The following is a 57,235-nucleotide window of genomic DNA, read 5'->3' as shown; positions in this document are numbered from 1 at the left end:
ATGCGAGGGCGACGCGCAAACCCACTGAGCGCGGTTCGTCCCCTTGGTATTCAATTTTCAGAAGCACGAAGTGCCAAAGGTAGAGTGCGTAGCTGACTTTACCAAGCCACGTGAGGGGCCGTGCTACGAGGAAGCTGCGGGAAACGTCACTTGCAGCGGGAATAAGAAAAGCGGCGATGACCGCTGCTGCCATGGGATAATAATCCCACATGTATTTCGCATCAATTGCAATTGTGCTGCACGTGATCGCGGCAAGTGCCCCTAACGTGCTCCAGATCACGGCAGGTCCAGATGGTAAACGCACACCGGCCCAGCTCAACGTCGCCATGAAGCATCCGAGAAGCAGTGGGAAAGCGTTGGTATCGAGGGAGTAGCTGGTCCAGTCTGATGAGACAACAGACGGTGCCAAGAGGCGCCAGACCATTGCTGCAAGCGTGATGATTCCCACGACCACAATGAAAGCTCTGGGGTTGCGGCGCAGACCGAGGAAAGCAAGGATGAGGGCGACCGGCCAGATTAGATAGAATTGCTCTTCCACACCGAGCGACCACGTGTGGCCCAACGGGGTTTCTGGTAGTCCTACTGCTCGTGCGTAGTCCATCAGGTACAACCCGGTTAGGAGTGCCCAAAGGGGGTACTCATGAAGCCGTGGGTCGTTCGTCACGAGCATCAACAGGGGAGTGGCTGCTAATACCGTGAGCAGGGCGGGGAAGAGCCTCAAAGCGCGTCGGGCGTAAAAACTACCGAGATTGATGCGCCCGGTAGCGTCCAGCTCCTTGAGAAGCAGCGAGGTGATCAAGAACCCAGACAGAACGAAGAAAATAGTCACACCCACTCCGCCGCCGAGCGTTTTCGTGGTGGTGTGCGCGAGCACGACGAGTAGGACTGCGATACCTCGAACACCGTCGAGCCCCCAGCGATGCGACATGCGACTGATCTTAGGTGAGACCTGGCGGAGCACAACGTGAGGACGTCGCCGGGAGGAGTGAAGAGCGTTCTTCGCTTCGTCGAAAGCTGTCCGAAGATCGCGAACGGCTCGCCGCGGCATGGCGGCAGCTAGAGAAATGGAGGGCGCCGGTGAGGCGTGCTGGCCCTGTGTGGGCGGCGCATCGAGGTCGCGCCCGAGTACGCCACCAGCTGTTTGCCGCGTCAGCGCGGCCAGGTCCCGACGACCGCCACCGCGTTGAACAGCACGTGCGCCACGATCGCGCCGCCGATGCGGTTCGTCATTGCGACCAGGGTGCCCGTGAGCAACCCGAGCACGAAGGTCGTCAGGAACACCTGCACGCCCCCGAGCGAGGTCGTCGCCGACCCCAGGAAGAGGTGCGACAGCGCGAACAGAAACGCCGTCACGAGCACGGCCAGCCAGCGCGTCCGGGGCGTGAGCTCGGCGGCGAGCAGACGCTGGAACAGCCCGCGGAAGAAGAGTTCCTCGAGCACGGGGCTGACCAGCACGATGCCGACCGCCGACACGAGCAGCAGCCCGATGTCCGGGGTCCCGAGCGACGGCGCGGGCTGCAGGCCGCTCGTCCCGGTGAAGGACAGTGCGAGCACGGCGTCGAACACCCGCGTCAGGATCACGACCCCGAGCGCGAACACGAGGTCGCCGAGCTCGATCCGGAAGCGGCCGAACAGGTCACGGCCCGAGCGGCGCAGGACCCAGACGATGCCGAGCACGAGCGGCACCCACACCGCGAGGTTGCCGAGCAGCACCTGGAGCACCGGCCCGGGGACGGCACCGCGCAGCGTCAGGCTGCTCACGATCCGGGCGAGCACGACCGCCACGACGAGGGCGACCAGCAGGGCGACGAGGTCGCGTTGCCGGGCGGTCGAGGGCTCGGCGGCGGCCACTTCCGGCTCGGATGTCATGGGGCGAGCGTAGAGGACGACCGACGCAGATCGGCAAGAACAGCCGAGTGAGGCTCAATGGTGTGGCACTATTTGTATGCCGTCTGCTGGGACAAGCCCACGGAACCTGTGTCGGGACCACAGGAACGGCCAGGATCGGGGAAGGCGGGCCGCGTGGAACTGCGCGACTACATCACAGTGCTGCGGAAGAGTTGGGCACTGATCCTCGTGCTCGCCCTGGTGGGCGTCGCGGCGGCAGCAGGGTTCTCCCTGCTGAAGAAGCCGGTGTACTCCGCCGAGGCGCAGGTGTTCGTGTCGACGGAGACGTCGGGCAGCGCCAGCGACCTGGCGCAGGGCAACACCTTCACGCAGCAGCGCGTGCTGACGTACTCGAACCTGGTGTCGACGCCGATCGTGCTCCTGCCGGTCATCTCGTCGCTCGGGCTCGACATGAACGCGGACGAGCTGTCGAAGATGGTGTCGGCGACGGCGCCGACCAGCACGACGCTCATCTCGATCACGGTCAACGGCACCGATCCGGTGCAGGCCACGAACATCGCGAACGCGACCTCGCAGAGCCTGACCAACGTGGTCGAGGACATCGAGGCCACCGACGAGAACGGCTCGAGCAGCGTCAAGCTGACCCGGGTGAAGCAGGCGCAGGTGCCGAGCTCGCCCGTCAGCCCGAACGTCCCCGTCAACATCGCCCTCGGTCTGCTCGTCGGTCTGGCGCTCGGTGTCGGCATCGCCGTGCTGCGCGAGACGCTCGACAATCGCGTCCGCGTCGAGACCGATGTCGAGAAGATCAGCGACAAGCCCGTCGTCGGCGGCATCGCCTACGACAACAAGGCGTCCGAGCGACCGCTCATCGTGCAGGTCGACCCGCGCAGCCCGCGCGCCGAGTCGTTCCGCACGCTCCGGACGAACCTGCAGTTCCTGGACCTGGGTACCGGCTCACGCACGTTCGTCATGACGTCGTCGATGCAGTCCGAGGGCAAGAGCACCACCGTCGCGAACCTGGCGATCGCGCTGGACAGCGCCGGCTTCAAGGTCATCCTGATCGACGCCGACCTCCGTCGCCCCCGCGTCGGCGAGTACATGGAGGTGGACGGCTCTGCCGGGCTGACCGACGTGCTCATCGGCCGCGCGAGCCTGGAGGACGTCGCCCAGCCCTGGGGCCGCGGCAACATGGTCGTGCTGCCCGCCGGCCAGATCCCGCCCAACCCGTCGGAGCTCCTCGGCTCGAAGGCCATGCAGGACCTGATCGAGGCGCTCGAGCAGCAGTTCGACTACGTGCTCTTCGACGCACCGCCGCTGCTGCCCGTCACCGACGCCGCGATCCTGTCGAAGAAGGCGTCTGGCGCCATCCTGGCGGTGGCATCCGGCAAGACCCACAAGGGCCAGCTCGCCGCCGCGGTCGCGTCGCTCGAGAACGTCGGCGCACCGATCGCCGGCTTCGTCATCACGATGATGCCGGTCAAGGGTCCGGGCGCGTACGGCTACGGCCGCTACGGGTACGGCTACGGGTACGGCCTCGACGAAGAGGAACCGCCCCAGAAGTCCACCAAGTCGTCGGGGAAGACCCGCGGCAAGCTCGGCGTGGTCCGCCGCGCGGACCGCTGACGGCGGTCGGGGGATGAGCCAGCGCCGGGGGATCCGAAGCCTCGGGAGCGAGCTGCCGCGGACGACGCTGATCGGGATCGCCCTCGTGGTCGTCGCGCTCGTCGTCGTCGACGTCGTGCTGGTGGCGCTGGCGCTCGCGCGCACCGCGCCGGAGGCGCGTGGCGACGCCGGTCCGGTGCCGACGTTCGGATCGAGCGCGTCAGCGCCGGCGACGCCGGGGCCGTCCGACACCACGTCTGCAGAACCGACGGCCGACGGGGTGTCGACCCGCCACATGTTGTCTGCGGTCGACGGCCTGGAGGCATGGCGAGCCTCCAGTACGACCTGTGACGTCTCCGAGACGGTGCTGGAGCACACCACCGACGGCGGGCAGGAGTGGTCACCCGTCGCCCTGGGCGACGATGTGCGGACCATCGGGTCGCTGCGCGCGACCGCCGACGGCCTGTCCGTGCTCGTCGGCGTCGGCGACGAGTGCGCGACCGAGGTCCGCACCAGCACCGACGACGGAGCCACCTGGGTGCTCGGGACCGCCGGTGCCGCCGGCGCGGGGGTGACCGACCAGGGGCTCGTGCTCGGGGACGCGGTCGTGCCCTCGCCGTGCGAGGACCCGCTCGACGCCTTCCGCGGTGACAGTACGACGCTGGTCGCGTGCGCCGACGAGCTGCAGTGGCGCACCGGTACCGGTGCGTGGGTGACCGTGCCGATCGACGGCGTCCGTGCGCTCGCGGTGAACGGGACCGAGTACACGCTCGCCCGCATCGGGACTGACTCGTGCGACGGCGTGCAGATCGAGACGATGCCGGCGTCGGGTGTGACGCCTGCGACGACCACCACACCGATCGGATGCAACCCGGTCGCGACGGAGGGTGCGATCGCGCTCGACCGCTCCGGGCAGGACGTCTGGATGTGGACGGGCGACGGCGTCGCGGTGTCGAACGACGGCGGGGCGACGTGGTGACGCGGGGTCAGCGATGACGGCCGAGGCCGTCCGCCAGCCCGTCTCGACGGGGAGCACCCGCGAGTGGAGCCGCACGTACTCGCGTCGCGTGATCGTCACCGACCTCCTCGCACTGATCTGGGTCGTCTTCGGCGTGCAGATCGCCTGGCTCGGGTTCGACTCGAACCTGACGACGAACACGGCGGACCTGCGCCTGAGCTACTTCGGCATCTCCGTGGTCGTCATCGCCGTCTGGATGATCGGGCTGGCGCTCTACGACACCCGTGGTGACCGCGTCATCGGCGTCGGGAGCACCGAGTACCGGCTGGTCGCGGACTCGAGCGTCCGGGTGTTCGGGCTGATCGCGATCGCCGCCTACCTGCTGCGCGTCGACCTGGCCCGCGGCTACGTGCTCATCGCGTTCCCCGTCGGCATCCTCGTGCTGCTGCTCTCGCGCTGGATGTGGCGCCAGTGGCTCGTCGCCGAGCGCAAGCACGGCGGGTACTCCGCGCGGGTCCTGCTCGTCGGTTCGACGGCGAGCGTGCTGCACATCGCACGGGAGCTCGCCCGAACGCCCGAAGCCGGCTACCGCGTGGTCGGCGCGGCCGTGTCCGACGGCACGCGGGGTCTGCTGCCAGGCTCCACCGTCGAGAGCCACGGCGGCATCGACGGGGTCACGGCAGCCCTGGCGGCGACCGGAGCGGACACCGTCGTCATCACGAGCTCAGACGACCTGCCCCCGGAGCGGGTCCGCCAGCTGAGCTGGTCGCTCGAGCCCGGACGGCAGCACCTGGTCGTCGCGCCGAGCCTGACCGACATCGGTGGCCCGCGGATCCACACCCGCCCGGTCCAGGGCCTCCCGCTCATCCACGTCGAGACCCCGACCTACTCGGGCCGGAAGCTCTACACCAAGCGGGCGTTCGACCTGATCGGATCGGCGGCGCTCATCATCGTGCTCTCCCCGGTCCTGCTCGTGCTCGCGGTGCTCGTCAAGGTGACTTCTGCCGGGCCGGTGTTCTTCCTGCAGGAGCGCGTCGGCCTGAACGGTTCGACGTTCCACATGATCAAGTTCCGGTCGATGGTCGTCGACGCGGAGCAGCGCCTGCAGGAGCTCAGTGCGCTCGACCGCGCCGAGGGCAACACGGTCCTGTTCAAGATGAAGAACGATCCGCGTGTGACGCGGGTCGGTGCCTTCATGCGGCGCTACAGCCTCGACGAGGTGCCGCAGTTGTTCAACGTCCTGGTCGGCAGCATGTCGCTCGTGGGCCCGCGGCCGCCGCTCGCTCGTGAGGTCGAGCGCTACGACGTCCATGTCCACCGACGCTTCCTGGTGAAGCCCGGCATGACCGGTCTGTGGCAGGTCAGCGGACGGTCCGACCTGTCATGGGAGGACTCGGTGCGGCTCGACCTGTATTACGTGGAGAACTGGTCGCTCGTTTCTGATCTGGTGATTGTTTGGCGCACCTTCCGCGCTGTTGTTGCGAAGGACGGAGCCTACTAATGCCGCCAGTCCCCAGGAGCGAGCCGGGGCGGCTCCCTTACCGCGTCCATGTGCATCTTGACCATGGTAGATCCGCGACGGCCTGGCATCGTGCTTTCGCGAGGGGTGAAGCATGGGAAGAATCTCCTTATGGCTATTCGATGGCAGAGGGTCTCGTAGATCTCTCCTATTCCTATGACCACAAGGAGTCACGGGCTTGGTCCATCATTCGGCGAGGCGCAGCCCGCTTTCTAGGTTTCGACCTTGCGCACGCTTGGCGTAACAGGCGAGCATTTCGTCAAGCCGATGTGATCTGGACGCACACGGAACGAGAATGGATTGCAATCGGCATTCTCAGTCGTCTGTGCGATCAAACCTCGCCGCCTGTACTAGCGCAAAGCGTGTGGCTTTACGACGGCTGGTTGTACAGGACTCGACTTGGAGCGCTCATAACTCGCTTCGCCAGCGTTGGCCAGCAAATTGAGATGGTGCATAGTTCCATCAATGCCGAGCTGGCGCAGTCGCGCAGGCCTGACAGAATTATTCTCCAGGTACCTTTCGGTACCTCGGTAACGCCTTCGCTTCCTGCGGCGCACGCGGCTCCGATGAATGTGCCGTTCGTGCTTGCGCCGGGCAACGATCGGCACCGCGATTGGGTGCTGCTGGCCGCCGTAGCGCGCGCCCGGCCGGATCTACGGTTCTTCGTGGCTTGTGACCCCCGCAAGATCGCGAGTGTGCGATTGCCGCAGAACGTTGAAGTGCGGAGGGTGTCTCAAGTTGCAGAAATGGCCACCCTTTACGCTAGTGCTTCTTGCGTCCTGGTCCCACTGGCGGCGAATACCCACGCCTCCGGTGCCACGGTCGTGCAGGAAGCGCACGCGTTCGGAACGCCAGTGGTCGTAGCCGACGTGGGAGGGATCTCTGATTACCTCGAGCCGTCAGACCGACTTTTCGGCGAGGGCGACATCGACGAGTGCCTGCGAGAGATCGAAGCGGCCCTGAACAGTCCGGAGCCGGTCCACAAAGAGCCCCGAGAACAAAACGTACGACGCTACGTCGGCGCGCACTTGATCTTGAGTGAGGCTCTTGTTGGGCTACGTCCGCTTGCCGAAGCTGACTTGCGAGCTGCGCTGCTACGCGCAGACGAGATTTTCGATCCGATAGAAGAATAATTTGTACCAATCATGGCGCCTCGGTGAGACCAAAGTCACTGCAATCACCCAACAGCAAGTTCTCGCGGAAATTAGCGAGTTTTTGACATCAGGGCAAGAGCAAGCACGCTTGATCGTCACGCCGAACATCGCGCATGTGAAGCAAGCTGCGCAATTCCCGGTTGTGCGGAAGGCCTACGAGGCGGCTTGGATTGCCACTGCAGATGGCTGGCCGGTGGCATTGGCGGTTCAGCTTCTCAGCGGGTTCAGGACCAGGCAACATCGCGTCACAGGCGTGGACCTCTCGTCGGAGTTACTCAGGAAATCCTACCGAGTCGCTTTGGTTGGAGGAAAAGAGGATGCTTCTGAACGAGTCGCGCAAGCAATTGCGAATGAACGCTGGGGGGCAGACGTAGTTCTTACGGAGGCGGTACCCGCTGCGGAGTTGGAGGCCGACCTTACACGAGCCGACTTGGTCCGTCGCATTGCCGATGCAAAGCCTCAAGTTATTCTCGTCGGGCTCGGCGTCCCGAAGCAGGAAAAAGTTGCACTCGAACTGCTGGAGATTTGTCGCGGGAGCGTCATTTTGTGTGTAGGCGCGGCTATCGAATTTGCGGCGGGGTATCAAATCCGGGCGCCACGAGGTTTCCAACTCGTCGGTCTGGAATGGTTCTACCGTCTCTGCAGAGAACCTCGGCGTCTCTGGCAGCGCTACCTTTCTAGCGCTCCATTTTTCCTAAAGGCCCTTGCTCGGGCGCTTGTTGTCGCGAGGAGGCAATCTTGAGACTGCTGTTCGACGCTCGGTCAGCTCACCTGGCTCGCAATTCCGGCTGGGAACGATACACCCGCGCACTCCTCCCGAGTATCGGTGAGTTGCCTTACGCGAAGACGTACGATGTGCCAGTCCCGAGTGCGGCGCGCAGGGTCTTCACCGATCAAATCGACATGCCGCGTGTCGCGCGGAACTTTGATTATGTTTATACGCCCAGTTTTCCGGCGTCTTCGGCCATCGCTGCGGCAAAGTGCATTACTACTGTTCACGACCTGACTTGGTGGCGATATCCGGAGACTGCGTCATTCATGGGTCGGTGGTATTACAAGCCAATGATGACACGGAAGCTGAGTTCCCATGCGATCGTGACGGTATCCGACGCCGTCGCAGAGGAGCTCCGGAACCTCACGGAATCACCAGTTTATGTTGTTCATAATGCTGTCACGTTGGTTGCTCGAGAGCGGGTCGTCGACAACGGACGCAAACCGTACTTCCTAGCAGTGGGCACAGTCGAGCCTCGGAAAAATCTCCATCGCCTAGCCTCCGCGTTCGCTCGATCGGGAGTTGAACAGCAATTTGATCTCAAGGTCGTGGGACGCGGCGCCTGGGATGGCGCGCCTAAGGGAGTGCACTGGACAGGCGCGATCGACGATGAAGAATTGCGCCTTCTCTACGGTGGCGCGCATGCGCTGTTTGCGAGTTCTCTCTACGAAGGATTTGGCTTACCCGTGGCTGAAGCAATCGCAAGTGGAGTCCCGGTTTTCTGTTCTGACATACCATCGTTCCGCGAAGCAGCGGGGGACTCTCCTGTTGTATTTTTTAACCCTAAGAGTGAAGATGATATGGCTGATGCCTTTGTGGCGGCTGCTGCAAATGGATTCGTCAGCCAGCCCAGAAGTAATCCATTTTCGCTCGAACGAACGGGCGAAGAAGTACGGGATATGATGGAAGTGGTCGGGCACTCATGAGCAGTCAACGCCTGGAACGGGCGGAGCGACCACAGCTCTGGGGCATGACCGACGTCGGCGACGCAACAAGCCGTCTCCATCAGTCGGTGATCGCGATCGGGGTCTTTCTCGTCGCTTTGGACGGCTTGGCTATCGGGGTTGCGGGTACGGGTCTTCGTGCGTACATGCCGTTTGCGGCGTTAACGATCATCGGTGGATTCTTCGTCCGAAGCGCCAGTGGAATGGGCAGTAGGGCACTACCGGTTTTAGCGGTATTCACACTACTGACCGGCTTGAGTATTATATGGTCGGATTTTGTCACCGATACTCTCCAGGTTGCGGCGGGTCAGCTCTTTCTCCTACTGTGGTGCTGGTCTATCGTTCGCCTGTGCCGTTCCGGGGCCATCACCGTAGAGCAAGTTGGCATGTGGCTTCTTTTGGGGTTGATGACCTCGGCAGGTATCGCGGTTCTACAAGTTCTGCTTTCTTTCGCCGGGTTCGACACCGGCGTCTGGGCTTCGGTGGGTGTAGCCTGGCCGCGCCCAAACGGATTGACCCGTGAGCCGGTCTGGGGGGCACTAAATGCGTCTTTGGGCTTGGGTCTGGCTTTTTATCGATTACGGTCGGTGAAACTGGTGGCTGCATGCGCTCTGTTCGGCATCGTCTTGATGTTGACCTTCTCCAGGGCTGCTTTTGTATCAGTGCTCCTCGCGGGTGCCGTTGTCCTTGTTATGAGGAGTCGGCAGCACGCGGATCGGCGGTTGCGACTCGGGGGCTGGGTCCTGGCCGCCTGCACCATTGGAGCTCCAGCGCTTCTTGTCGTGTCGCAGCTGCTTCCATCCTCGCTTTGGGCGCGACTCGATGTGATCGGCGCCCTTGGTGGCGCCAATGCGCAAGTCGATCAGGGATCTCTTCGATCGCGGCTTGGCGTGCAGCAGCTCATTCTCGATAAGTGGACCGAGGCGCCCGTTTTGGGCCGGGGTGCGGGTGCGATCGCAGATGCGTCTGAGGATCCCTTGAACCGCTTGGTTTACGCTGGGGGAGGAGAACTCAATAGCGGGCACGGTTCGACAAACTTTCTTCTGTCGAACCTGTACGACCTCGGGTTCATAGGAGCACTTCTGGGCGTTGGTGTTTACATCGCTTTAGCTTTGGTCGCCCTACGCAGTTCGAGGCAAACGCTTGTGCCTTCCTTTCTCATCATAGTCATACTGATGCAATTCCTTTTCAGTAACGGATTCAGGTTGGGGATTGCTTGGGTCGTATTCGCTTTCGTCATAGCTCTGAGGGAGAAGCATCGTGGGCGCGCTTGAGTCGGCCGAGCAGACGCCGTCCCGAGGTCGCGTGCTGGTCTTCCATACGGTGGCGCCACCTCCTTTCATTGGTGGTGCGGAGCGCTCCGTTCTCGCTGACATTGACAAATTGGTCGCCGCTGGATTCGACGTGCGCCTTGCGGGATTAGTTCCGAAAGATTCGCAAGAGGAGACTTTTGCGCCGAGTTACCGTTTCGAGATCGCGCGGCGCCATATACCGAACATCTATTGGCCTTGGGCTGAGAAGCGCCCTCGGGATTTCTTGCGGAGGGCGCTATGGCAGCTCCTAGATCTCTGGAATCCGCGCGCTCAACTTTTGGTGAATCGGCTTGTTCGTGAGTTTCAGCCCGATATAGTATTGACCCAGAATCTGCGAGGCTGGAGTTTCGCTCCTTGGATGGCGAAGCGTGGTTCTGCACGTCTTGTTCACTTCGTGCGCGATTACGGATTGAGTTGTGTGAAGAGCACGGAGTTCCGAGATGGTCAACTCTGTGGGCGCCTCTGCGGGAGCTGCCACTTGCGCTCGGCTGTCGCAAAAACCGTTCCTCAACCCGATGCGGTCGGCGGCGTTTCTCGGGCCGTGCTCAATGCTCAGCGCGAGCGCGGTCTTTTACGGAGCCAGCCTCGCTTCGTTTCGCACCCAGTTGCGTCACTGGTCTCGCCTGACCCTCAAAGGGAGCGCGACGTCGAGTTGGGTTTCCTCGGTCGAGTGGGAGTCGAGAAAGGCGTGGACCTTCTCATCAGAGCAGCCGGCCAAACCCGCCTTAAGGTAAGTATTGCAGGGCCCGTGACTTCCGAGGAGAAGGGGGAGCTAGCTGCTCTGGATACTGAGGTGAACTTCCTTGGCGTTGTTGACGCTTCAAATTTTCTGAGGAGAACGCAGGTGCTGGTGGTGCCATCGCTATGGCGTGAACCATTCGGGAGGGTCGTCTTGGAGGCAGCGCAGTCAGGGGCGAAGGTGCTGATCGCAGACCATCCAGGGCTAGTTGAAGCAGCGAAAGTTTCAGGGGGGCTTTGGGCCTCCTTCCGAGCTGGCGACGAAGCCGACCTTGCTGCCAGGCTTCGCGATATAGAGTCCGGTCTGCTCTCCTGGAAACGGAGTGCTGCACCAGCCGCGAACTCTTCTATGGTAGATGCCCTCATTCGTTCCAGACGATCCGAATGAAGCGACAACTCTTCTGGCTAACCAGTAGCCGTCTGCTGGGCACAGTCCTGCAAGGCGCAACCCTCCTGATTTTCCTAAGGGTCGCATCAGTGGCGCAGATCGGCGTAGTCGGCATCGTCACGAGCATCTCTGTCTTCGCGGCTTCGCTTTTCTCTTTGGGTGTGGGTCGGTTCATCGCGACGTCTCAGGCGCGGGGTGACCGGCCGGCGGTCAGCGCAGGTCTGGCCTTGAACCAGCTCAGCACTGTCGCGCTGGTTGTCGTCGGGCTCATTGGCCTGCTTCTCAGCCGGCTGACCGTCGATCTGTTGATACCCATGTGCCTCCTGTGGGTCGCGCTTGCCATCGAGAAGAACCTCGAGGTCTCGCTCGAGCAGGCTTTTGCGCGTCAGGAGAATGTTCTCCCTACCGTGGTCACTATGGTCCGCAGAACTCTCACGCTGCTTCTGGTGCTGGTCGGTTTGTGGTTGTTCGAGCGCGAAGCGCTTTGGGTCTATGTGCTTGCCCTTCTCGTGGGCAACTCGATCGGAAGCGCGCTGGTACACGGGAGTCTTGCGCGGCAGATGGGTCGATTGGACAGGCGCTTAGCATCGTTGAAACGCGCCTTGCTCAACAGTCGTCACTTTTATGTCGCGGACTTGTCTAATCAGGCGGCGTCGCTTGATTCATTTTTCGTCGGTTTGTTCGGCGGTACTGCTCAGGCTGCCTACTACTCCTCGGCCACTCGGCTTGTCAACCCGCTTCGTCTGCTGCCGGTCACAATCGGCACCGTGCTGCTCCCATTCGCGGCTCGCTCGAGTCTGCGCCAAGTGCGCAAGGCGGTTCGTCAGGTCGCCGCAGTAATGATTGCTCTTGAGCTGGCGGTCCTGCTATCCATGCCTCTCCTGCCGGAGCTGGTACCACTCGTGCTGGGGGAACATCTCAGGGAGAGCACGTGGATCTTCGGTCTTGCTCTGGCGGGGCTACCGGTGTGGGGACTTGCTCAGGCGCTGACGTCGATGCTCCAAGGCATCGCGGATGTGAGATTTGTCGCGATTACGTCGCTCGCAACCGGCGTTGCGAGCGTCCTGGGTTTCTGCGTCGGTGGGGCGTTAGCAGGCGCTTTCGGCGTCGCGGTGACCGTACTAGCAGTCTCCGTCAGCCGACTCGCGACTCTTGCGATCCGCTTCATCCGTCTTTCGCGGAACGAGTGATGACCCGCAGGACGCGCTGTTAGCTGTCAAGGGCTGGCGCACATAAGGATCTATCATGTGACCATGTCCGACCAGCCCGAGTCGCGACGCGCTGCAGTGAGCCGGGGGTCCAGGGCCCGCGTCGTGCTGTGGACCGTCCTGGCCGTCGTCCTCCTGCTGATCCTCGCCGTCGCCTGGGTGGGGGTGCGGGGTGTGCTCGCCAAGGGGCATCTCGAACGCGCGGTGTCCGACGTCAGCACGCTGCGGTCGCAGTTGACGGACGCCGACACGAGCGCCGCGCAGCAGACCGCGAAGCACCTGGAGGGCGAGGCGTCCGCGGCGCGGTCGCTCACCGGTGACCCGGTGTGGGGCGCGGCCCAGTACGTCCCGTTCTTCGGGACGAACCTGCGTGCTGTGCGCGAGGTCGCCGTGGTCGTCGACGATGTGGCCGACGGTGCGGTGAGTCCCGTCGCCGGCGTCGTCGGTGGACTCGGCGTCGACTCGTTCGCGCCGAAGGACGGCAAGGTCGATCTGGACCCGCTCGTGAAGGCGCAGCCGGCGGTCGCGCAGGCGGCCGAGACGCTGGCCAAGGCTGACCGCGATGCGCAGGCGATCGACACGAGCGGCACGCTCTCGCCGGTGACGTCTGCGGTCAACCAGCTGCGGAACGCCGTGCAGTCCGCGTCGACGCAGGTCGACACGGCCAACCGTGTCGTGCAGCTCGCGCCGGCCATGCTCGCCCGCGATGGTGAACGCAACTACGTGCTCCTGTTCCAGAACAACGCCGAGCTCCGTGCCGGGGGCGGCATCCCGGGGGCCGTCGCGCTGCTCAAGGTGCAGGACGGGTCGATCAAGCTCGAGAACCAGGCGGCGGGTGCGTCCTTCGGCCCCTATGAGCAGCCGGTCCTCCCACTCGAGGCGGACACGACCAGTCTGTACGGCGACATCACCGGCAGGTACATGCAGGACGTCAACCTCACGCCGCGCTTCGATGTGTCGGCGCAGCTCGCGCGCGAGATGTGGAAGCAGAAGTTCGGGCAGGAGGTCGACGGGGTCCTCGCGATGGACCCGGTGACGCTGAGCTACATGCTGCGCGCGACCGGGCCGGTGCAACTGGCGACCGGTGAGACCCTCACATCGGAGAACGCTGTCCAACTGCTGCTGAGCGACGTCTACGCCAAGTACCCGAATCCCGCGGTCCAGGACGTCTTCTTCGCCTCCGCCGCAAGCGCGGTCTTCGACAAGGTGTCGAGCGGGGGCTTCGACGCGAAGCGGTTCATCGGAGCGCTGACCCAGGGGACCGACGAAGGGCGCCTCCGTCTGTGGAGCGCGTCGAAGGACGAGCAGCAGCGGCTCGACGGCACAGCGCTGGCCGGCGAGCTCCCCACAGCGACACGAGAGACCCGGCAGTTCGGTGTCTACCTGAACGACGGCACGGCCGCCAAGATGGACTACTACCTCGACAAGACCGTGTCGGTCGGATCGTCCGTCTGCCGGCAGGACGGTCGTCCGACGTCCGTGGTCGAGGTGACCCTGAAGAACACCGCTCCCGCGGATGCCGCGACCAGTCTCCCGCGCTACGTGACCGGCGGAGGCGACTTCGGCACCGAACCGGGCAAGATCAAGACGCTCGTTGCGGTCTACGCCCCGGAGAACGCCATCTACCTCGGCTCGACGCAGGACGGCAAGCAGGTCGGCGTGCAGACCGCGACCGACGGCGGGCACCCGGTCACGCAGCTGCAGACGCTGCTCGCACCGGGGGAGAGCACGACCTTCCGCGTCGCGTACCTCGGCGACGCCAAGTTCGCGAACGCCGGCGTCGAGGCGATCTCGACGCCCGGCGTCAAGCAGGGCAAGGTTGAGCCCCTGCGGTTCGAGTGCAAGGACCCGGTCCCCGCCGGCTGAGCGCGAACCATACGTACGCGCCCCTTCAGCGGAGCGGAGGTGACGGCGTGTCGAGCCGCGCAGCGCGGCCAGAGCTGTCCCCAGAGTGGGGGGTCCGGAACTTTCCTGAGCGCGCGGCTCAGGCCGTCCCAGGTGGGACTGCGAGTGGCCTGGCGCTGTGGTCGGTAATGCCTGCAACGGGCTCTCAACGGGGGTTTTCGCCGCTGAAGGATGCCTCCCGATGGGGCGTCGAGCGATGCAGAGGTGTCCCTGATGCGCACCGGTCCCGGTTCGATCTCGAAAAAGTTTCGGATCCGGTGGCAACAACCTGAGGATTCCCGCTAGATTGAGGGAACTTCGCCATAGCGACCGCTTGCTCCTTCACGGCTTGCGTTTGGGGGGAGTGCCACGGGCTCTGGGTGTCAGGGTCTGCAGGATCAGATTCTTAGGGGAAACACTTCATGAAGAAGCTCATCGCAGCTGCCGTCCTCGCGGGCGCAGCGTTCATCGCCATCCCGACCGCGGCGAACGCTGCCGGCTACGCGCCGGACTCGAGCGTCTCCGTCTCGGGCAACTACGTCGCGGGCGGCACCGCCTACGTCAGCTTCACCGACGGTGCGTTCCAGAACGGCGAGACCGTCAACGTCCAGGTGACCGGCGCCGGCGCCGTGACCCTCGGTGCGCTGCCGACCACGACGGTCTCGAAGGCCTACACGGCTTCGCCGACCGGCGCGCTCGTCGTCAAGGTCACCTTCCCGGCCGGTGCTTCGGGTACCTACAACCTGACCGCCACGGGCGCCACCTCGGGCGTCGTCGGCCTCGCCTCGTTCACCGTCGCCCCCGGCGACACCGCCGTCACGGTCGGCTCGAACGGCAACTCCGGCACCCCCGGCCAGCTCGCCTTCACCGGTGGCACCATCTCGACGCTGGGCCTCTGGGCTGCCGGCGGCGCCATCGTCCTCGGTGGTGGCCTCCTGGTCGCTCGCAAGTCGGTCCGTCGTCAGAACGACGCCGCCTGAGCGCAGCTGAACTGAACGAAGCCCCCGGCACCTCGGTGCCGGGGGCTTCGTGCTGTCGTCGGTGGAGGGACGAGGACGGGTCAGGTCGGACGGATCAGGTGACGACGAGGGCGATCGCCACGACGGCGATCACGGCGAGCGGCGCGACGATCCACAGCCACCAGGGGAAGGTCGACGGCCGGCGGTAGGGGCGATGGTGCTTCCGATCGGGGTTCGGGTCCATGCGCTGACCGTAGGCCGCGTTCGGGCCGAGTGGCTCGTCCGTCGTCAGATCGTCACACTGCGGCCCGCGACTGTCCGCGAGCCGCGCTCACGCGGGCCCGCCCCAGCACCACGATCCCCAGCAGGACCCCGAGCACCGCTCCGGAGGTGTTCGACAGCACGTCGTCCACCGACGCGAACCGCGCTGGCAGGAACAGTGCCTGCACCGTCTCGATCGCGCAGCTCGCCAGGAACCCGCCGAGCATGCCGACCCACCACGCGCGTGCCCCGAAGAGCAGCAGCACGAAGAACCCGAACGGCACGAAGAAGAGCACGTTCGCGGTGAACTCGACCGATCCGTAGTCGAGCCACTGCGGAGCGCCGAGCCGGTGCCCCGCCGCGATCGCGCGCGTCAGCCACGGGTGGATCCCGCGGTCGACGGGGGAGCCCGCCGTCGCCACGAGCACCACCAGGAGCGCGTAGGCGGCCGCGAGCGTCCACGCCACCCGCCTCGTGCGTCCCGACGCGTGCGCGGCGCGGTGCCGTGCGTGCCAGGCTGCGTCGAGCAGCGCCCCGATCGCGACCCCGACGAGGCCCGCGAGCACGACGGACCGGAACCGCTCGCCCGGGGTGGAGGACTGTGCCGCCACGGCGACGGCGGCCGCCAGCACGACGACGGCGCTCACCAGGGCGCGTCCCGCCACCCCGGCCGGCCGGGAGGCCCGGCTCGCCCCCGCCAGCAGCACCGGCAGCAGGGCGGTCACCAGGGTCACCGCGATCGCGGCCACGAAGCCGTCACCGAGCGTCAGGGTGCCGTGCCCGAGCGCGCGCAGCGCGACCACGAGGTGGAGCAACGCGGACCGGAGCCGGTCCGCGAGGCCGGGCACCAGCAGGACCGCGCCCACGAGCACGACCGCAGCCACCATCCCGCTCCGCACGATCGTGGTCCTCGTCCTGGTGCTCATCGGGAACGACGCTAGCGGGCCGCGCCTCCCGTCCGGGATGGACGCGAGGGGACCTCGCGAACCCCCAGGAACCGGTTCATCCACGGAACGAGTACCCCGATCGCGCACCTGTACCCCGTTCCCGCGTCCCCCGACCCCGGAAATCCGGGGCTGTACCCCGATCCGTATGCACGAAACCCGTGAATGGACGGGCATCGCTGGCGTCGCCGGGGGACGTTCTCGTACGGTTGCACCATCACCTGATGTACCCCGGATCGCGAAGGAGAGCGACATGAGCACCACCGTCACCACCGACACCCGCGAGGTCACCCTCGACACCGACACGGTCGACGTCATCGCGATCCTCGAGGCCGAGGCGGAGCACTCCGGCCGCGCAGCACGTGCCAAGACCACGTGGACGCAGGAGGACGACGGCGAGTGGATCGCCAACTACGGCGGCTACTTCGGCGGCAGCGTCGACAAGCGCGACGGCCGCTACGTGGCCTCGGACACCTTCGGACTCGTCGTCGGCGACTTCGCCACGCTCGAAGAAGCTCAGACGAAGCTCTCGGACCAGCTCCACGTGATGCTGCCGGCCGTGATCCGTCCGGTCGCGTAGTGCCCGACGACCATCCGGCCCTCGCGGCCAGCACCACCAGCCAGACCCGTACCACCAGCACGGCCCGAACCATCAGCACCGTCCAGCACCACAGCAGCACGAGGAGCACCACCATGAGCACCAGCGTCGCCAACAGCCAGCAGGCCGAGGTGACCGTGGACACGGCGACCATCGAGGTCATCACCGGCATCGCTGCCGGCGTCGTGTCCCCCGATGCACCGGCCCGGGCGCACGTCGTCTGGTCCGAGGCCGACGCGGGGCTGTGGGCGGCGAACTACGGCGGCTACTACGGCGGCGTGATCGACCAGCAGGGCGGACACTTCTTCGTGTCCGACACCTTCGGTCAGTACGTCGGCGACTTCCGCTCGCTGCACGAGGCGCAGGACCGCCTCGCCGAGCGGCTCCACCAGCTGCTGCCGGACGTGCGCCGCACGCTCGACTGAGCAACGATCCGACCGGGAGGCCCGGGTCACCTCCGCCACTCGGCGGACGTGACCCGGGCCTCCCGTCGTCGTGCGCCCATCGCGACCGTCGTCGCGGGGCGGCCAGCATGCACCCCCAGTTCGAGGAGGGTCCCCCACACTGGGGACCGGCGTTGACCCCTGGTGCACTCAGTGTCCTGCCAGGATCGGGACGACGCCAGCGACCGTCCCTCTGCACGGACCGTCACGACAGCTCGGCGTCGGCATCGTCTCGACCCGAAAGTGACTCATGCTGCCTGTGCACCAGGGCACCCGTGTGCCCGGTGACGACCCTGCAGGTCGTCGCCCCCTGCCCTCCCGACGCCCCGGCCGACGTCTCGTCGCCATGCTCGGTGCCGCGCTGCTCGTCGGCGCCGGTGTGTCCGCCACCACCGCGGTCGTCGCGGCCGAGCCAGCGTCCGCTGCGGTCTCGGCGCTCGACAACGGTCGGCTCGTCTGCAACCAGAACACGCTGTACGCCGTGGACGGCACGGGCAAGGTCATCGCGGTCGACATCACGCCCACGACCGATGCCGGGAAGAACGTCCCCGTCACCGAGCTCGGGGCCGAGGGCAACAACGGCCTGGGCATCTCGCGCGAGGGAGTCTCGATGTTCGGCGCCGCCAACGGCGGCACCGCGACCATCAAGCAGTACGACCCGAAGACCGGGCAGGTCCTCGCGACCATCCCGACCGACGGGGTGCACACCGTGATCCGCGGCGCGGTCAACCCGGTCACCGGCATCTACTACTACGGCGACGCGACCCGGATCTGGGCGTACGACCCGACAGCCGGCAAGCTGCTCGGCCAGGTCGGCACCCTGACCGGCATGACGACGACGAACTCGACCGGCGGCACCGGCGTCAACGGTGACTTCGCGTTCAGCTCGCGCGGGCTCATGTTCGTCGTGGCCGCGCACAAGGTCTACCGCGTCGACACCACCGAGCTGCCGACGACGGCGATGCCGTCGGGCGGCCGCAACCTGTCGACGACCGAGATCGGGACGCTGCCGAACGGCACGAACAGCCCCGGTATCGCCTTCTCGTCCGACGGGTACCTCTACGTCTCCTCGTCCGCGACCGCGACCAACGGTGTCAAGACGACGACGGTGTTCCAGCTCGACCCGACGTCGGGTGCCGAGCAGCGTCGCTTCGCGATCACCGGCGACTTCGGCGCGACCGACCTCGCCACCTGCAACTACGCCGACACCCTGACCGGACAGGCCTCCGTCGACGACCGCTGGAAGGACACCGACCAGTTCGCGCTGTCCATCGCCGGTCAGGGCATCCAGGCCACCACGCCCGGTGCCTCGGGCACGACGAGCGGCACCGCGACCGGTGTCCAGTCGAAGACCGCCGGCGCCCTGCTGACCACGCCGGACAAGGACTACACGGTCACGCAGCAGCCCGCCGGCACGACCGACCCCGCGAACTACGACACGACGTGGCAGGCCGTCGACCTGTCGACGAAACGCACCGTCGCGAGCGGTACCGGCGGCACGGCGGCGTTCCGGTTCCCGCAGGCGACCACCGCCGACGGCACCGACGTCGTCGTCACGTTCACCAACACGCTCAAGCTCGCGCACGTCGCGACGAAGCCCGACGCCTACAGCACCCCGGTCGGGACGAAGCTGGACGTCCCCGCTGCCGGTGTGCTCGGCAACGACTCCGGGACGGGCCTGACCCTGCAGTCCGCGGGCGCCCCGGCACACGGCACCGTGACGACCTCGGCGGACGGGAGCTTCGCCTACACCCCGGCGAAGGGCTTCTCCGGCACCGACCAGTTCACGTACACCGCGGCGGACGGTTCCGGCCGCACGTCGACGAGCACGGTCACGGTCACCGTCTCGCCCAGCGGCGCCGACGACGCCTTCTCGGTGCGCGCCGGCGGGACCGCGACGGCGGACGCGACCACGGGCCTCCTGGCCAACGACGGCGGCAGCGACCTGACCATCACGAGCCACACCGACCCGACGCACGGCACCCTCGAGCTCGGGGAGGACGGGGCCTACCGGTACACCCCGGCCCCCGGCTTCTCGGGCACCGACTCCTTCACCTACACCGCGACCGACGGCAACGGCACCACCACGACGGCGACCGTCACCGTGACGGTGCTGCCCGCGGCCGGCGCCGACGCGATCACCGTGACCGCCGGCGGACCGACCACCGTCGGTGCCCCGGGCCTGCTCGGCAACGACCAGGGCGCCGGCCTGACCGTCACCGGGTCGACCCAGCCCGCACACGGCACGGTCACCGTCGGGAAGGACGGCTCGTACACGTACACCCCGGCCGACGGGTACTCCGGCGACGACACCTTCGACTACACGGTCACCGACGGCAACGGGAAGTCCGACACCGTCACCGTGACCGTCCTCGTGCGCCCCGCAGCGGTCGACGACACGATCACGCTGCCCGCAGGCGGCACCGCCACGGCGACGACCCGTGCGGACGGCGTCCTCGGCAACGACCGCGGAACCGGCCTGACGATCCGCTCGAACACCGAGCCGACGCACGGTTCGCTGACGCTGGCACCCGACGGCACCTACACCTACGTGCCCGCGACCGGGTTCTCGGGCACCGACACGTTCACCTACCAGGCCACCGACAGCGCCGGCACGGTCGTCAGCGGCACCGTCACCGTGGTGGTCGTGCCCGTCGCGGCCGACGACCGTGCCGCGACGACGGCGAACGACCCCGTCGCGATCGACGTGACGAGGAACGACACCGGTACCGACCTCACGCCGAGGATCGCCACGGCTCCGGCCCACGGCACCGCGGTCGTGAACGGGGACGGCGCCGTCGAGTACACCCCGGCCCGTGACTGGTCCGGCACCGACACCGTCTCCTACACGGTGACCGACGGCTCCGGCCGGACGTCGCAGCCGGCGACCGTGACGATCGCGGTCTCGCCGACCGCCCGCCCGGACACCACCTCGACGACGGCCGGCACCCCGGTCACCGTCGCGGTGACGGCCATGACGAGCAACGACTCCGGTACCGGGCTCACCGTCACCGGCGTGGGCAAGGCCGCGAACGGCACGGTCGTGCTCGGCGCGGACGGCAACGCCGTGTTCACCCCGGCCGACGGCTTCTCGGGTACCGGCTCGTTCTGGTACGACGTCCGTGACGCCTCGGGCCGCACCGACTCCACCTGGGTCGTCGTCGTGGTCGGACCGCAGGCCACCGCGGACTCCGCGACCGTCCCGGCGTCCACCACGCTGACCGTCCCCGTGGCGGAGGGCGTCCTGGCGAACGACCACGGCACCGGCCTGACCGCGACGATCGACGAGCAGCCGCTGCACGGCACGGTCGACCTCGCCGCCGACGGCTCGTACACCTACACGCCGACCGCGGACTGGTCGGGTTCGGACCGCTTCACCTACACGGCGAAGGACGCGTCCGACACCGACGAGAAGAGCACCGGGCTCGTGACGATCACCGTCACGCCCCGCACCGAGGACGACCGGATCCGCACCGCGGCCGACCAGCCCGTCACGGTGACCTCGGGTGACCTGGCCGGCAACGACCACGGTTCCGGCCTCACCGTCACGTCGGTCGGGCAGCCCAGCGCCGGCACCGTCGTGCTGAACGCCGACGGCACCGTCACGTACACCCCGGCTCCGGGTACCTCGGGCACGGCGACCTTCCCGTACGGGGTCACCGGCGCGAACGACGAGCAGGCCGCGGGCACCGTCACGGTGACCATCACGCCCGTGGTCGCCGCGACCGACGCCGACGCCACCGCCGACGGCACCCTCGTGGTGCCCGCGGACGAGGGCGTGCTCGAGGGCGCGACCGGCACCGGCCTGACCGTCACCGACAACACGGACCCGGGCCACGGCACGGTCGAGGTCGGCGAGGACGGCTCCTACACGTACACGCCCGAGCCGGGGTACTCCGGCAAGGACACCTTCGACGTGACGATCACCGACGGCTCCGGGAACACCACGACCGGCACCGTCACGATCACCGTCGCACCGAAGGCCGTCGACGACACCGCGACGACCACGACGGGGACCCCGATCGACGTCGCCGTGACCGAGAACGACAAGGGCACCGCGCTCCGGGTGACCGGCATCGGCACGGCTGCGAACGGCACCGTCCGGATCTCCGACACGACCGGCACCGACGGCACGGCCGCCCGCGACACCGGCGTGACCTACACGCCCGCCGACGGGTTCTCGGGCACCGACGCCGTCACCTACACGGTGACCGATGCCGCCGGCTCGACCGCGACCGCCACGGTGCGCGTCACCGTCGCACCCACCGCGACCGACGACGTGCTGCAGACCACCTCCGGCACCCCGCTCGCGCTCGGCGGGACCGTGCTGACCGGGAACGACCACGGCACCGGGCTGACGGTCACGGACCACACGGCTCCGCGTCACGGCACGGTGACCACCGCGGCGGACGGCTCGCTCGTCTACACGCCGACGACGGGCTGGTCCGGCACGGACACGTTCACCTACACGGTGACCGACGCCTCCGGGCAGACCGCGACCGCCACGGTCACGGTCCTGGTCGGCAACGTCGCGACGGCCGACCACGGCACCACCACCACGAACGGCACGCTGCGGGTGTCCGCGGCCTCGGGCGTCCTGACCGACGACTCCGGCGCGGGTCTCTGGGCGAAGATCGACCGGCAGCCGGAGCACGGCACGGTCGAGCTCCGCAAGGACGGCTCGTACGTGTACACGCCGGCTGCGGGCTTCTCGGGCACCGACACCTTCACGTACACCGCGGTGGACGCCGAGGGCTCGACATCGACCGGCCTCGTGACGATCACCGTCACCCCGGTCGCGACCGACGACCGCACCAGCACCGCCGCCGGCACCCCGGTGACGGCGGTCGACCCGGGCGTGCTCGGCAACGACCACGGCTCGGCGCTGCGGGTCGTGTCCGCGGGGACGGCGCGGCACGGAACGGTCCGCATCGCCGGCGCAGGGACCTTCGTCTACACGCCGGACCAGGGCTTCTCGGGTGTGGACTCGGTCACGTACCGCGACCACGACCTGGAGGGCCAGGCCGCGGACGCCACCGTGTGGATCACCGTCGGGATCGACGCCGTCGACGACAGTGCGCGGACCGTCGCGGGCACCCCGGTCGCCCGTGACGCCCGGCACGGCCTGCTCGGCAACGACCGGGGGACCGGTCTGACCGCCGCCCTCGACCGGAAGCCCGCGCACGGCACCGTCTCGGTCCAGCGCGACGGCTCGTACCTGTACGAGGCCGCGGACGGCTTCACCGGCACGGACCGGTTCACCTACACGGTGACCGACGCCTCCGGGCAGACGACGACGGCCACCGCGGTCATGACGGTCGTCGCGGCCGCCACCGCCACGGACGACTCGGCTGTCGGCGCCGTGGGCCACCCGGTCACCATCCGCCCGATCGACAACGACCACGCCAGCGGCGGAGCGCACTTCGTGGCGACCACGCTGCACCTGGTCGACCCGGCCACCGGCGCACCGACCGATCGGGTCGTCGTGCAGGGCATGGGCACCTGGCAGGTCGACCGCGGGCAGGTCGTCTTCACCCCCGAGCACGGCTGGGCAGCCCGCACCTCGATCGACTACACCGTGCTCGACAGTGCCGCGCAGCTGGTCCGCGCGACCATCGAGGTGTCCTACCCCACCGGGATCGCAGCGGTCGCGCACATCGCGAAGCTCGCCTTCACCGGCACCACGGGACTCGTCGGACTCGGCCTGGCCGCGGCCGCGATGGTCCTGGCCGGGGCGTTCCTGGTGGTCCGCCGCCGAGGTGACGGGACCGCCGTCGTGACGGGGACGCGCCGCCGCAGCGGGTCCTGACGACCGCACCCCACCACCGGACGGGAGGCCCGGATCACGTCAGCCGACAGGCGCACGTGATCCGGGCCTCCCGTCCGTCGTCCGTGGTCGCGACCCGACGTCGGGTCGCCGTGCCCTCGGGGGTCAGCGGACGGGCCCGTGGCGCGCAGCGCTCACCCTATGGGTGCGATGAGCTGCGGGCCGTCGTTCCGCACGCTGTTCACCGCGCGGGAGACCTCGTACTGCTCGAGCCCGGCCGCGACCGCGAGCGACTCGTGGTCGAGCAGCGCGAGCAGGTCGTCGGAGCCGAGGTCGCCGTCGAGCCAGTCGTCGTAGCCGTCCGGGGTGAGGAACGCCGGCATCCGGTCGTGGACCTCGCCGGGCGCGACGTGCGCGTCGCGGGTGATGATCGCGAGCGACAGCCGCCACTTGTCCGGGTCGTCCTCGGGCTTCGTCGGGTCCGGCCAGGCGCTCACGATGCCCGCCATCGCCAGAGCGCCGTCGGGCTCGTGCACGAAGTGGGGCTCCTTGCCGTCCTCGCGCACGACCCACTCGTAGTACCCGAGCGCGGGCACGATGCACCGGTTCGTGGCGAACGCACGCTTGAACATGCCGCTCGTCGCGACCGTTTCGATGCGGGCGTTGATCGGCTTCGGCCGCTGCTTCCGGAAGTCCTTCGCCCAGCTCGGCACGAAGCCCCAGCTGATCTGCGGGAGCTCGCGCTGCCCGTGGCGCTGCCGGACGGCGTACACGGGGTCGGTCGGCGCAACGTTCCAGCTCGGGGCGAGGCCGGCGTGCACCTCGCCGGTGTCCTCGTCGACGTGCTCGGTGCGCGCCGCGAGCTCACCCACGAGCTCGGGCAGCAGATCGGCCGTGGTGTCGGAGACGACGAACCTTCCACACATGCGCCCAGTGTGCCCGCCGCAGCCGACAGTGGTGCGCGCCCGCAGCCGTCACTCGCCGGGCAGGCGGACCTTCGACCCGTGGGGGTGCCGGCGCCGGAGCGGACGGTGCCCCGGCATGGGTGGTGCCGTCTCGAGCGCCGCGAGGCGGGCACGTTCGGCGAGTCCGAGCCGCGCCACCATGTCCGGGAGCGTGAAGAGGTACACGAAGGGCCACAGGATCACGAAGACCTCGACCTGTCCGGAGACGAGCGCCGTGATCCCGCCGGAGGCCGCCCCCACCAGGAGCGGCCCGAGCCGCGAGAGCCGTCGCACCAGTCCACGCTGCAACAGCGGCACGTCGATCAGGACGGCCTCGCGGTCCTCGGGCGCGATCGGCCGCGCTCGCCGGCCGATGTAGGGCTGCACCGACCACCGGACGGACAGCTGCCAGTCGGGTCGCACCTGCCGCCCGTTGATCCGGAGCTCGGGACCGACCTCGCGAGCCGTCGGGAAGCAGGAGTACGCCACCGCGAGGACCCCGAGCGTCGCGAAGGTGATCGCGGCGACCGGGCGGAGGACGCCGGGGCCCACCCAGGCCCACGCCCACTCCGTCGCGACGAACACGACGAGGGCGACCGCGGCGACGGCTCCCGCGGCCCACAGGGCACGACGGGCCCGCGCCGGGTCGACGACCTCCCAGAGGCGCCCGCGCAACACCTGCCATCCGAGCCGGTACACGGATCCCTCCTACGCCGCGAGGCTGCGAGGACCGGCCGCTGCTAGCGTGCCCGGGTGGACGACGAACAGCGCTGCCCCTGCCTGAGCGGCAACCCCTACGGCGAGTGCTGCGGGCCCCTGCACGCCGGTGCCGCCGCCCCGACCGCCGAGCGGCTCATGCGCTCCCGGTTCACCGCGTTCGCGCTCGGGCTGCCGGAGTACCTGTTGCTCACCTGGCACCCGCGCACCCGGCCGGAGGAGCTGACGCTCGACCCGTCGCAGCGCTGGACGCGCCTGGACATCGTGTCGACCCGGTCGGGAGGCCCGTTCGACTCTGCAGGGCAGGTCACCTTCCGCGCGTGGTGGCGCACGGACGACGACCGCGGGACGCTCGAGGAGACGAGCGAGTTCCTGCGGGAGCAGGGGCGGTGGTTCTACCTGGACGGGGTCATCGCCTGAACCGCGGTTCACCGTCGACGGGGTGGTCGCCTGAGCGGTGGTGCCTGAGCGCTGACGGTCAGGCGGTGATGGTCGCCGGCAGCCCGACCGCGAGCCGCATCGCCCGTCGGACCGCGGCCTCGTCCGGCAGCAGCTCGGTGTCGTCGCCGGACACGAAGAACCGGATCTGCCCGATCGCCTGCTCCGTCAGCATGTCGAGCCCGTTGAGCACCCGGCCCCCGGCAGCGGCCCAGCGTCCGGCCGCGGCGGTCGGCCAGGGCTCGTAGGCGACGTCGAACAGCACCGCGTCCGGCCCGGAGGGCAGCAGCTCGAGCGGATCGGCCGCGCCGCCGGGCAGCGTCGACACGAGGAACCCGTGCCGCGTCCCCGGCAGCGAGTCGATCGGCAGCACCTCGAGCGTCACCCCGAGGCGCACCGCCAGGTCCACGAGGGAGCCGGCCTTCGCGGTGTCGCGGAGGAAGAGCCGCACGTCGACCGCGCCGAGCCGCACCGAAGCCGCGAGGGCGCTCGCCGCAGTGGCCCCACCGCCGACGATCGTGGCCTCGCCCGGCAGGTGCCCGAGTGCCTCCACCGGTCGGACGATGCCCTCGACGTCGGTGTTCGCGCCGGCCAGGACGACGCGGTCGCCCTCCTGCCGGAACGCCACCGTGTTCGCGACCCCGAGCTCGTCGACGAGCGGGGTGGTGCGGTCGAGCATCGGCAGGACGTCCCGCTTGAGCGGCATGGTCAGGCTGAGCCCGCGCCAGTCGGGACCCAGCCCCGCGACGAACGCGTCGAGCCCACCGGAGGCGACCTCGTGCCTCCCGTACGTGAACGGCAGCCCGAGGACGTCGTAGGCCGCCGCGTGCAGCGTGGGGGAGAGCGAGTGCGCGATCGGGGAACCCAGCACGGCCAGCCGGGTCCGGTCGGGGTCGGTGAACTCCACGTCCGGAGCCTAGCCGCTCAGCGCCCTCGACTGGGGTGCTTAGGGTAGCCTTACCTGTGTGATCCGAACCTCCCCCTCAGCGCGCCGCGTCCGCCGCGTGCTCGCGGCCGCCGGCGCCGTCGTCGCCGCGTCCCTCGTCCTCGCCGGGTGCACCTCCGGCTCCTCGTCGCCCGCCGCGTCCGACGGCGCCTCGGGCTCGGGCGGCGCGTTCCCCGTCTCGATCCAGACCGCACTCGGCACGACCGAGATCCCCTCGCAGCCGAAGCGCGTCGTCGCCCTCGGCTGGGGAGACGCGGAGACGGCGCTCGAGCTCGGCGTGCAGCCCGTCGGCGCCAGCGACTGGCTCGCCTTCGGTGGCGACGGCGTCGGGCCGTGGCTCAAGGACGCGTACACGAAGAAGCCGACGATCATCCAGACGCTCGAGCCCAGCTACGAGCAGATCCTCAAGCTCAAGCCGGACCTCATCCTCGACACGAAGAGCTCGGGCGACAAGGACCGCTACGCGAAGCTCTCGGCGATCGCGCCGACCGTCGCGGTGCCGAAGGGCGGCGCGAACTACCTCACCACCACCGAGCAGCAGGTCGACCTCGTGTCGCGTGCACTCGGCAAGGAGTCCGAGGGCAAGAAGCTGCTGACCGACCTCGACGACGCGTACGCGGCGGCGCGGAAGGCGCACCCCGAGTTCGACGGCAAGACCGCCGTCGTCGGTTCGTACACGGCGGACGGCTTCGGCGCGTACGCCTCGAAGGACAGCCGCTCCACCTTCATGCAGCAGCTCGGCTTCACCATCCCGAAGGCCGTCGACCAGCAGGCCGGCGACGCGTTCTCGGTGAGCCTGTCCGAGGAGAACCTCGACCTGCTCGATGCCGACCTGACCGTCGTCCTGCCGATCTACGTCGACGCGTCGAAGGCCGAGTCCGACCCGCTGTTCCAGAAGGTGCCGTCGGTCGAGGCCGGGCACTCCATCGTCGTCGACGACGCGGACGTGTCGAACGCGTTCTCGCTCGGCACCACCGCCGCGATCGAGTGGGCGCTGGACCGGCTGCCGGACGAGTTCGCGAAGAAGGTCGGCTGACCGACAGCCACAGGGGGAGTACGGGAGACGCCGGGTCGCGAGTCGCGACCCGGCGTCTCCCGTTGCGTGCGTCTCTCGCTGCATGCGGGGGCGTGGCGACCGGCGGTGACGGATGGTGCGCGGTCGCCGGACGGGAGGCACGGTGCGGGCCGGCACCGCGCCTCCCGTCCGGTGCCTGGTGCCGTTCCGCGCGTGGGCGGCGGTTCCGCTCGTCGGGGGCTGTTCCGCGCGTGGGAGGCAGGTCCTTCCTGCTTCCCTTGCGCGGATCGGTCTCCGATCGCGCGCGTGATGGGCTCGAACGCCGCGCTTCGGGAGGCGGCGGCGGGGCTACGCGGCGGTGAAGGTGGAGCCGATGAAGGCGAAGAGCAGGGCGATGAGCGGCAGCGAGCCCTGCACGAACGCCGAGTTCAGGTACCGGCGACCCGTGCCGGCCAGGACGACCGCGGCACCGAGCATGCTCGCGCTCGAGAACACCACGAGGGTCCACCCCGTCGCACCGCTGCCGGTGACGACCAGCACGACGCCGAGGATCGCGCCGATCGCGAGGAACAGGTTGTAGAAGCCCTGGTTGAACGCGAGGGAGCGGGTGGCCTGCGCCTCGGACTCCGAGGCGATGCCGAACACGCGGCGCACGCGAGGACTCGTCCATGCGACGGACTCGAGGAAGAAGATGTACACGTGCACGAGGCCCGCGAGGACCGCACACACGCCCGAGATCACGAGCAGGACCGACATGGCCTCCATTCTCGCAGCCCCGGAGCAGTGCTCGTGTCCGCTCGTCACACCAGCCCGCTCGGCGGAGGCCCGCCGGTAGGCTGCGGCCATGAGTGCCGACGAGTCCACACCCGTCCACGACGATGCGGTCGCCGAGCTGGCGAGCATCCGGCAGAGCATCGACAACATCGACGCCGCCGTGATCCACATGCTCGCCGAGCGCTTCAAGTACACCCAGCGGGTTGGTTACCTGAAGGCCGAGGCGGGCATGCCGGCCGCCGACCCGGGCCGGGAGCAGGTGCAGGTCGCGCGGCTCCGACAGCTGGCCGCCGAGTCGCACCTCGACCCCGCCTTCGCGGAGAAGTTCCTGAACTTCATCGTCGCCGAGGTCATCCACCACCACGAGCGCATCGCCGGCGGCGAGCGGTGAGCGGGCCTGCTGCCGGGATCCCGGCCGACGGCTTCCCGCAGGATCTCGCCGACCTGCACCTGCTCGTCGGGTCGTACACGGCGACGGGCGGTGGGAACGCGACCGGCATCTCGGTCGTGCACGGGACCACCGCCTCCACCGTCGCCGTGATGGACGACCCCTCGTTCCTCGCGCTCTCCGGCGACCGGGTCTACGCCGTGTCCGAGACCGCGGACGGTCGCGTCTCTGCCTTCCGGTACGCCGGCGGTGCGCTCGAGCACCGCTGGGATGCCGACGCCGGTGGTGACGCACCCTGCCACGTGCGGGTCGACCCCTCCGGCGCGCTCGTCGTCACGAACTACGTCTCCGGCACCGTGACCGCGGTGTCGCTCGAGGCCGCAGAATCACACGCCGCCTCGGTGACCGCGAGCGACGGCGTCGTCGGGACCCACGGCAGCGCGGACCGGGTCGTCGTCCCCGAGTCGGCGCTCGTCACCGGCGTGCTCCCCGACGTCGAGGGGCCCGTCGAGGACCGGCAGGAGGGGCCGCACGCCCACCAGTCGATCGCGACGCCCGACGGCACGGTGCTCGTCGCGGACCTCGGCGGCGACGCACTCCACGAGTTCCGGGTGACGGCTGACCCCGCGACCGATCTCGTGCGCGTGCACCACCTCGGGCCCGGGGTCGGGCCGCGACACATGGCGTGGCTCGGGGCCGGGGCCGACGCGGACGCGGACCTCGTCGTCGCGGGTGAGCTCGACGGACGTGTGTACCGCCTGCGCCGCGACGACTCCGGGACGCTGCGGCCGATCGCCTCGGCGCCGGCGTTCGACGGCGAGGTGGGGGAGTCGCTCCTCAGCCACGTCGAGGTCGACCAGGCCGGACGGGTCGTCGTCGCGGTCCGAGGCCGGGACCTGATCGTGGTGCTCGACACCGCGGACGACGGGCTGACCGTCGTCGGGTCGGCGTCGTGCGGTGGCGTCTGGCCGCGGCACTTCGCGCAGGTGCCCGGGTACCTGCTGGTGGCCAACCAGATGTCCGACGCGATCGCCGTGCTGCCCGTGGGGTCGGACGGGGTGCCGGGTGAGGCCGTGGCGCAGATCGCCGTCGGGTCGCCCGCGTGCATCGTGCCGGTGCCGGCCCGGTCGTGACCGGGGTCGGGGATGGTGCTGGCGCTGGGGTGCCCGTGGCCGGGGCCGGGGCCGGGGTCGGGGATGGTGCTGGCGCTGGGGTGCCCGTGGCCGGGGCCGGGGCCGGGGTCGGGGATGGTGCTGGCGCTGGGGTGCCCGTAGCCGGGGCCGGTGCGTCGGGCGTGCTCGCCGACGGGTACCGCCTGGTGGTCGGGCCGCCGCCGCTGGACGACTACCTGCGCCTGCGGCGGGACTCCGGTCTGTCGCCGAAGGACGCTGCGCAGGGTGCCGGGGCGATCGCGGGGAGCTGGTCGGCCGTGCACGTCGTCGACAGCGACGGGGTCCCCGTCGCCATGGGCCGCACGATCGGCGACGGCGGGTGGTACTTCCACATCGCCGACATCGCCACTGATCCGGGCCACCAGCGCCGGGGGCTCGGGAGGGTCGTCGTCGAGTGGCTCGTGGCGGACATCCGCTCCCGCGCACCGGAAGGTGCGTACATCACGCTCGTCGGGGACCCGCCCGGTCAGCGGCTCTACCGCTCGCTCGGGTTCGAGGACGTCGCGCCGAGCCTCGGGATGGCGCTGCCGCTGCGCTGAGGGAGCCGGGCGTCAGCCGTGGACGACGTTGGCGAAGGGCCGGCCCGCTGCCAGCGCGGACACCTGGCGTCGCACGAGCTCGAGGGTCCGCGGCACACTGAGGTCCGTGTTCCCACCGACGTGCGGCGTCAGCACCGTGTTCGGCGTCGTCCAGAGCGGGTGCCCGGCCGGGAGCGGCTCCGGGTCGGTCACGTCGAGCGCTGCCGACAGCCGTCCGCGCTGGAGCTCCGCGACCAGGGCATCGGTGTCGACGACCCGCCCGCGGGCGACGTTCACCACGAGGGCTCCGTCGGGCAGCGCAGCGAGCAGGTCTCGGTCGACGAGGTGTTCGGTCTCGTCGGTGAGCGGGGTGATGAGCACGAGGACGTCCGTCCGGGCCGCGAGCTCCGGGAGCTCCCCGAACGCGTGCACGTGCCGCCCGTCCTGCTCCCGCGCAGTGCGGGCCACGACGGTGACGTCGCACCGCATCGCCTCGAACCGCGTGGCGATCGCAGCGCCGATCGCCCCGTGGCCGACCACCGTGACCCGACGATCGGCGAGCGACCGGGTGGTGCGGACGTCCCACACCCCTGCGGCGCGGTCGGCCTGGAACGTGTGGATCTCGCGGAGCGAGGTCAGCGCCAGACCGACCGCGAGCTCGGCCGTCTCGTCGTCGTGGATGCCGCGGCCGTTCGCGACCTGCGCGTGTGCCGGGGCGTGCGGCAGCGCGTGCTCGTACCCGGCGCTCGGCAGCTGCAGGAGTCGCAGGTTCGGCAGGTCGTGCACGAACTGCCACCGGTGACGACCCGCGAAGTAGAACGGCAGCAGCGTGAGCGCGACGTCCTCGGGGCGGTCGTACGGGCCTTCGACGTCCCACACGTCGAGCTCGACGCCGTCCGGCACGGGGCCGAACCGGTCGACGAGCTCGACGAAGGGCAGGGTGACGATCGGCATGCGGTCGCGGTGCTCCTGGGTCGCCGTCAGCTGTCGGTGCGCGGCGAGAACGAACCGTGGTCGTCGAGCGGCCCGCGCCCGACGTAGCCCTCGGTGACGTCCTCGACGATCACGTCGCCGAAGCGCGCCGGCAGCGTCGCGCCGTGCGTGCCCCGCAGCTCGTCGATCGACGCCTCGAACGCGCCCTGCACCTCGAGCGTGCCGGACGAGGCGTCCGTCACACCGATGCGCAGCACCGGGAACCCGCGACCCTCGCACAGCCCGCGGAACCGCACGTCGTCCTCGCGGCGCACGGTCACGATGACGCGACCCGTCGACTCCGAGAACAGCGCGGTCGCCGTGTCGACGCCGTCGCGCTCCTCGAGCTCGTCGAGCACCACGCGTGCGCCGATCCCGAAGCGCAGGACCGACTCGGCGAGGGACTGGCCGAGGCCGCCGTCCGCCAGGTCGTGGGCGCTCGTGAGCAGCTGCTCGCCCGATGCCGCGTGCAGCAGGTCCGCCAGGGCCTTCTCGCGGTCGAGGTCCACTGCCGGCGGGCGGCCACCGAGGTGCCCGTGGACGGTGCCGGCCCACGCCGAGCCGTCGAGCTCGAGGCTCGTCGTGCCGAGCAGGTACACGTTGTGGCCGTCGTCCTGCCAGCCCGAGGGCACGCGCAGGGCGACGTCGTCGATGATGCCGAGCACACCGACGACGGGCGTCGGGTGGATCGGGGTCGTGCCGGTCTGGTTGTAGAACGACACGTTGCCGCCGGTGACCGGGATCCCGAGTTCCATGCAGCCGTCAGCCAGGCCCTCGACGGCCTCGGAGAACTGCCACATGACCTCGGGGTTCTCCGGCGAGCCGAAGTTCAGGCAGTCGGTGACCGCGGCGGGGACGGCGCCGGTGACGGCGACGTTCCGGTACGCCTCGGCCAGCGCCAGGCGCGCGCCCTGCTTCGGGTCGAGCTGGCAGTAGCGGCCGTTGGCGTCGGTCGCGACGGTGACGCCGAGCCCCGTCTCCTCGTCGACGCGGATCATGCCGCCGTCGTCGGGGAAGGACAGCGCGGTGTTGCCGAGCACGTAGGTGTCGTACTGGTTCGTCACCCAGTTCTTCGACGCGAGGTTCGGCGAGCCGAGCAGCTGCAGGAACTGCGCCTTGAGGGCCGGACCGTCGGTCGGACGCTCGAGCGAGGCGGCGGTGTCGGCCTGCAGCGCATCGATCCACGACGGGTAGGCGACCGGGCGGTCGTACACCGGACCGTCGACGGCGACCGTGCGCGGGTCGACGTTCACGATCTCCTGGCCCTGCCAGTCGATGACGAGACGGCCGGTGCCGGTGACCTCGCCCAGGACGCTCGTCTCGACCTCCCACTTGCCGACGACCGCGAGGAACGCGTCGAGCTTGTCCGGGCGGACGACCGCCATCATGCGCTCCTGGCTCTCGGACATGAGGATCTCCTCGGCCGTGAGCGTGGGGTCGCGCAGCAGGACGTCGTCGAGCGAGATGTGCATGCCACCGTCGCCGTTCGAGGCGAGCTCGCTCGTCGCGCAGGAGATGCCAGCGGCACCGAGGTCCTGGATGCCCTCGACCAGTTCCTCGCGGAACAGCTCGAGGCAGCACTCGATGAGGACCTTCTCGGCGAAGGGGTCGCCGACCTGCACCGCCGGGCGCTTGGTCGGGCCGCCCTCGGTGAAGGTGTCGGACGCCAGGATCGACGCGCCGCCGATGCCGTCGCCACCCGTGCGGGCACCGAAGAGCACGACCTTGTTGCCGGCACCGGAGGCGTTCGCCAGGTGCAGGTCCTCGTGCCGCAGGACACCGACCGCGAGCGCGTTGACGAGCGGGTTGCCCTGGTACACCGGGTCGAAGTAGGTCTCGCCGCCGATGTTCGGCAGGCCGAGGCAGTTGCCGTAGAACGAGATGCCGCCGACGACGCCGTGCACGACGCGCGCCGTGTCCTCGTGGTCGATCGCACCGAAGCGCAGCTGGTCCATCACGGCGACCGGACGTGCGCCCATCGAGATGATGTCGCGGACGATGCCGCCGACGCCGGTCGCGGCGCCCTGGTAGGGCTCGACGTACGACGGGTGGTTGTGCGACTCGACCTTGAAGGTCACCGCCCAACCGTTGCCCACGTCGACGACACCGGCGTTCTCGCCCATGCCGACCATCAGGTTCTTCGTCATCTCCGGCGTGACCTTCTTGCCGAACTGACGGAGGTAGTTCTTCGACGACTTGTACGAGCAGTGCTCGGACCACATCACCGAGTACATGGCGAGCTCGCCCGAGGTGGGGCGGCGGCCGAGGATCTCGCGGATCTTCGCGTACTCGTCGGCCTTGAGCCCGAGTGCCTCGTACGGCTGCTCCTTGTCGGGGGTGGCGGCGGCGTCCTGGACGGTGTCGGGCTTCGGGCGAACGTGGGTCGTCACGGTGTTGTCGTTCCCTGTCACTGGAGTCGTGTTCGTCGGAGTCGTCGTCACTTGACGAGCGTCGACTCGATCACGGAGGTGAAGAAGGTGAGGCCGTCCGTGCCGGAGGCCATCGCCGCGGGGGTGTCCGGGCCGAACCCGGGCTCCGTCGCGTGCTCGGGGTGCGGCATGAGCCCGACGACGTTGCCGCGCTCGTTCGAGACGCCCGCGATGTCGTCGATCGACCCGTTCGGGTTCACCCCGACGTAGCGGAACACGACCTGGCCGTTGTCCTCGATGCGCTTGATCTCGTCGGCGTCGGCGACGAACCGGCCGTCGGCGTTCTTCAGCGGGATCGTGATCTCCTGCCCGGCGCTGAACCCGGAGGTCCAGGCGGTGCCGGCGGCCTCGACGCGGAGCTTCTGGTCGCGGCGGATGAACTGCTGGTGCGCGTTGCGGGTGTGGGCGCCCGGCACGAGGCGGGCCTCGGCGAGCATCTGGAACCCGTTGCAGATGCCGAGCACGGGCATGCCCTTGCCTGCGGCGTCGATGACCTCGGCCATGATCGGGGCCTTCGCCGCGATGGCGCCGGCACGCAGGTAGTCGCCGTACGAGAACCCACCGGGGAGCACGATCGCGTCGACCCCCTGCAGGTCGTGGTCGCCGTGCCAGAGCGCGACGGGGTCGGCTCCTGCGAGGCGGACCGCGCGCTGGGCGTCGCGGTCGTCGAGCGAGCCCGGGAACGTGATGACGCCGATGCGCATCCGCGTCACGCGTCCTGCACGGTGACGGAGACGACGTCCTCGATCACGGCGTTCGAGAAGACATCGGCCGCGATGTCACGGACCTCGGCCAGCTTCGCGTCGTCGACCGGGCCGTCGACGGCGATCTCGAAGCGCTTGCCGATGCGGACGTCGGTCAGGTCGGCCTTGCCGAGACGGGCGAGGGCGTTGCCCACCGCCTTGCCCTGGGGGTCGAGGATCTCTGCCTTGGGCATGACCTCGACGACGATGGTTGGCACGTGTTCACTCCAGCGCTTGGGTGGGTTGGGTGGGACGGCATCAGTCTACGGGCCACGCTCGCCGCGCCGGGCCGCTTGTGGAGAAGTCGTCCAAGGCGTATGTTCCAAGCCGAATAATCGCTCGCGAACACGGTCTGGAGGCACGGATGGCGTCGCTCACGCCCCTCGCGTTCGCCGCGCTCGGCCTGCTCGCCGAGGCGCCCATGCACCCGTACGAGATGTTCCAGACGATGCTCCACCGGCACGAGGACCAGAACGTCAAGGTCCGGCCGAGCACGCTGTACCACCAGATCGGACGCCTCGTGGACCTCGGGTACGCCGAGGCACTCGGGACCGCGCGCGAGGGCAACCGGCCCGAGCGCACCACCTACGCCATCACCGACCACGGCCGCGCGGAGCTCGACGCCGGACTCCGGCGCATGATCGCGGAGCCCGCCGACGAGTACCCCGAGTTCCAGCTCGCGGTGTCCCACGTCGACAACCTGACCGCGACCGACGCGGTGACCGCGATGCGCGCACGCGCTGCCGCGCTCCGCGCGGAACGTGCCGGGTACGACGAAGCCGCCACGGGCCTCCAGGCCAAGCAGCTCGCCGAGCGCTACTGGCTCGACGTGTCGTACGTGCGTGGCATGCTCACCGCGCAGATCGAGTGGCTCACCGCCACCGCCGACCGGATCGCGAGCGGCGACATCCCCTGGGACGGCCCCGCCGTCCCCGACCCAGCACCACAGAAGGACCAGGACACCACTCGATGACCTCCACCACGTCCGCCGACCTGCAGCACGGGAAGAAGCCGTGGCCCGCGCTGTGGGCACTCGTCGTCGGCTTCTTCATGATCCTCGTCGACTCGACCATCGTGTCGGTCGCGACGCCCACGATCGCGCAGGCGCTCGACGCCGACATCAACGCGGTCATCTGGGTGACGAGCGCCTACCTGCTCGCGTACGCGGTGCCGCTGCTCATCACCGGGCGCCTCGGCGACCGGTTCGGCCCGAAGGTGCTGTACCAGGCGGGTCTCGTGGTGTTCACCCTCGCGAGCCTGTGGTGCGGCCTCGCCGGGTCGATCGAGGTGCTCATCATCGCCCGCGTCGTGCAGGGCCTCGGCGCCGCGATGATGACCCCGCAGACGATGGCGGTCATCACGCGCATCTTCCCGCCGCAGAACCGCGGTGCGGCCATGGGCCTGTGGGGCGCCGTCGCCGGCGTCGCCTCGCTCGTCGGCCCGATCGTCGGCGGGCTGCTCGTCGACGGCCTCGGCTGGGAGTGGATCTTCTTCGTGAACGTCCCCGTCGGCGTCGTCGCGTTCGTGCTCGCGCAGCGCTTCGTCCCCCGCTTCGAGCGGCACGGGCACCGCTTCGACTACCTGGGCATCGTGCTCAGCGCCGCCGGCATGTTCCTGCTCGTCTTCGGCATCCAGGAGGGCGAGACCTACGATTGGGGCACCATCACGGGCCCGATCTCGGTCTGGTCGCTGATCATCACCGGCATCGTCGTGCTCGCCGCCTTCGTGGTGTGGCAGGGCGTGCAGAAGGGCGAGCCGCTGCTGCCGCTCGGCCTGTTCAAGGACCGCAACTTCACGCTCGCCAACATCGCCATCACGGCCGTCGGCGTCGCGATCTCGTCGTTCGCGCTGCCGATCATGCTCTGGGCACAGGACGTCCTGCGCTTCTCGCCGACCCAGGCCGCGCTGCTGCTCGTGCCGCAGGCCGTCCTGTCCGCCGCGCTCGCACCGCTCGTCGGCAAGAACCTCAACAAGTGGAACCCGCGGTGGGTCGGCTCGTTCGGCCTCGCGTGCTTCTCCGGCGGGCTGTTCTGGTTCGGCGCCCTGCTGTGGTCGGGTGCGGGCTGGGGCTGGACGCTGCTGCCGAGCGCGCTCCTCGGGCTCGCGAACGCCTGCATGTGGGGTCCGCTCTCGGTCTCGGCGACGCGCAACCTGCCGCCGGCGCTCGCAGGTGCGGGGTCGGGCGTCTACAACACCACGCGGCAGATCGGTGCGGTGCTCGGTTCGGCCGGCATCGCGGCGCTGATCGAGGCGCGCATCACGGCGAACTTCCCGTCCGGTGCGGGCACGGGCTCGGGCGGTGCGGAGCAGCAGGTCGGGGCGCTGCCGGAGTTCCTGCAGCAGCCGTTCGCCACGGCGATGGGGCAGTCGCTCGTGCTGCCGGCCGTGGTGCTCGTGGCGGCCATCGTCGCGGCGCTGTTCCTGGCGAAGCCGAAGCAGACGACGGCATGGAAGCAGACCGGCGCGGTCGAGACGCAGCCCGGCGCGGCGGAGCCCGAGGCCGCAGCGCGCTGACGCTGCGGCACGGCGGCTGGGGTCGTCGCGCGCGCGGCTGGGGTCGGGTGGTGCGCGCCGTTGGAGAACGACAAAACCGCTGTCGTACGACAGCGGTTTCGTCGTTCTTGCCGTCATGAGCGGAAGAACGTCGTCCGGCGGGGACCGGCGCGACAGGATCGTCGTCGTACGACAGCGGAACTGTCGCACGACCACGCCGCTCACTCGCCACGCTCAGCACGCAGCGGGCCGCACGCAGCCGACCCGCACCGCCGGCACGCCGCAGACCCCCCTCGGGCCCCGCTCACCCCCGCCGCTGCAGGTGCGCCCGGGTCAGCTCGGCCATCTCCTCGTCGGACAGGGCGTCCACGGAACGTGCCTCGCGGCGGTCCGTCCGCTGCCACCGCACGAACAGCATCACGAGCACCGGGACGTCGGCGACCTCGGCGATGAACCAGAGCAGGTCACCCGCCAGGTGCTGGTCGCGCAGCGGGGAAGGGAACCACGGCTGCCCCACGGCGTGCACGAACGACCCGTCGAGCACGTGGTTCGACACCCGCAGCACGATGCCGGGGACCGCGTCGAGCAGCAGCTCCACGAAGGCGAGCAGGAACTCGACCGTCACGAACGTCGAACTCCGGAGGACCCCCGGCTCGGACAGCGGCCCGAGCACCGTGAAGCCGAGCACCGGCACCGACACGGTGACGAGCGCGGCCCACACGCTCGACTCACGCACGACCGCCGACAGCGGGGTGAGCAGCACCGCGAAGAGCACCAGCCCGACCACGGGGGCGACGATCGCGTTGCCGAGCACCCGGATCGGCCGTGAGTGCACCACGCGGTCGGCGACGGCGGACCAGTGCGCGGGTCCGCCCAGGCGCAGCAGGGACACGGGAGCAGCCAGGGCGGCGAAGGTCGGCACCGCGAAGAACAACAGGGCGAGCCGGAGCGTGAACGCCCACCGGAGCTCCTGGTCGTACCGCCCGACGATGCCGAACTGCAGCACGGCGAAGAGCAGCAGCGCGGCCAGGAACGACGCGGTGCGCCAGGCGGACCACCGGGCCCCACGGCGTCGAGCGCCGACGAGCCACCAGCCGTAGGTCACCGCGGCGACCGCCAGCAGCACCGCGGCCAGGGGATCGACGTGCCAGGTGCTCCAGAACTCCGCGGGTTCGGGCGTGGGGTGCCTCCTGGTGTCGGGCCGGACGAGCCGGCTCCGTCATCCTCCGCCCGTCCGACCCCGCCGCAACCGGGCCGATGCGCAGCGGCGGTGAGGATCGGCTCAGGTGCCCACTGGCCCCACGGCTGTCGAGGCTGTCGAGGCTGTCCGGGCGGGCCGGGTCCGGCCGAGCAACCACACCCCGACCGGCACGGCGACCGCGCCGAGGACCGCGACGCCGAAGGACAGGTGCCACTGCATCACGACGAACGCCGGACCGATCGTGCACAGCGCTGCGACGGTCACCACGGGCCACCCCGCCCGGTCGGTCCCCGGCTGCAGTCGGGGGAGCGGGCGCTCCCACCGGCGCAGCGCCCTGGCCACACCGATCGCCGCGGCCAGCACGACGACGAGTGCGATCGGCCGCGTCGCCCACCACGGCACGGAACCCGGGTCGGGGAACGGGACGGCGAGCAACAGCGCGACGCCGTTGAGGGCGATGTACAGCGGCAGGTGCCAGAGGTAGATCGCCATGCCGTCACGACCGAGCACGAACACGGTCGCCTGCGCCGGCCGGGTCTGCATCAGTCGGGTGAGCGGTCGGTGCACGAGCTGCACGAGGCAGACCTGCGACACCGCGAGCACCGCCAACGGCAGCATCGGCGGGTTGAGGTCCTGCAGCATGTCCGGCGCCCAGAGTCCGACGCTCGTCAGCGGGACGAGGAGGGCGTACCCGGCCAGCGCGACCGCCGCGAGCAGCAGCCTCGAGCGGCGGGCGAACCAGCCGTCCGCCCAGAGGAACCCGAGCTGCTGCGCGAAGAGCCACACCGGGCCGAGGTTGAGGAGTCCGACCTCGGCGGTGCCGGTCGCGAAGCGGAGCGTGTCGACGGCCGTCGCGAGGACCAGCAGGACACCGAGCGTGCGGAACGGCGCCCGTGCGTGCAGGCGTGCCATCACCGGCACGCAGCACTGCGTGATGCCGTACGCGGCGAGGAACCAGAGCGGCGAGCCGATGCCGAACGCGACCTCGGCGAGCAGCTCCGCGGGGGTGCCGAGGGCCGTCGCGATCCCCAGGCCGAGTGCCAGCACCACGAACAGCGGCACCGCCGGGCGGAAGAGCCGCACGAGTCGTGTCGCCACGAAGTCCCGCGCGCCGCTGCCCCGAGCGAGCGTGCTGCGCCACCCGACCGCGCTCGCGAACCCGCCGACGGCGAAGAACAGCGGCATCACCTGACCCGTCCACGTCGCGGGGACGTACCAGGCCGCCTCCTGCAGTGGGCTCGTGACGCCGATGCCGTCGGCCGACACCGCCACGCCGACCATCGTGACGTGCACGACGACGACGAGGACGACGCACGCCGTCCTGATGAGGTCGACGACCAGGTCCCGCTGCGCGATGATCCCCCGGACGTCCTGAGCGCTGCTGGCCGGCACGGAGTCGATCCGCGACGAAGGCCCCTGCTTCGTGGACATGCCGTGACGCTAGCGCCCGATCGGCTGGATCAGCATCGTCCCAGCGGATCGCGACCGGATCGTGACACATCGCATGCCAGTAGCGGCATGCGTCGTCCCGAGAGCCGCGCGCGGAGTCGCCGTTGCGTACTCGCGCCGCCGCTGCGAACGGGGCACGGTCGGCTGGGGCGCCGACACGCGCAGCACGCCGCCACCCTGGGCTCCGGGCCCACGACCGTGTACGGTGGAGCTTGTCTTGACCGATGCAAGAGAAAGAGGCCGATGGACGCCGACGCCGACCTGCTCCGGGCTGCCGGCCTGCGGGTGACGACGCCCCGGCTGGCCGTCCTGCGTGCCTCGGGAGCGATGCCGCACGCGACCGCGGACGACATCCTCACCGCGGTCTCGGCCGAGCTGCCGACGACGAGCCACCAGGCTGTCTACGGGGTGCTGGGCGCCCTGACCGGCGCGGGACTCGTCCGGCGCATCGAGCCCGCCGGCAGTCCGGCGCGGTACGAGCGGCGCACCGGGGACAACCACCACCACATCGTCTGCACGATGTGCGGCGCGGTCGAGGACGTCGACTGCGCGGTCGGCCACGCCCCCTGCCTCACGCCGTCGGAGACGCACGGCTTCGCCGTCACCACGGCCGAGGTCACGTACTGGGGCATCTGTGAACGCTGCGCAGCGGCGGAACGCGACGACGCCCAGGTCGTCACGGCCTGACGCCGGCGGGACGTCCGGAGTCGGACGAGACCGCCCGGCGCGACACCGACGTGCCGCGCCCCACGAGCAACCCGAACCATCCTGACCGAACCAACCGTTCCACCTGAGGAGGAACCGTGTCCGACCAGAACACGACCGGCCCCGCCGGCACCCCCACCACCACGACCAACAGCGGCGCCCCGGTCTCGAGCGACCAGCACTCCATGGGTGTCGGCGCCGACGGCCCCCTCGCCCTCCACGACCACTACCTGGTCGAGAAGCTCGCCCAGTTCAACCGCGAGCGCGTCCCGGAGCGCGTCGTCCACGCGAAGGGCGGCGGTGCGTTCGGTACCTTCACCGTCACGCACGACGTGTCGCAGTACACCCGTGCCGCGTTCCTGCAGCCGGGCAAGCAGACCGAGATGCTCGCCCGCTTCTCGTCCGTCGCCGGTGAGCAGGGCTCCCCGGACACCTGGCGCGACCCCCGCGGCTTCGCGCTGAAGTTCTACACCGAAGAGGGCAACTACGACCTCGTCGGCAACAACACCCCGGTGTTCTTCATCCGCGACGGCATCAAGTTCCCCGACTTCATCCGCTCGCAGAAGCGCCTGCCGGGCAGCCACCTCCGCAACCACGACATGCAGTGGGACTTCTGGACCCTCTCGCCGGAGTCGGCTCACCAGGTCACGTGGCTCATGGGCGACCGCGGCCTGCCGTCGTCGTGGCGCCACATGGACGGCTTCAGCTCGCACACCTACCAGTGGATCAACGCCGAGGGCGAGCGCTTCTGGGTGAAGTACCACTTCGAGACGCAGCAGGGCCACAAGACCCTGACGCAGGAGGACGCCGACCGCATCGCCGGTGAGGACGCCGACTTCCACATCCGCGACCTCTACGAGGCGATCGAGCGCCAGGACTTCCCGAAGTGGGTCCTCAAGGTGCAGGTCATGCCGTACGCGGACGCCGAGGGCTACCGCTTCAACCCGTTCGACCTGACGAAGGTGTGGCCGCACGCGGACTACCCGCTCATCGAGGTCGGCACGATGGAGCTGAACCGCAACCCGGAGAACTACTTCGCGCAGATCGAGCAGGCCGCGTTCGCGCCGTCGAACTTCGTCCCCGGCATCGCGGCGAGCCCCGACAAGATGCTCCTCGCGCGCATCTTCAGCTACGCGGACGCCCAGCGCTACCGCGTCGGCACGAACCACGCGCAGCTGCCGGTGAACGCCCCGAAGAACGAGGTCCACTCGTACTCGAAGGACGGCGCCATGCGCTTCGACTTCCAGAAGGCGGAGGTGCCGGTGTACGCGCCGAACACCCAGGGCGGCGCGCACGCCGACCCGACCGCGACGGACGACGTCCCGGGCTGGGAGTCCGACGGCGCGCTGCAGCGCTCCGCTGCGACGCTGCACGCGGAGGACGACGACTTCGGCCAGGCCGGCACGCTCTACCGCGAGGTCCTCGACGACGCCGCGCGTGAGCGCCTGGTCGGCAACATCGCCGGCCACGTCTCGAAGGTGACGCGCGACGACCTGCGCGAGCGTGTGTTCGCCTACTGGACCAGCGTCGACGCCGACCTGGGTGCGCGCGTGCGCGCCGCGGTCGCGCCGAGCGCGCCCGGTTCGAACGAGGACCCGGAGAAGGTCGCGGTCGAGGCGTAGTCGCCACCACCTGACGGACGGGAGGCCCGGTACCAGCTGGTACCGGGCCTCCCGTCCGTCGTCGTGGCTGTGTCAGACCTGCTGGCCGTTGAGCATGATCTCGCCCGTCGGCCAGTCCTCCAGCTGCGCCTCGACCGGTAGGACCATCCAGCCGCCCTGCTCGGTCTCGTTCACGCCGACCCCGTCGGCCGTGAACGCCGAGAACGTGCCGACGGCGCCGTCCACCTCGTGCCAGCCCATGTGCGCGTAGAAGGGGATGCGGTCCTCGCCGGCGCCGAGGAAGCCGTAGGGCACGCGGAGTCCCTCGAGGACGGCGCGGGTGCGGACGAGGAGCTCGCGGCCGACCCCGCTGCCCTGCAGCCTCGGCGAGACGGCGACGATGCCGGTGTCGCCGACCAGGACGTCCTGCCCGCCGACCGTGACGAACATCCGACGGATCCCGACGTGCGCGAGCACCGTGCCGTCCTCGCCCCAGCCGACGACGCGGCGCTCGGGCTGCATGCCGGCGTAGTCGCGGCCGCCCACGTACCAGTGCGACCAGCTCGGGAACGCCTGCCCGAGCATCGCTGCGATCGCCTCGTGGTCGGGGAGCGACAGTGCGCTCTCCTCGACCACCTCCCACCGGATGTCTTCGCTCACGCGTCCATCCTGCCGGGTCCACCTGCGCGTCGGTGCGGCCCGAGGCTCGGCCGGGCGGACATGTTCGCGTGTGCTCGACCACGAACGTGTCCGCGGAGCCGAGCCTCGGCGCAGACCGCCCGCGCGCGAGCCGCTCAGCCGCGACCGGGTGCCGTCACCTCGATGCGGTTCGCCCACGGGTTCTCGAACGCCACGGTCCGACCGTCGTCCGCGGTCTGCACCCCGGTGTCGTGCATCCGGGACGCGAGTGCACCGAGGTCGTCCCCACCCGGCGCGCCGGGCTTGCACCGATCATCTGTCCGCTCATACGTTGTACATCACCGGGAGGGGTTCCCGGTGTGAGGGGAGAGAGATGTCCGTGAAGTTCGTCCTCGGCGCTGCGATCGTCGGGATGGTCATCAGTGCAGGGATCGCGCTCGACGCGGGTTCGGCGCCCGGGGCCGAGGCGGCCTCGTGCTACGGCTCGGTGAGCACCTGGAAGGGGAAGAACAACACCTGCGGTTCGGCTCGGCACTGGGATGCGATCAGGAACGCCGACGCCCGGTACGGACCGTGGGTGGGGAAGAAGAAGTGGTCGCAGCAGAGTGCCTGCTGGGCGAACGTGGTGTCCTACGGCATGACGGCGAGGTAGTCCGTGCTCCGGGGGTACGGCCACGTCGCAGCCGTCTCCGTGGGTGCGGTCCTGGTCTCGGTGCTCCTCAGTGGCTGCGACGCGGACGGACCGTCACGACCCTCCACGGCGGCTGGTGACGTGTCACTGGCGCATGCGGGGCCTTGGGCCGACGACTTCCGCGCTGCGCTCGACCACGGCGTCTCCGGCTACGAGACGAAGATCCTGGCCGACGGCAGGGTCTCGACGGCCGAGGTCGAGGACGCGCACGAGCAGATGGGCCGCTGCTTGTCGGATTCGGGCTACACCATCGCCTACGGCCCGGACGGCGGGTTCGAGCTGGGGCGGGTCGGCGGTGGTTCACCCAGCGACGACATGCCGCGGGCGAACGGCGTGCTGGAGTCCTGCGAGGAGCACTACGACCAGTTTGTGACGATGCTGTTCGAGGAGACCCGGCGCAACCCGCACAAGCAGGACGAAGCGGCGATCACCGTCGTCTGTCTGCGCAAGGCCGGGCTCGTCGGTGCTGACTACTCCGAGCGGAAGTGGCGCGACGAGTACGACGCCGGATCGTTCTCGTTCCCCGAGTTCGACGAACGGGCGCAGCAGTGCACACTGGACCCGCTCGGGCTGTGGCGGAACGGGTGACCGGCCGTGTGCGCGACCGGATCGCCGCCCCCGCGATCGGTCTGGCCAGCCTGCTCGTGGCTGCCGGAGCGGCGGTCGGCGTCGTCGTCGCACTCCCTGTCGGCCCACCGGCTTCGTTGTCGACGCCGGAGCCGGTGCGCTCGGTCGCGGTGACCGAGCGCACCGATCCCGACGAGCGGCAGGTGCAGCTCGTGCTCGACACCGGAGCGCCGGGTGCCCTCGTCACCGCACGTACCGGAGTGGTGACCAGCTCGACGTGCACGGCCGGGGGGACACTCCGGAGCGGCACCGAGGTCGTCCGCATCGACGAGGTGCCCGTGCTCGCACTCGCATCGAGTACGCCCCTCTACCGGGACCTGTCGGAGGGGGATCGGGGTGACGACGTCCGAGGGTTGCAACAGGAGCTCGCCAGGCTCGGGAGCCGCATCACCGTGGACGGCGTCGTCGGGCCCGGGACCATCCGAGCGGTGCGCGAGCTCCTCGTCGCGCAGGGCTCCGCGCGGGCCACCGCCGTGCCCGACGACGTGATCGAGCGCGCGGTGTTCGCGTGGATCCCGGCGCCCGAGGTGTCCGTCACCGCTTGCGATGCGGTCGTCGGCGCGACCATCGGCCCCGAGGGAGTCCTGGCGACCCTGCCGGCAGCGCTCCGCAGTGCTCGCCTCGAGCAGCTCCCGGTGGACGCGGTGCCCGGTGCCCGGCGGGTGCGCGTGGGGCAGGCTGTCGTCCCGGTGGACGAGCGTGGTCTCGTGTCGGACCCGGCCGCACTCGAAGCGCTCCGGACCCAGCCGGAGTACGCCGCCGTCCTCGCGTCGACGGACGGGGCACCGAGCGTCCCGGCGACGTGGACCCTCGCCGAGCCGCTCCGCGTCCTGGTCGTCCCGCCGTCGTCCCTGTGGGACATCAGGGACGGCAGTGCGTGTGTCCGACCGGTTCCCGGTGCTCCGACGCTCGTCGAGGTCGTGGGCTCCGAGCTCGGGCAGTCGTTCGTCCGCCTCCCGTCCGGCGAACGCCTCACACGTGTCCGGAGCGAACCGGACGGAGAACGTCCGTGCCGGTGACGCTCTCCGGTGTCGGCCACGGGTGGTCGTCCGGCACCGAGCTCTTCCGTGACGTCGACTGGACGTTCGCCGACGGCTCGGTGACCGCGCTGGTGGGACCGAGTGGGTCTGGGAAGTCGACCCTGCTCGGCATCCTCGCCGGGATGACGACCCCGTCGGCGGGTGCCGTCGGACTGCCGGACCGTGCGCGGGTGGTCTGGGTGTTCCAGAACCCGCACGGCGTGTCCCACCGGACCGCGCTCGACCACGTCACGCTCCCCGTCCTCGCGCGCGGGGCCACCCGTCGGGCGGCAGAAGAACGCGCCATCGAGATCCTCGACACGTTCGCACTCAGCGCTCGTGCCGCTGCACCCTTCGGCCAGCTCTCCGGTGGTGAGGCGCAACGGCTCATGCTCGCTCGCGCGGTCGCCGCAGAACCGACGCTCATGCTCGTGGACGAACCGACGGCGCAACTCGACCGCCGGACCGCCGACGAGGTCAACGATGCCGTGGCGGCGCTCGCCGCTGCGGGGACGACCGTCGTCGTCGCCACCCACGACGACGCGACGAGAGCAGCCTGCCCGGCTGTGCTCGACCTGGCGCGGTTCCGGTGACCCGACAGCCCCGAGTGCCCCTGTGGCGCCGACGTCGTCGTCCGGTCGTCGGCCCTCCGCATCACCCCCGTCACGGCCCGGGTGGTCGTCGCGATGGCATGCGCCCGGTCGAGGTGTTCCGTGAAGCCCGGCGCGACGTCTGCACGGGGGCCGCCGGAGCGCTGACGTGCGCGGTGGTCCTCGCCCTGCTCCTGTGCGGGGTCGTCGGCGCCACCGCCCGAGCGACGGTGCAGGACGTCCGGGGTGCCGCGCGCTTCCTGTCGTCGGGCGCCGCGACGCAGGTGTTCACGGCGGCCGGGCGGATCGACGGTCGAGCGTGCCAGGCACTCACGCAGGACCCTCGCGTCGTCGCGGCCGGTGCGGTGCGTCGGGTCGCAGACGGGCTGCTCGTCAGCTCGTTGCCGGGAACGGCGATCCCACTCCACGAGACGACGACGGGCTTCCCGACCGTCCTCGGCGTCGAAGGTCGGCTCGGCGGCCCGGGCGTCCTCCTCGCCCCGGACGTGGCGAGCGCGCTCGGGAAGGCGGCAGGCGACGACCTCCCGGTCCCGCAGGGCAGTGTCCCGGTCGCCGGCATCTACTCCTACCCTGATGACGGGCGCGACCCGGATCTCGAGTGGGCAGTGCTCGCTCCCGCGCCGGATGACGGTCGGCCGTTCGACGCGTGCTGGGCGACGGTGTGGCCGGCCGACGACTCCGCGAGCGCGGCGCTCCGTCGGACACTGCTGCCCGGGACCGCCGGGTTCGCCGGGACCGCCGGGTTCGCCGGGACCGCCGGGTTCGCCGGGACCGCCGGGACCGCCGGGGCGGAGGGCACCAGACCGACGCTCGGACAGCTGAACCCGCGGTCTGGTGCGACCTTCGAAGCGACGGCGCAGCTGCCGGCCGGGTCGGCGGAGACCGCTGCCCTCGGTGTCGGACTGACCGTCGGAGTGGCCGCAGCTCGTCGCCGCCGCCTGGTCGTCGCTTCGGATCGACACGTGGGCGTGGGCGTCGGTGCCCAGGCGGTGAGCGCCGCGGTCCAGCACCTGATGTGGGGCGTCGTGGCCGGGTCGGTCGCGACCGCCCTCGCCGTCGTGCTCGTCCGGGGGCTGTCGATCGGTGATGCCGCCCCCGTGGTCCTGCACGCGGCAGCGCTCAGCGGTCTCGCGGTGGTCGGCGCGGTCTGCGGAGGGATCGTCGGTGTCGCCAGCGTCCGGGATCGAGCGCTGCACCGGTACTTCCGATCCCGGTGAGCCGCGGCGCCGTGCCGGATGTCTCGAGACTCGTCGCTGCGGACACATTCGCGGCGACCGACCCGCGAACATGCCCGGAGGGCCGAGTCTCGCGCCCAGGAATGGGGCAGGGCGGCGGGACGAGCCCGCTCAGCCGCGACCGGGCGCGGTCACCTCGATGCGGTTCGCCCACGGGTCCTCGAACGCCACGGTCCGACCGTCGTCCGCGGTCTGCACCCCGGTGTCGTGCATGCGGGACACGAGTGCGCCGAGGTCGTCCGCACCCGGGACCTCGATCCGCACGAGCCCGAGCCCGAGTGCCTGCTGCCGGCGCCCGGCCCCGCGGGAGTTCCACGTGTTCATCGCCATGTGGTGGTGGTACCCGCCCGCGCTGACGAACAGCGCCTGGTCGCCCATCGCCGCGGTCGTCGCGAAGCCGAGCCGGTCGACGTAGAACGCCTTCGCGGTGGCGACGTCGCCCACGGACAGGTGCACGTGGCCGACCCGGCCGGGGCGCGTGCTGGCCGCTTCGAGCGCCGAGGAGGTCAGGTGTTCCTGCACGAAGGCGTTCGGGTCGACGTAGATGGTCGCCATGTCGACCATCCCGTGCGTCCACGACCACTCGGTGCGGTCGCGGTCCCAGTACAGCTCGACGCCGTTGCCCTCGGGGTCCTGGAAGTAGAACGCGTTGCTGACCAGATGGTCGGCGCTGCCCGTGAAGGTCTGCGGGTACCGCGTCGCGACGGAGTACAGCGCTGCCGCCAGGTCGGCCTGCGTGTCGAACAGGATCGCGGTGTGGAAGAGCCCGGCCTCGTGCGGGGACGCGTGCCGCATCGCGGGGGCGTGCTCGAGCACCACGATCGGCGTCGCGCCACGGCCGAGCACGGCGGTCCCGCCCGCGTTCGTCAGCACCGTCAGGCCGACGCCGTCGCGGTAGTAGGCGACCATCGTGTCGAGGTCGGCCACGCGGAGCGTGACGGCGCCCATCCCGGTGTCGGCTGCGAGCAGGTCCTGCGTGTGCATGCCCCCAGTGTGCGCCGGAATGGTTGACGCGTCAACCAAACCGCGACCACGGGCTACTTCGCGCTGAACCCGCCGTCGATCTTCAGCAGCTGGCCGTTCACCCACCCGCCGTCCGGCCCGAGCAGGAACCCGACGAGCGCCGCGGTGTCGGTCGGCATCGACGGGCGCCCGAGCGGAGTCTGCGCGACGGCGGCCCGGCGGATCTCGTCGGTCATCCACCCGGTGTCGTTCGGGCCCGGGTTGACCAGGTTCGCACTGACCCGGACATCGCCGAGCTCGAGGGCAGCCCCGACGATCAACCGGTCCAGTGCGCCCTTGCTCGTGCCGTACGGCAGGTTGAACCCGACGTGGTCGCTCGTCAGCGCGACGATGCGACGGCGGTCCTCCGGTACGGCCGCACCCTCGCGGAGCCGCCGCGCGTACGCCTGCACGACGAGGAACGGCGCGCGCACGTTCACCGCCAGGTGCCGGTCGAACGACTCCACCGTCGTGGTCGCGAAGTCCGAGTCGACCGACTCGCAGTGCGACATCACCACGGCGGTCACCGGCGCGCCGGCCTCTGCCTCGGCGCGGCCGACGAGCGCGGCCGCCTGCTCGGGGTCGGCCAGGTCGACCGGGAGGCGCGTCACCCGTGCCCCCGCACGCTCGGCCTCCGCGACCACCGCGTCCACCCCGTCGGGGTCGGCCGCGCCGTGCACGCGCGCGTCGTACGGCCCCCACCACGAGAGGGCGAGGTCCCAACCGTCGGCGGCGAGCCGCGTCGCGATCGCGGCACCGATCCCGGCGCGGCGGCCGACGCCCGTCACCAGGGCGAGCGGTCTGCTGGTGAGCGGTCCGTGGGTCATGGGTCGTGCCTCCCGTCCGGGCGACGCGTCGGTGCGTCGCCCGACCAGGATGGCATCGCACACGGGATCCCGTCGGCGCGGCGCGGCGCGGCAGGGCCAGGATGGGAGCATGCCGCCCTCCCGCCGACCCGACCTGGCGACCTTCCCGGTCGACCGTCTGCGCGACCGCATGTCGTCGTACATCTACGGCAACATCACCGTGCTCGCGGTCGCGATCGCGGTGGGGCCGGAGCAGATCGAGCACGGGGCAGCGGTGCTCACGGTGCTCGCGACGGCGGTGCTGACGTACCTGGCGCACGTGCTGTCCCACCTGGTGGCGCACACCATCGGCGACACCGGTGACGACGCCGAACACCGCGAGACCATCGGGGCGATCCTGCGCGACGCGAACCCGATCGCGACCTCCGGCCTCATCCCCGCGGTGCTCTACGCCGTCGCGTGGGCGGACTGGCTGCCGGCGCAGTGGGCGCAGACCGCGGCGATCGTCATCCTCGTCGTCCGCATCGGGATGGTCGGGGTGTTCCTGCAGCGGTTCAGCGGACGGCGTCCGACGTTCCTCGGGCTCTGGGGTGGCATCGTGCTCGCCGCGGTGGCCTTCGTGATCGGCCTGGTGAAGGTGGTGGTGACGCATTGAGCGAGCAGACCGACGAGTCCCGTGCCGGACGACCGGTACGGTCCGGGTGGCGCTTCGTCCGCGACCTGGCGGTCATCGTGGTCGTCGCGCTGCTGGCGTCCTTCCTGGTGAAGGCCTACCTGGTGCGGGCGTTCTCGATCCCGTCCGGCTCGATGGAGCGCACGCTGCTGATCGGCGACAACGTGCTGGTGAACGAGCTCGTACCGGGCGTCGCGCCGCTCCGCCGGGGAGACGTCGTGGTCTTCCGCGACCCGGGCGACTGGCTGACCAGCGAGCAGGGCGACGACCTCATCAAGCGGGTGATCGGGCTGCCGGGCGACCGGGTGTCGTGCTGCGATGCCGAGGGACGGCTGTCCGTGAACGGGCACGCGGTCGACGAGCCGTACGTGGTCCGGCCGTCCGACGTGGACCGTGTCTCGGCGGAGGACTTCGACGTCACCGTGCCCGCGGGGCGGATCTGGGTGATGGGCGACAACCGGTACGAGTCGGCCGACTCGCGCATCCACGGGACGGTGCCGACGGCGGACGTCGTGGGCCGGGCGTTCGTCGTGACCTGGCCGGTCACGCGGTGGAGCGTGCTCGGCCGGTACGGCGAGGAGTGGGACGCGGTGCCCGACCCGCGGTGAGGGACCCCGCGCAGCGCGGTGGACGGGCCTGGAGCCGGGTCGTCCGGACGCGGTGGCCGGTCAGCGGCCGGGTCGTCCGGTCGCGGTGGTCGGTCAGCAGCCGGTCGTGCTGAGCGTGACCCGCGTGACGTCGTCGCCCGACACCGTCGTCCGGACGGAGCACAGGTCGCCGGCCCGCACCGTGACGTCGCCGAGCGGGACCCCGGCGAAGTCCGCGGTGCCTCCGGGGAACACCCGCTGGTGCTCGGACAGCTTGCCGGTCGCGGCGAAGACCTGCACCTCGTAGGGACGATCCGCAGCGTTCGACGACACCGTCACCGAGATCTGCCCGGTCGAATCGTGCGCGCCGCACCCGGTCAGCGAGAGCGCGGCGGCAGCGCCGAGGGCGAGCACGAGCGGAGCACGACGGATCACCGTGCCGAGGGTACGCGCGTCCGACACGGGCGCGTGTGCGGCTGATCCGGTCCCGCGCTCCCGGGTCCACCGTTCTGGGGAGGGGCGCTCCCACGACGGACCAGTACCGTGGAGGGCATGCACCAGGGGACCTCACCGACCTCCGCCGGATCATCACCCGACGCCGTCCGCCGCGCGGCCCTCGTCGCCGCGCTCGACGTCGTCGACAGCGGGCCCGAGGAGCGCTTCGAGCGGATCACGCGGATCGCCCGCGAGGCGTTCGGTGTCTCGGGCTCCTTCCTCAACCTCGCCGGCACCGAGGTCCTCACCATCAAGTCGCAGCAGAGCGACGCCGTGTTCGGCCCGACCATCCCGCTCCGGGACACGTTCTGCGGCCGCACGCTCGACCAGGCCGGTCCGATCGTCGTACCGGATGCCCGCGCCGACGACCGGTACGCCGACATGCCGATGGTCGTCGAGGACCCCAACGTGCGCTTCTACGCCGGTGTGCCGCTCCGCGTCGGCGACGACCACGTCAAGGTCGGCACGCTCTGCCTGGTCGACCCGCAGCCCCGGACGCTGGAGCCCGACGACCTGGCGCTGCTCGAGGAGCTCGGCGTGTGGGCGGAGCGCGAGCTCGCGGCCGGCGCGGACGAGGACCGCCTCCGGGACGTCCTCGCCGGGCTGCAGCCCACGCCGGTCACGGTGCCGGGGTACCGGATCGGCGGCATGTCGGTCCCGCACGGGGTGGTCTCCGGCGACCTGCACGAGTGGCACCTCGCCGGTGATGCCCTGCACCTGACGGTCGCGGACGTGATGGGCAAGGGCATGTCCGCCGGGCTGCTGGCGGCGACGATCCGCGGAGCGCTCCTCGCACGGCCGGACGAGGAGCCCGGGCGGGCGATCGCCGCCCTGGACGAGCAGGTCGCGCCGGACCTCGGCCGTGCCGAGTCGTTCGCCACCATGTTCCACGGCCGGCTCGATCCGGCCAGCGGACGGATGGACTTCGTCGACGCCGGGCACGGCCTCGTGCTGCAGATGCGTGCGGACGGCCGTGAACGGACGCTCCTGTCGAACGACCTGCCGATCGGCCTGCACCCGGCCGGGCTCACCCGGTCCTCGGGGTCGCTCGTGCTCGAGCAGGGTGACGTCCTCGTGCTCGTCAGCGACGGTGCGCTCGAACTCTGGGACTCGACGCTGCAGTCGCTTTCCCGGCTCGGGGCCCTGTGGCGCGAGGAGCCCGAGATCGACGCGTTCCTGGGTCGGGTCCGCGCCCGTGCGCTCGAGCACGACCCCGGTGACGACCTGACGGTCGTCGTGCTCGTCCGCGACTGAGCCACGGCGACCGGCGACCAGCGACCGGCGGTCGTGGTCGTCGGTCGTCGGGTGGTCGGACGGGAGGCGCGCGGCGGCCCCGCCACGCGCCTCCCCGCCGTCACCCGGTCATGTCCTGCCCCGCTGCGGACGACGCACCCCGCTGCGGCGGGGTGCGACGTCCGTGCGAGGGCGCGACGTCCGTGCCGGGGCGCGGTCCGTGATCGGCGGACGCGTGGCGGGACGCACCGGGCCGGGCCGAGACGCCGGCCCGGCGGTCAGGCGCCGAGGCGCTCGATGAGCTCCGCGTAGCGGGCGGCGGTGCGGTCCACGATCTCCGCCGGCAGCACCGGCGGGGTGCCCTGGCGGTCCCAGTTCGCGCTGAGCCAGTCGCGCACGATCTGCTTGTCGAACGAGTCCGTGCGGCTGCCGGAGCGGGCGTCCCAGTAGCGGCTGGAGTCGCTGGTCAGGACCTCGTCCGCGATCCGGATCGTGCCGTCGGTGTCGCGGCCGAACTCGAACTTCGTGTCGGCGATCACGACGTCGTGCTCGAGGGCGATCGCCGCCGCCTCGCCGTAGACGCGCAGCGACAGGTCGCGGAGGGCCTCGGCGTCCTCGCGCCCGACGAGCTCGACGGTCTGCTCGAAGGAGATGTTCTCGTCGTGCTCGCCCTGCGGCGCCTTGTAGGCCGGGGTGTAGATCGGCTCGGGCAGGCGATCGCCCTCGGACAGCCCCGCGGGCAGGGGGACACCGCACACGCTCTGCGTCTCGCGGTACTCCGCCCAACCGCTGCCGACCAGGTACCCCCGGACGACGCACTCGACCGGGAACATGGCGAGCGGCAGCACGTGCATGGACCTGGCGGCCACGGACTCCGGCACCGGGGTCCCGCCGGCACCGGGGTCGACCAGGTGGTTCGGGACGTCCGCGATGCGGTGGAACCAGAAGCGCGACAGCCGCGTCAGGAGCTCGCCCTTGCCGGGGATCGGGGGTTCGAGTGCGAAGTCGTAGGCGCTGACCCGGTCCGAGGCGACGAGCAGCAGCTCGGACGCGCTCGCGACGTCGTCGACGCCCGCGGGCACGTAGAGCTCGCGGACCTTGCCCGACGAGACGTGCTGCCAGCCGGGCAGCTCGGTCACGGCCGTCACCGTGCGACCTTCGCGGCGATGTCGGTGCGGTACTGCGCCCCCTGGAGCGCGATGTCGCCGAGTCCGGCGTAGGCGCGCTCCCGGGCCTGTGCGAAGTCGGTGCCCGTGGCGACGACGCTCAGGACCCGGCCGCCGGTGGCGACGAGGTCGTCGTCGAGCACGGCGGTCGCGGCGTGCGCCACGGACACGCCCTCGCGCGCCTCGGCAGCATCGATGCCGGTGATGACCCGACCGGTGTGCGGGTTCTCCGGGTAGCCCTCGCTCGCGAGCACCACCGTGACCGCGACGTCGGTGCTGAACGCCGGTTGCGGAGCCGACGCGAGCTGTCCGGTCGCGGCCGCCGTCAGCAGGGCGCTGAGCGGCGTGGTCAGGCGGGGGAGCACGACCTGGGTCTCCGGGTCGCCGAAGCGGGCGTTGAACTCGATGACGCGGACGCCCTGTTCGGTCACGATGAGCCCGCAGTACAGCAGGCCGATGAACGGCGTCCCCTCGTGCTCGAGTCGACGGACGGTGGGGAGCGCCACGAGCTCGGTGACCTCGGCGACGAACGCCTGCTCGGACTCCCACCGCTCGGCGAGCCACGGCAGCGGGGAGTAGGCGCCCATGCCGCCGGTGTTCGGACCGGTGTCCCCGTCGCCGAGACGCTTGTGGTCCTGTGCGGGGCTGAGCGCCCGGACGTCGTGCCCGTCGCTGAGGAAGAACAGCGAGACCTCTTCGCCGTCGAGGAACTCCTCGACCACGACACGGCCGTGCTGCAGCCAGTACGTGGCGTGGTCGACGGCCGCCTGCCGGTCCTCGGTCACCAGGACGCCCTTGCCCGCGGCGAGCCCGTCGGCCTTGACCACGTACGGTGCCCCGAGCTCGTCGATCGCGGCCACTGCCTCGTCCACCGTGCCGGCGTACACGGGGCGTCCGGTCGGGACCCCGGCCTCGGACATGATGCGCTTCGCGAAGGCCTTCGAGCCCTCGAGCTGGGCGGCCGCACGGCTCGGGCCGAACACCGGGATGCCCCGGGTCCGGAGCGGGTCGGCGACCCCGGCGATCAACGGTGCCTCGGGCCCGACGACCACGAGCTCCACACCGTTCTCGATCGCGTACTCGGCGATCAGCTCGCCGTTCGTGGGGTCGAGCGACACGGTCTCGACGTCGGCGGCGATGCCGGCGTTGCCGGGGGCCACCGTGATGACGTGTCCGGCCCGCTCTGCGAGGAGGGCCGTGATGATCGCGTGCTCGCGGGCACCGGAACCGAGGACGAGGATTCGCACGCGGCAAGCCTACCGAGCGCGACACGCCGTCCGCGAGGCGACGGCTAGCCTGTGGACATGCCGCCGAAGAGGATCGAGGACGCCGCGGGACGCTCCGCGCTCGCCGCCGTGCGCGCGGGCTCGACCGTCCGCTCGGACGTCGCGACCGCGGTGCGGTGGACCCTGCAGTGCCTGGCCGACGACGTCCCCGGCAACAGCGTCGAGGTCCGCGTCCCGCCGTTCGCCGCGGTGCAGGCCGTCCCGGGTCCGCGGCACACGAGGGGGACCCCGCCGAACGTGGTGGAGACCGACGCCACCACCTGGCTGGCCCTGGCGCTGGGCGAGCTGCGGTGGGACGAGGCCCTGGCAGCGTTGCGGGTCAGCGCGTCCGGGTCCCGGGCCGACCTGACGGCGTTCCTGCCGGTCCGTACCGCGGTCTGACGCCGGTCGCGCTGCTGCGGTCGCGCGACCGGGTGACCCGGCGGCGAGGCGCGACCAGGTCGTACACCCTCGCTCACCGACTTAGGTAGGTCCTACCGATGTGACCGACAGGACCACCCGCGTAACGTCGAAGTCGCCGGGATTCGGACCCGACCCGAACGGGTCCGAACCCGGCGACAGGGTTCACGGTACGCGACATACTGCCTTCGTTGTCAACCGGTACGGCGAGTCGTGCTGCAAACCGCAACGATCGCGGTCGCATCGGGGACCTTTCCTGACCCGGCGTCAGCTTCCGAGGCGGTTCAGGATGCCGCCGGACGACCATCAGGACGCCGACGCGTGGTCAGCGGGCGCCGAGCAGCTCCACCAGCTCCGACCGTGCGTGCACGTCCCACTTCGCGAAGATCCGCGACATGTGCGCGTCGATCGTCCGCACGCTCAGGCTCAGCGTCTCCGCGATCCGCCGGTTGCTCAGGCCCTGCGCCGCGAGTTCCGCGACCTCGTACTCCCGGTTCGTCAGCGGTGGGCGGACCCGACCGGCGGACACGGCCATCCCGTGCGCGGCGAGGACCCCCTGCGCCGCCACGACCCGCGTCCGGTCGCCGGCGAGCTCGGCGTCCGCGTACTCGACGACCGCGCGGGCGAGGGGACCGTCGACGCGCGCTGCGGCTTCGCGCATGCGGGCGAGCGACGCGGTGGTGTCCCGCCCGGACGTCATGTCGTGCGTGTAGTGCTGCGTCACCGCGTACATCACGTGCAGCCACGACCCGTCACGGGTGCTGCGCTCGATGATCTCGTCTGCGTGTCGGAGTCCGGCCGGGTTGCCGAGCACCGTCTCGGTCCAGGCGATCGACACCGCGACCTGTTCCCCGGTGATCCGCATCGCGCGGCCCGGTGTGGTGCGGGCGCGCTCGAGCGCCGCCGCTGCGCGCTCGGTGTCGCCGGCGTACGCGTAGGCCATGGCCAGTCGTGCCCAGGGGTAGGCCGCGAACCCGCCGTGGTCGGCCACGTCGTAGCGCTCGCACGCCGCCGAGAACGCGGCGATCGCGTCGTCCCACCGTCGCTGACCGATCGCGTGGTTGCCCAGGCCGATGAGCTCGAGCGTGAAGTCGTACTTCAGGAACGGGCTCCCGCGTCGGACCGGGATCTCGGTGACCAGGTCGGCCATGTCCCCGCGCCAGACCTGCACCTGGTGCAGCACCGAGACGTTCTCGCCGACGCCCCACGGGGCAGCCTCGACGTGCTCGACGGCGGTGGCGATCGCCCGACGCGCGAACGCGGCGGCCTCCTCGAGCCGGCCCTCGGTCGCGAGTGCCATGGTGACGCACGGCGCGAGGCACAGGAGCGACACGGGCACGGTCGGCTGCTGGAGGATGCGCGACCGCTCGATCTCCGCCCGGACCTCGGCGAACCGACCGCCCCAACCCAGGTGGGCCAGTCGGAGCAGCCGGACGTGCTCGGCCGTCTCCGGACCGACGAGGGGTGCGAGGGCCTCGGAGAGCGCCACGGCGGCGTCGACGTCGTCGTCGTGGAACTGCCGGATGTTCGCCAGGGTCTCGCACGCCTCGACCACGACGGCGTCGTCGATCTCGCCGGCTCGCTTCCGGGCGAGGTCCCACGCGGCCTCCGCGTCGGCGCGACCGGCCTCACGACCCGTGCTGTACGAGTGCGCGATGGACCGCAGGCAGAGGGCGGTGACCCGCTCGGTGGCCGTGAGCGCGGTGCGCAGTGCAGCCGAGGCCAGGGCGACGGCGCTCTCGTGCTCCTGCAGCCGGACGGCGACCTGGGTGGCGTCGATGAGCTGGCCGACCGACGGCAGCACACCGCACTCGAGCGACCAGAGCGCGGCGCGGAGCCGGGCGGCGGGCGGCGCTCCCTCCGGCCGGGCGGTCCGGAAGGCGTTGGCGCGCGCGAACAGGGCCGTGCGCCGCGCGACCGGCACGAGGCCACGGACGACCTCGCCCACGAGCGGGTGGGACGACCGGACGATGCTCGTGCCGTCCTCGGCGGAGTCGACGGCGACCAGGCCCAGCGCGACGACCCGGTCGACATCGCCGCCGGACACCATCCCGAGCAGTCGGACGAGCGGGATCGGGTCGGCGAGCGCGACGATGTCGACGACGTCACGGAGGTCCTCGGGCAGCGCGCCGAGCTCGGTGCGGTACATGTCCGCCAGGCTGTTCGACGCGGTGACCCGGCCGCGCCAGTACCAGCCCGTCGCGGTCTGGTCGAGCGCCCCGGACGTCAGTGCCGCGCGGACGACCTCGCGCAGGTACAGCGGGTTGCCGGCGGTCGCCCGGTGCACGCGCTCGGTCGAGGCGGTCTCGAGCTGCGCGCCGAGTGCCTGTGCGACGACCTCGCCGGTCTCGTGCAGGTCGAGCGGGGCGAGGTCGATGCGCTCGAGCAGGTCGTCCTGCCACAGTGCGCGGAGCGGCTCCGACAGTGCGGTGAAGTCGCGGCACGTCAGCACGAGCCGCGCACCCTGGTCGCGGACGAGCCAGGCGACGTACCGAGCCGAGATGGCGTCGAGGTGGTCGGCGTCGTCGACGCGCAGCACGACGTCGCGGTCGGCCAGGTCGTCGGTCTCGCGCAGTCGGCGTGCGGCCGAGGCGTCGTCGACCAGGTCCGCCAGGGCCGCCGGCAGCTCACCGAAGCGGTCCGCCACGGCACCGAACGGCATCGAGCGACCGGCTTCGACCGCGGTGATCGGCACGACGACCGTGCGACCGGTGGGGTCACGGCGAGCGACTCGGTCGGTCACGCGGGCGGCGGTGGAGGTCTTGCCGAGCCCCGGTGCGCCGACGATCGCGACGCTCCAGCGGTGCTCGGCGACGACGGAGACCGCGCGGTCCTCCTCGCGACGCTGCACGATCGGCCACGGGACGCGTCCGGGCGTGCGGGGGCGGCGACGCCCACGGACGGACCGTTCGTGCACCCCGTCACCTCCCGTTCCTGGTCGTCCGCCTGCTCCCCCCGGCT

The 57,235-nt window shown here is 70.3% G+C and carries 53 protein-coding genes (1 of these 53 running past the window's edge); 32 read left to right on the top strand and 21 right to left on the bottom strand.

Going from position 1 to position 57,235, the window contains the following annotated elements; all coding sequences use genetic code 11:
• Window positions 1–928, bottom strand: partial view of an acyltransferase family protein gene (locus J2X59_RS09745; protein WP_326496538.1) — the 5' portion only. The gene continues 158 nt to the left of window position 1, outside the view; only the first 928 of its 1,086 coding nucleotides appear in the window; its start codon is at window positions 926–928; its stop codon lies off the left edge, out of view.
• A 221-nt stretch (window positions 929–1,149) separates the two neighbouring features.
• On the bottom strand, window positions 1,150–1,869 hold the full coding sequence (locus J2X59_RS09740) for a CPBP family intramembrane glutamic endopeptidase (RefSeq protein WP_326496537.1): 720 nt from the start codon (window positions 1,867–1,869) through the stop codon (window positions 1,150–1,152).
• Window positions 1,870–2,022: 153 nt separating this feature from the next.
• On the opposite strand from J2X59_RS09740, the gene J2X59_RS09735 reads away from it, so the two are divergent.
• From J2X59_RS09735 to J2X59_RS09690, 11 genes are all read left to right on the top strand, one after another.
• On the top strand, window positions 2,023–3,471 hold the full coding sequence (locus J2X59_RS09735; RefSeq protein WP_326496536.1) for a polysaccharide biosynthesis tyrosine autokinase: 1,449 nt from the start codon (window positions 2,023–2,025) through the stop codon (window positions 3,469–3,471).
• Between the two features lie 13 nt (window positions 3,472–3,484).
• A complete protein-coding gene (locus tag J2X59_RS09730; RefSeq protein ID WP_326496535.1) occupies window positions 3,485–4,429 on the top strand; it encodes a hypothetical protein in 945 nt (314 codons plus the stop codon).
• Between the two features lie 13 nt (window positions 4,430–4,442).
• Window positions 4,443–5,909 carry a sugar transferase gene (locus J2X59_RS09725; protein ID WP_326496534.1) on the top strand — a complete coding sequence of 489 codons (1,467 nt, stop codon included), beginning with the start codon at window positions 4,443–4,445 and terminating at the stop codon, window positions 5,907–5,909.
• Between the two features lie 140 nt (window positions 5,910–6,049).
• Window positions 6,050–7,060 (top strand): glycosyltransferase, encoded by a 1,011-nt coding sequence (locus J2X59_RS09720; RefSeq protein WP_326496533.1) that lies wholly within the window; start codon window positions 6,050–6,052, stop codon window positions 7,058–7,060.
• A 1-nt stretch (window position 7,061) separates the two neighbouring features.
• Window positions 7,062–7,823 (top strand): WecB/TagA/CpsF family glycosyltransferase, encoded by a 762-nt coding sequence (locus J2X59_RS09715; RefSeq protein ID WP_326496532.1) that lies wholly within the window; start codon window positions 7,062–7,064, stop codon window positions 7,821–7,823.
• On the top strand, window positions 7,820–8,779 hold the full coding sequence (locus tag J2X59_RS09710) for a glycosyltransferase family 4 protein (protein ID WP_326496531.1): 960 nt from the start codon (window positions 7,820–7,822) through the stop codon (window positions 8,777–8,779). Before J2X59_RS09715 ends, J2X59_RS09710 begins: the two co-directional genes overlap by 4 nt.
• 44 nt (window positions 8,780–8,823) lie before the next feature.
• Entirely contained in the window at window positions 8,824–10,071 is a 1,248-nt protein-coding gene (locus J2X59_RS09705) for an O-antigen ligase family protein (RefSeq protein ID WP_326496530.1), read from the top strand.
• A complete protein-coding gene (locus J2X59_RS15900) occupies window positions 10,058–11,236 on the top strand; it encodes a glycosyltransferase (RefSeq protein ID WP_442781426.1) in 1,179 nt (392 codons plus the stop codon). Before J2X59_RS09705 ends, J2X59_RS15900 begins: the two co-directional genes overlap by 14 nt.
• Complete coding sequence (locus J2X59_RS09700; RefSeq protein ID WP_326496529.1) at window positions 11,233–12,426, top strand: lipopolysaccharide biosynthesis protein; 1,194 nt, start codon at window positions 11,233–11,235, stop codon at window positions 12,424–12,426. Before J2X59_RS15900 ends, J2X59_RS09700 begins: the two co-directional genes overlap by 4 nt.
• A 63-nt stretch (window positions 12,427–12,489) precedes the next feature.
• Window positions 12,490–14,310 carry a DUF4012 domain-containing protein gene (locus J2X59_RS09695; protein ID WP_326496528.1) on the top strand — a complete coding sequence of 607 codons (1,821 nt, stop codon included), beginning with the start codon at window positions 12,490–12,492 and terminating at the stop codon, window positions 14,308–14,310.
• 440 nt (window positions 14,311–14,750) lie between these two features.
• Window positions 14,751–15,308, top strand: coding sequence for a hypothetical protein (locus tag J2X59_RS09690; protein ID WP_326496527.1), 558 nt, complete (start codon window positions 14,751–14,753; stop codon window positions 15,306–15,308).
• A 94-nt stretch (window positions 15,309–15,402) separates the two neighbouring features.
• Here J2X59_RS09690 and J2X59_RS09685 read toward each other — a convergent pair whose 3' ends face one another.
• Both J2X59_RS09685 and J2X59_RS09680 read right to left on the bottom strand, forming a co-directional pair.
• On the bottom strand, window positions 15,403–15,531 hold the full coding sequence (locus J2X59_RS09685) for a hypothetical protein (RefSeq protein ID WP_285841330.1): 129 nt from the start codon (window positions 15,529–15,531) through the stop codon (window positions 15,403–15,405).
• 52 nt (window positions 15,532–15,583) lie between these two features.
• Entirely contained in the window at window positions 15,584–16,474 is an 891-nt protein-coding gene (locus tag J2X59_RS09680; protein WP_326496526.1) for a VanZ family protein, read from the bottom strand.
• Window positions 16,475–16,745: 271 nt separating this feature from the next.
• On the opposite strand from J2X59_RS09680, the gene J2X59_RS09675 reads away from it, so the two are divergent.
• The 3 genes from J2X59_RS09675 to J2X59_RS09665 all read left to right on the top strand — a co-directional run bounded on the left by J2X59_RS09675 (window position 16,746) and on the right by J2X59_RS09665 (window position 23,342).
• The gene (locus J2X59_RS09675; RefSeq protein WP_066652101.1) at window positions 16,746–17,072 is read left to right on the top strand and encodes a hypothetical protein; all 327 of its coding nucleotides are present in this window, start codon (window positions 16,746–16,748) and stop codon (window positions 17,070–17,072) included.
• Between the two features lie 113 nt (window positions 17,073–17,185).
• The gene (locus J2X59_RS09670) at window positions 17,186–17,515 is read left to right on the top strand and encodes a hypothetical protein (protein ID WP_326496525.1); all 330 of its coding nucleotides are present in this window, start codon (window positions 17,186–17,188) and stop codon (window positions 17,513–17,515) included.
• Between the two features lie 268 nt (window positions 17,516–17,783).
• A complete protein-coding gene (locus J2X59_RS09665) occupies window positions 17,784–23,342 on the top strand; it encodes an Ig-like domain-containing protein (protein WP_326496524.1) in 5,559 nt (1,852 codons plus the stop codon).
• 152 nt (window positions 23,343–23,494) lie between these two features.
• Here J2X59_RS09665 and J2X59_RS09660 read toward each other — a convergent pair whose 3' ends face one another.
• Both J2X59_RS09660 and J2X59_RS09655 read right to left on the bottom strand, forming a co-directional pair.
• Window positions 23,495–24,226 carry an SOS response-associated peptidase gene (locus J2X59_RS09660; RefSeq protein WP_251155389.1) on the bottom strand — a complete coding sequence of 244 codons (732 nt, stop codon included), beginning with the start codon at window positions 24,224–24,226 and terminating at the stop codon, window positions 23,495–23,497.
• A 48-nt stretch (window positions 24,227–24,274) separates the two neighbouring features.
• Window positions 24,275–24,943 (bottom strand): hypothetical protein, encoded by a 669-nt coding sequence (locus tag J2X59_RS09655; RefSeq protein WP_326496523.1) that lies wholly within the window; start codon window positions 24,941–24,943, stop codon window positions 24,275–24,277.
• A gap of 54 nt (window positions 24,944–24,997) precedes the next feature.
• Here J2X59_RS09655 and J2X59_RS09650 point away from each other — a divergent pair, with 54 nt between their 5' ends.
• Complete coding sequence (locus J2X59_RS09650; protein WP_326496522.1) at window positions 24,998–25,381, top strand: YchJ family protein; 384 nt, start codon at window positions 24,998–25,000, stop codon at window positions 25,379–25,381.
• A 58-nt stretch (window positions 25,382–25,439) separates the two neighbouring features.
• On the opposite strand, the gene J2X59_RS09645 is transcribed toward J2X59_RS09650, so the two are convergent.
• Window positions 25,440–26,306: a shikimate dehydrogenase family protein gene (locus J2X59_RS09645; protein ID WP_326496521.1), complete on the bottom strand. Its 867-nt coding sequence runs from the start codon at window positions 26,304–26,306 to the stop codon at window positions 25,440–25,442.
• A gap of 58 nt (window positions 26,307–26,364) precedes the next feature.
• Between J2X59_RS09645 and J2X59_RS09640 the strand changes: the two genes are divergently transcribed.
• The gene (locus J2X59_RS09640) at window positions 26,365–27,381 is read left to right on the top strand and encodes an iron-siderophore ABC transporter substrate-binding protein (protein WP_066652111.1); all 1,017 of its coding nucleotides are present in this window, start codon (window positions 26,365–26,367) and stop codon (window positions 27,379–27,381) included.
• Between the two features lie 327 nt (window positions 27,382–27,708).
• On the opposite strand, the gene J2X59_RS09635 is transcribed toward J2X59_RS09640, so the two are convergent.
• The gene (locus J2X59_RS09635; RefSeq protein ID WP_200884129.1) at window positions 27,709–28,116 is read right to left on the bottom strand and encodes a DUF1304 domain-containing protein; all 408 of its coding nucleotides are present in this window, start codon (window positions 28,114–28,116) and stop codon (window positions 27,709–27,711) included.
• A gap of 88 nt (window positions 28,117–28,204) precedes the next feature.
• On the opposite strand from J2X59_RS09635, the gene J2X59_RS09630 reads away from it, so the two are divergent.
• The 3 genes from J2X59_RS09630 to J2X59_RS09620 all read left to right on the top strand — a co-directional run bounded on the left by J2X59_RS09630 (window position 28,205) and on the right by J2X59_RS09620 (window position 30,233).
• Window positions 28,205–28,525, top strand: a complete 321-nt coding sequence (locus J2X59_RS09630; protein ID WP_066652113.1) for a chorismate mutase — start codon at window positions 28,205–28,207, stop codon at window positions 28,523–28,525.
• Entirely contained in the window at window positions 28,522–29,655 is a 1,134-nt protein-coding gene (locus J2X59_RS09625; RefSeq protein WP_326496520.1) for a lactonase family protein, read from the top strand. Before J2X59_RS09630 ends, J2X59_RS09625 begins: the two co-directional genes overlap by 4 nt.
• 131 nt (window positions 29,656–29,786) lie before the next feature.
• On the top strand, window positions 29,787–30,233 hold the full coding sequence (locus J2X59_RS09620; RefSeq protein WP_326496519.1) for a GNAT family N-acetyltransferase: 447 nt from the start codon (window positions 29,787–29,789) through the stop codon (window positions 30,231–30,233).
• Window positions 30,234–30,245: 12 nt separating this feature from the next.
• Here J2X59_RS09620 and J2X59_RS09615 read toward each other — a convergent pair whose 3' ends face one another.
• Genes J2X59_RS09615 through purS form a run of 4 tightly spaced genes read right to left on the bottom strand, consistent with a single transcriptional unit; the run spans window position 30,246 to window position 34,574 of the window.
• Window positions 30,246–31,166 (bottom strand): 2-hydroxyacid dehydrogenase, encoded by a 921-nt coding sequence (locus tag J2X59_RS09615; protein ID WP_326496518.1) that lies wholly within the window; start codon window positions 31,164–31,166, stop codon window positions 30,246–30,248.
• Between the two features lie 26 nt (window positions 31,167–31,192).
• The gene (purL, locus tag J2X59_RS09610; protein WP_326496517.1) at window positions 31,193–33,574 is read right to left on the bottom strand and encodes a phosphoribosylformylglycinamidine synthase subunit PurL; all 2,382 of its coding nucleotides are present in this window, start codon (window positions 33,572–33,574) and stop codon (window positions 31,193–31,195) included.
• Window positions 33,575–33,621: 47 nt separating this feature from the next.
• On the bottom strand, window positions 33,622–34,317 hold the full coding sequence (gene purQ / locus J2X59_RS09605; RefSeq protein ID WP_326496547.1) for a phosphoribosylformylglycinamidine synthase subunit PurQ: 696 nt from the start codon (window positions 34,315–34,317) through the stop codon (window positions 33,622–33,624).
• 5 nt (window positions 34,318–34,322) lie between these two features.
• Window positions 34,323–34,574, bottom strand: a complete 252-nt coding sequence (purS, locus tag J2X59_RS09600; RefSeq protein WP_066652126.1) for a phosphoribosylformylglycinamidine synthase subunit PurS — start codon at window positions 34,572–34,574, stop codon at window positions 34,323–34,325.
• A 146-nt stretch (window positions 34,575–34,720) separates the two neighbouring features.
• On the opposite strand from purS, the gene J2X59_RS09595 reads away from it, so the two are divergent.
• Together J2X59_RS09595 and J2X59_RS09590 are read left to right on the top strand one after the other, a co-directional pair.
• Window positions 34,721–35,329 (top strand): PadR family transcriptional regulator, encoded by a 609-nt coding sequence (locus J2X59_RS09595; RefSeq protein WP_066652130.1) that lies wholly within the window; start codon window positions 34,721–34,723, stop codon window positions 35,327–35,329.
• Entirely contained in the window at window positions 35,326–36,870 is a 1,545-nt protein-coding gene (locus tag J2X59_RS09590) for a DHA2 family efflux MFS transporter permease subunit (RefSeq protein ID WP_326496516.1), read from the top strand. Before J2X59_RS09595 ends, J2X59_RS09590 begins: the two co-directional genes overlap by 4 nt.
• A 283-nt stretch (window positions 36,871–37,153) precedes the next feature.
• Here the strand turns inward: J2X59_RS09590 and J2X59_RS09585 are convergent, their stop codons facing one another.
• On the bottom strand, window positions 37,154–37,975 hold the full coding sequence (locus J2X59_RS09585; RefSeq protein WP_326496515.1) for a cytochrome c oxidase assembly protein: 822 nt from the start codon (window positions 37,973–37,975) through the stop codon (window positions 37,154–37,156).
• A gap of 156 nt (window positions 37,976–38,131) precedes the next feature.
• Complete coding sequence (locus J2X59_RS09580; RefSeq protein WP_326496514.1) at window positions 38,132–39,481, bottom strand: acyltransferase family protein; 1,350 nt, start codon at window positions 39,479–39,481, stop codon at window positions 38,132–38,134.
• Between the two features lie 261 nt (window positions 39,482–39,742).
• Here J2X59_RS09580 and J2X59_RS09575 point away from each other — a divergent pair, with 261 nt between their 5' ends.
• Both J2X59_RS09575 and J2X59_RS09570 read left to right on the top strand, forming a co-directional pair.
• Window positions 39,743–40,186: a Fur family transcriptional regulator gene (locus tag J2X59_RS09575; protein ID WP_251155378.1), complete on the top strand. Its 444-nt coding sequence runs from the start codon at window positions 39,743–39,745 to the stop codon at window positions 40,184–40,186.
• A 116-nt stretch (window positions 40,187–40,302) separates the two neighbouring features.
• The gene (locus J2X59_RS09570; RefSeq protein WP_271826246.1) at window positions 40,303–41,826 is read left to right on the top strand and encodes a catalase; all 1,524 of its coding nucleotides are present in this window, start codon (window positions 40,303–40,305) and stop codon (window positions 41,824–41,826) included.
• A 72-nt stretch (window positions 41,827–41,898) separates the two neighbouring features.
• On the opposite strand, the gene J2X59_RS09565 is transcribed toward J2X59_RS09570, so the two are convergent.
• Window positions 41,899–42,465 carry a GNAT family N-acetyltransferase gene (locus tag J2X59_RS09565; protein WP_209684035.1) on the bottom strand — a complete coding sequence of 189 codons (567 nt, stop codon included), beginning with the start codon at window positions 42,463–42,465 and terminating at the stop codon, window positions 41,899–41,901.
• A gap of 352 nt (window positions 42,466–42,817) precedes the next feature.
• Between J2X59_RS09565 and J2X59_RS09560 the strand changes: the two genes are divergently transcribed.
• The 5 genes from J2X59_RS09560 (at window position 42,818) to J2X59_RS09540 (ending at window position 46,609) form a co-directional block, all read left to right on the top strand.
• Window positions 42,818–43,096: a hypothetical protein gene (locus J2X59_RS09560; protein WP_326496513.1), complete on the top strand. Its 279-nt coding sequence runs from the start codon at window positions 42,818–42,820 to the stop codon at window positions 43,094–43,096.
• A gap of 120 nt (window positions 43,097–43,216) precedes the next feature.
• Entirely contained in the window at window positions 43,217–43,723 is a 507-nt protein-coding gene (locus J2X59_RS09555; protein ID WP_326496512.1) for a hypothetical protein, read from the top strand.
• A complete protein-coding gene (locus J2X59_RS09550) occupies window positions 43,720–44,781 on the top strand; it encodes a peptidoglycan-binding domain-containing protein (RefSeq protein WP_326496511.1) in 1,062 nt (353 codons plus the stop codon). The genes J2X59_RS09555 and J2X59_RS09550 overlap by 4 nt, the downstream gene beginning before the upstream one ends.
• The gene (locus tag J2X59_RS09545) at window positions 44,772–45,374 is read left to right on the top strand and encodes an ABC transporter ATP-binding protein (RefSeq protein ID WP_326496510.1); all 603 of its coding nucleotides are present in this window, start codon (window positions 44,772–44,774) and stop codon (window positions 45,372–45,374) included. Before J2X59_RS09550 ends, J2X59_RS09545 begins: the two co-directional genes overlap by 10 nt.
• A gap of 98 nt (window positions 45,375–45,472) precedes the next feature.
• Window positions 45,473–46,609, top strand: coding sequence for a hypothetical protein (locus J2X59_RS09540; protein ID WP_326496509.1), 1,137 nt, complete (start codon window positions 45,473–45,475; stop codon window positions 46,607–46,609).
• A 129-nt stretch (window positions 46,610–46,738) separates the two neighbouring features.
• On the opposite strand, the gene J2X59_RS09535 is transcribed toward J2X59_RS09540, so the two are convergent.
• Window positions 46,739–47,611 (bottom strand): VOC family protein, encoded by an 873-nt coding sequence (locus J2X59_RS09535; protein ID WP_326496508.1) that lies wholly within the window; start codon window positions 47,609–47,611, stop codon window positions 46,739–46,741.
• Between the two features lie 53 nt (window positions 47,612–47,664).
• Window positions 47,665–48,456: an SDR family oxidoreductase gene (locus tag J2X59_RS09530; protein ID WP_326496507.1), complete on the bottom strand. Its 792-nt coding sequence runs from the start codon at window positions 48,454–48,456 to the stop codon at window positions 47,665–47,667.
• A gap of 109 nt (window positions 48,457–48,565) precedes the next feature.
• On the opposite strand from J2X59_RS09530, the gene J2X59_RS09525 reads away from it, so the two are divergent.
• Window positions 48,566–49,090: a hypothetical protein gene (locus J2X59_RS09525; RefSeq protein WP_209684029.1), complete on the top strand. Its 525-nt coding sequence runs from the start codon at window positions 48,566–48,568 to the stop codon at window positions 49,088–49,090.
• Window positions 49,087–49,716: a signal peptidase I gene (gene lepB, locus J2X59_RS09520; RefSeq protein WP_245171601.1), complete on the top strand. Its 630-nt coding sequence runs from the start codon at window positions 49,087–49,089 to the stop codon at window positions 49,714–49,716. Before J2X59_RS09525 ends, lepB begins: the two co-directional genes overlap by 4 nt.
• A 93-nt stretch (window positions 49,717–49,809) precedes the next feature.
• Here the strand turns inward: lepB and J2X59_RS09515 are convergent, their stop codons facing one another.
• Window positions 49,810–50,130 carry a hypothetical protein gene (locus J2X59_RS09515; protein ID WP_326496506.1) on the bottom strand — a complete coding sequence of 107 codons (321 nt, stop codon included), beginning with the start codon at window positions 50,128–50,130 and terminating at the stop codon, window positions 49,810–49,812.
• Between the two features lie 117 nt (window positions 50,131–50,247).
• Between J2X59_RS09515 and J2X59_RS09510 the strand changes: the two genes are divergently transcribed.
• A complete protein-coding gene (locus J2X59_RS09510; RefSeq protein ID WP_326496505.1) occupies window positions 50,248–51,444 on the top strand; it encodes a PP2C family protein-serine/threonine phosphatase in 1,197 nt (398 codons plus the stop codon).
• Between the two features lie 257 nt (window positions 51,445–51,701).
• Here J2X59_RS09510 and J2X59_RS09505 read toward each other — a convergent pair whose 3' ends face one another.
• Window positions 51,702–52,562 carry a phosphoribosylaminoimidazolesuccinocarboxamide synthase gene (locus tag J2X59_RS09505; protein ID WP_326496504.1) on the bottom strand — a complete coding sequence of 287 codons (861 nt, stop codon included), beginning with the start codon at window positions 52,560–52,562 and terminating at the stop codon, window positions 51,702–51,704.
• Between the two features lie 5 nt (window positions 52,563–52,567).
• Entirely contained in the window at window positions 52,568–53,836 is a 1,269-nt protein-coding gene (gene purD, locus J2X59_RS09500; RefSeq protein ID WP_209684027.1) for a phosphoribosylamine--glycine ligase, read from the bottom strand.
• 57 nt (window positions 53,837–53,893) lie between these two features.
• Here purD and J2X59_RS09495 point away from each other — a divergent pair, with 57 nt between their 5' ends.
• Entirely contained in the window at window positions 53,894–54,256 is a 363-nt protein-coding gene (locus tag J2X59_RS09495; RefSeq protein WP_326496503.1) for a sterol carrier family protein, read from the top strand.
• Window positions 54,257–54,599: 343 nt separating this feature from the next.
• Here J2X59_RS09495 and J2X59_RS09490 read toward each other — a convergent pair whose 3' ends face one another.
• Window positions 54,600–57,125 (bottom strand): LuxR C-terminal-related transcriptional regulator, encoded by a 2,526-nt coding sequence (locus tag J2X59_RS09490; RefSeq protein ID WP_326496502.1) that lies wholly within the window; start codon window positions 57,123–57,125, stop codon window positions 54,600–54,602.
• Window positions 57,126–57,235: the final 110 nt, after the last annotated feature.

Source organism: Curtobacterium sp. 260 (assembly GCF_030803485.1).
Taxonomy (GTDB): Bacteria; Actinomycetota; Actinomycetes; order Actinomycetales; family Microbacteriaceae; genus Curtobacterium.
The sequence above is the reverse complement of the archived record's forward strand: the minus strand, read 5'-3'. Positions and strand labels throughout refer to the sequence as shown.

Excerpts from the sequence above, each read along its gene's own strand:
- J2X59_RS09740 (WP_326496537.1), bottom strand. The coding sequence starts at position 1,869 with ATGACATCCGAGCCGGAAGTGGCCGCCGCCGAGCCCTCGACCGCCCGG.
- J2X59_RS09730 (WP_326496535.1), top strand. The coding sequence starts at position 3,485 with ATGAGCCAGCGCCGGGGGATCCGAAGCCTCGGGAGCGAGCTGCCGCGG.
- J2X59_RS09725 (WP_326496534.1), top strand. The coding sequence starts at position 4,443 with ATGACGGCCGAGGCCGTCCGCCAGCCCGTCTCGACGGGGAGCACCCGC.
- J2X59_RS09720 (WP_326496533.1), top strand. The coding sequence starts at position 6,050 with ATGGCAGAGGGTCTCGTAGATCTCTCCTATTCCTATGACCACAAGGAG.
- J2X59_RS09705 (WP_326496530.1), top strand. The coding sequence starts at position 8,824 with ATGACCGACGTCGGCGACGCAACAAGCCGTCTCCATCAGTCGGTGATC.
- J2X59_RS09700 (WP_326496529.1), top strand. The coding sequence starts at position 11,233 with ATGAAGCGACAACTCTTCTGGCTAACCAGTAGCCGTCTGCTGGGCACA.
- J2X59_RS09695 (WP_326496528.1), top strand. The coding sequence starts at position 12,490 with ATGTCCGACCAGCCCGAGTCGCGACGCGCTGCAGTGAGCCGGGGGTCC.
- J2X59_RS09690 (WP_326496527.1), top strand. The coding sequence starts at position 14,751 with ATGAAGAAGCTCATCGCAGCTGCCGTCCTCGCGGGCGCAGCGTTCATC.
- J2X59_RS09685 (WP_285841330.1), bottom strand. The coding sequence starts at position 15,531 with ATGGACCCGAACCCCGATCGGAAGCACCATCGCCCCTACCGCCGGCCG.
- J2X59_RS09680 (WP_326496526.1), bottom strand. The coding sequence starts at position 16,474 with ATGAGCACCAGGACGAGGACCACGATCGTGCGGAGCGGGATGGTGGCT.
- J2X59_RS09675 (WP_066652101.1), top strand. The coding sequence starts at position 16,746 with ATGAGCACCACCGTCACCACCGACACCCGCGAGGTCACCCTCGACACC.
- J2X59_RS09670 (WP_326496525.1), top strand. The coding sequence starts at position 17,186 with ATGAGCACCAGCGTCGCCAACAGCCAGCAGGCCGAGGTGACCGTGGAC.
- J2X59_RS09665 (WP_326496524.1), top strand. The coding sequence starts at position 17,784 with ATGCTGCCTGTGCACCAGGGCACCCGTGTGCCCGGTGACGACCCTGCA.
- J2X59_RS09660 (WP_251155389.1), bottom strand. The coding sequence starts at position 24,226 with ATGTGTGGAAGGTTCGTCGTCTCCGACACCACGGCCGATCTGCTGCCC.
- J2X59_RS09635 (WP_200884129.1), bottom strand. The coding sequence starts at position 28,116 with ATGTCGGTCCTGCTCGTGATCTCGGGCGTGTGTGCGGTCCTCGCGGGC.
- J2X59_RS09630 (WP_066652113.1), top strand. The coding sequence starts at position 28,205 with ATGAGTGCCGACGAGTCCACACCCGTCCACGACGATGCGGTCGCCGAG.
- J2X59_RS09615 (WP_326496518.1), bottom strand. The coding sequence starts at position 31,166 with ATGCCGATCGTCACCCTGCCCTTCGTCGAGCTCGTCGACCGGTTCGGC.
- purQ (WP_326496547.1), bottom strand. The coding sequence starts at position 34,317 with ATGCGCATCGGCGTCATCACGTTCCCGGGCTCGCTCGACGACCGCGAC.
- J2X59_RS09595 (WP_066652130.1), top strand. The coding sequence starts at position 34,721 with ATGGCGTCGCTCACGCCCCTCGCGTTCGCCGCGCTCGGCCTGCTCGCC.
- J2X59_RS09590 (WP_326496516.1), top strand. The coding sequence starts at position 35,326 with ATGACCTCCACCACGTCCGCCGACCTGCAGCACGGGAAGAAGCCGTGG.
- J2X59_RS09580 (WP_326496514.1), bottom strand. The coding sequence starts at position 39,481 with ATGTCCACGAAGCAGGGGCCTTCGTCGCGGATCGACTCCGTGCCGGCC.
- J2X59_RS09575 (WP_251155378.1), top strand. The coding sequence starts at position 39,743 with ATGGACGCCGACGCCGACCTGCTCCGGGCTGCCGGCCTGCGGGTGACG.
- J2X59_RS09560 (WP_326496513.1), top strand. The coding sequence starts at position 42,818 with ATGTCCGTGAAGTTCGTCCTCGGCGCTGCGATCGTCGGGATGGTCATC.
- J2X59_RS09540 (WP_326496509.1), top strand. The coding sequence starts at position 45,473 with ATGCGCCCGGTCGAGGTGTTCCGTGAAGCCCGGCGCGACGTCTGCACG.
- J2X59_RS09535 (WP_326496508.1), bottom strand. The coding sequence starts at position 47,611 with ATGCACACGCAGGACCTGCTCGCAGCCGACACCGGGATGGGCGCCGTC.
- J2X59_RS09530 (WP_326496507.1), bottom strand. The coding sequence starts at position 48,456 with ATGACCCACGGACCGCTCACCAGCAGACCGCTCGCCCTGGTGACGGGC.
- J2X59_RS09525 (WP_209684029.1), top strand. The coding sequence starts at position 48,566 with ATGCCGCCCTCCCGCCGACCCGACCTGGCGACCTTCCCGGTCGACCGT.
- J2X59_RS09510 (WP_326496505.1), top strand. The coding sequence starts at position 50,248 with ATGCACCAGGGGACCTCACCGACCTCCGCCGGATCATCACCCGACGCC.
- J2X59_RS09495 (WP_326496503.1), top strand. The coding sequence starts at position 53,894 with ATGCCGCCGAAGAGGATCGAGGACGCCGCGGGACGCTCCGCGCTCGCC.